General features: G+C 65.1%; 71 protein-coding genes (2 of these 71 cut by a window edge). 49 read left to right on the plus strand and 22 right to left on the minus strand.

From position 1 onward, the window contains the following. The 3 genes from NLR35_RS00590 to NLR35_RS00600 all read right to left on the minus strand — a co-directional run. Nucleotides 1-844, minus strand: the 5' portion of a protein-coding gene (locus NLR35_RS00590; RefSeq protein WP_257164624.1) for a VCBS repeat-containing protein. It extends 677 nt beyond the left edge of the window; 844 of the gene's 1,521 nt are visible here — the first part of the coding sequence; the start codon lies at nt 842-844; its stop codon lies off the left edge, out of view. A 410-nt stretch (nt 845-1,254) separates the two neighbouring features. Further along, nucleotides 1,255-1,866: a LysE family translocator gene (locus tag NLR35_RS00595; RefSeq protein WP_257164625.1), complete on the minus strand. Its 612-nt coding sequence runs from the start codon at nt 1,864-1,866 to the stop codon at nt 1,255-1,257. Between the two features lie 207 nt (nt 1,867-2,073). Next, the gene (locus tag NLR35_RS00600) at nt 2,074-3,780 is read right to left on the minus strand and encodes a hypothetical protein (RefSeq protein ID WP_374940785.1); all 1,707 of its coding nucleotides are present in this window, start codon (nt 3,778-3,780) and stop codon (nt 2,074-2,076) included. Between the two features lie 1,685 nt (nt 3,781-5,465). Here NLR35_RS00600 and NLR35_RS00605 point away from each other — a divergent pair. After that, entirely contained in the window at nt 5,466-6,014 is a 549-nt protein-coding gene (locus NLR35_RS00605) for a hypothetical protein (RefSeq protein ID WP_257164627.1), read from the plus strand. Between the two features lie 659 nt (nt 6,015-6,673). After that, entirely contained in the window at nt 6,674-7,480 is an 807-nt protein-coding gene (locus NLR35_RS00610; protein ID WP_257164628.1) for a hypothetical protein, read from the plus strand. Between the two features lie 138 nt (nt 7,481-7,618). Here the strand turns inward: NLR35_RS00610 and NLR35_RS00615 are convergent, their stop codons facing one another. The 19 genes from NLR35_RS00615 to NLR35_RS00705 form a co-directional block, all read right to left on the minus strand. After that, nucleotides 7,619-8,257, minus strand: a complete 639-nt coding sequence (locus tag NLR35_RS00615) for a hypothetical protein (RefSeq protein WP_257164629.1) — start codon at nt 8,255-8,257, stop codon at nt 7,619-7,621. 341 nt (nt 8,258-8,598) lie between these two features. Next, on the minus strand, nt 8,599-8,805 hold the full coding sequence (locus NLR35_RS00620) for a hypothetical protein (RefSeq protein ID WP_257164630.1): 207 nt from the start codon (nt 8,803-8,805) through the stop codon (nt 8,599-8,601). 4 nt (nt 8,806-8,809) lie between these two features. After that, entirely contained in the window at nt 8,810-10,069 is a 1,260-nt protein-coding gene (locus NLR35_RS00625; RefSeq protein ID WP_257164631.1) for an integrase, read from the minus strand. Continuing rightward, complete coding sequence (locus tag NLR35_RS00630; protein ID WP_257164632.1) at nt 10,053-10,430, minus strand: hypothetical protein; 378 nt, start codon at nt 10,428-10,430, stop codon at nt 10,053-10,055. The genes NLR35_RS00625 and NLR35_RS00630 overlap by 17 nt, the downstream gene beginning before the upstream one ends. A gap of 10 nt (nt 10,431-10,440) precedes the next feature. Next, entirely contained in the window at nt 10,441-10,650 is a 210-nt protein-coding gene (locus tag NLR35_RS00635) for a hypothetical protein (RefSeq protein ID WP_257164633.1), read from the minus strand. Between the two features lie 25 nt (nt 10,651-10,675). Then, nucleotides 10,676-10,876, minus strand: coding sequence for a hypothetical protein (locus tag NLR35_RS00640; RefSeq protein ID WP_257164634.1), 201 nt, complete (start codon nt 10,874-10,876; stop codon nt 10,676-10,678). Beyond that, a complete protein-coding gene (locus NLR35_RS00645; protein WP_257164635.1) occupies nt 10,873-11,946 on the minus strand; it encodes a hypothetical protein in 1,074 nt (357 codons plus the stop codon). Before NLR35_RS00645 ends, NLR35_RS00640 begins: the two co-directional genes overlap by 4 nt. After that, complete coding sequence (locus NLR35_RS00650; RefSeq protein WP_257164636.1) at nt 11,943-12,206, minus strand: hypothetical protein; 264 nt, start codon at nt 12,204-12,206, stop codon at nt 11,943-11,945. The genes NLR35_RS00645 and NLR35_RS00650 overlap by 4 nt, the downstream gene beginning before the upstream one ends. 17 nt (nt 12,207-12,223) lie before the next feature. Beyond that, on the minus strand, nt 12,224-12,352 hold the full coding sequence (locus NLR35_RS00655; RefSeq protein WP_257164637.1) for a hypothetical protein: 129 nt from the start codon (nt 12,350-12,352) through the stop codon (nt 12,224-12,226). After that, nucleotides 12,349-12,720 carry a hypothetical protein gene (locus NLR35_RS00660; protein ID WP_257164638.1) on the minus strand — a complete coding sequence of 124 codons (372 nt, stop codon included), beginning with the start codon at nt 12,718-12,720 and terminating at the stop codon, nt 12,349-12,351. Before NLR35_RS00660 ends, NLR35_RS00655 begins: the two co-directional genes overlap by 4 nt. After that, nucleotides 12,717-13,232, minus strand: a complete 516-nt coding sequence (locus NLR35_RS00665; RefSeq protein WP_257164639.1) for a hypothetical protein — start codon at nt 13,230-13,232, stop codon at nt 12,717-12,719. Before NLR35_RS00665 ends, NLR35_RS00660 begins: the two co-directional genes overlap by 4 nt. A gap of 170 nt (nt 13,233-13,402) precedes the next feature. Further along, nucleotides 13,403-13,612, minus strand: a complete 210-nt coding sequence (locus NLR35_RS00670) for a hypothetical protein (protein ID WP_257164640.1) — start codon at nt 13,610-13,612, stop codon at nt 13,403-13,405. Continuing rightward, nucleotides 13,612-14,382 carry a hypothetical protein gene (locus NLR35_RS00675; protein ID WP_257164641.1) on the minus strand — a complete coding sequence of 257 codons (771 nt, stop codon included), beginning with the start codon at nt 14,380-14,382 and terminating at the stop codon, nt 13,612-13,614. Before NLR35_RS00675 ends, NLR35_RS00670 begins: the two co-directional genes overlap by 1 nt. Further along, nucleotides 14,379-14,663 carry a hypothetical protein gene (locus NLR35_RS00680; RefSeq protein ID WP_257164642.1) on the minus strand — a complete coding sequence of 95 codons (285 nt, stop codon included), beginning with the start codon at nt 14,661-14,663 and terminating at the stop codon, nt 14,379-14,381. Before NLR35_RS00680 ends, NLR35_RS00675 begins: the two co-directional genes overlap by 4 nt. 29 nt (nt 14,664-14,692) lie before the next feature. Continuing rightward, nucleotides 14,693-14,851: a hypothetical protein gene (locus NLR35_RS00685; RefSeq protein WP_257164643.1), complete on the minus strand. Its 159-nt coding sequence runs from the start codon at nt 14,849-14,851 to the stop codon at nt 14,693-14,695. Continuing rightward, nucleotides 14,848-15,294, minus strand: coding sequence for a hypothetical protein (locus tag NLR35_RS00690; RefSeq protein ID WP_257164644.1), 447 nt, complete (start codon nt 15,292-15,294; stop codon nt 14,848-14,850). The genes NLR35_RS00685 and NLR35_RS00690 overlap by 4 nt, the downstream gene beginning before the upstream one ends. 80 nt (nt 15,295-15,374) lie before the next feature. Further along, nucleotides 15,375-15,665, minus strand: coding sequence for a hypothetical protein (locus NLR35_RS00695; protein WP_257164645.1), 291 nt, complete (start codon nt 15,663-15,665; stop codon nt 15,375-15,377). A gap of 81 nt (nt 15,666-15,746) precedes the next feature. Further along, nucleotides 15,747-16,328: a hypothetical protein gene (locus NLR35_RS00700; protein ID WP_257164646.1), complete on the minus strand. Its 582-nt coding sequence runs from the start codon at nt 16,326-16,328 to the stop codon at nt 15,747-15,749. Between the two features lie 11 nt (nt 16,329-16,339). Further along, the gene (locus NLR35_RS00705) at nt 16,340-17,074 is read right to left on the minus strand and encodes a S24 family peptidase (RefSeq protein ID WP_257164647.1); all 735 of its coding nucleotides are present in this window, start codon (nt 17,072-17,074) and stop codon (nt 16,340-16,342) included. 15 nt (nt 17,075-17,089) lie between these two features. Between NLR35_RS00705 and NLR35_RS00710 the strand changes: the two genes are divergently transcribed. The 47 genes from NLR35_RS00710 to NLR35_RS00940 form a co-directional block, all read left to right on the plus strand. Then, a complete protein-coding gene (locus NLR35_RS00710) occupies nt 17,090-17,332 on the plus strand; it encodes a hypothetical protein (protein WP_257164648.1) in 243 nt (80 codons plus the stop codon). After that, a complete protein-coding gene (locus tag NLR35_RS00715; protein ID WP_257164649.1) occupies nt 17,329-17,724 on the plus strand; it encodes a hypothetical protein in 396 nt (131 codons plus the stop codon). The genes NLR35_RS00710 and NLR35_RS00715 overlap by 4 nt, the downstream gene beginning before the upstream one ends. A 23-nt stretch (nt 17,725-17,747) precedes the next feature. Next, the gene (locus NLR35_RS00720) at nt 17,748-17,939 is read left to right on the plus strand and encodes a hypothetical protein (protein WP_257164650.1); all 192 of its coding nucleotides are present in this window, start codon (nt 17,748-17,750) and stop codon (nt 17,937-17,939) included. Nucleotides 17,940-17,948: 9 nt separating this feature from the next. Next, entirely contained in the window at nt 17,949-18,425 is a 477-nt protein-coding gene (locus NLR35_RS00725) for an HNH endonuclease (RefSeq protein ID WP_257164651.1), read from the plus strand. Nucleotides 18,426-18,444: 19 nt separating this feature from the next. Continuing rightward, entirely contained in the window at nt 18,445-18,879 is a 435-nt protein-coding gene (locus NLR35_RS00730) for a hypothetical protein (RefSeq protein ID WP_257164652.1), read from the plus strand. Continuing rightward, on the plus strand, nt 18,876-20,255 hold the full coding sequence (locus NLR35_RS00735) for an MT-A70 family methyltransferase (RefSeq protein WP_257164653.1): 1,380 nt from the start codon (nt 18,876-18,878) through the stop codon (nt 20,253-20,255). Before NLR35_RS00730 ends, NLR35_RS00735 begins: the two co-directional genes overlap by 4 nt. Beyond that, entirely contained in the window at nt 20,252-20,632 is a 381-nt protein-coding gene (locus NLR35_RS00740; RefSeq protein ID WP_306577176.1) for a VVA0879 family protein, read from the plus strand. Before NLR35_RS00735 ends, NLR35_RS00740 begins: the two co-directional genes overlap by 4 nt. After that, on the plus strand, nt 20,629-21,147 hold the full coding sequence (locus tag NLR35_RS00745; protein WP_257164655.1) for a GcrA family cell cycle regulator: 519 nt from the start codon (nt 20,629-20,631) through the stop codon (nt 21,145-21,147). Before NLR35_RS00740 ends, NLR35_RS00745 begins: the two co-directional genes overlap by 4 nt. After that, on the plus strand, nt 21,144-21,776 hold the full coding sequence (locus NLR35_RS00750; RefSeq protein WP_257164656.1) for a hypothetical protein: 633 nt from the start codon (nt 21,144-21,146) through the stop codon (nt 21,774-21,776). Before NLR35_RS00745 ends, NLR35_RS00750 begins: the two co-directional genes overlap by 4 nt. Then, entirely contained in the window at nt 21,773-22,267 is a 495-nt protein-coding gene (locus NLR35_RS00755; RefSeq protein ID WP_257164657.1) for a hypothetical protein, read from the plus strand. Before NLR35_RS00750 ends, NLR35_RS00755 begins: the two co-directional genes overlap by 4 nt. Before the next feature lie 15 nt (nt 22,268-22,282). Beyond that, nucleotides 22,283-24,082 (plus strand): DNA cytosine methyltransferase, encoded by a 1,800-nt coding sequence (locus NLR35_RS00760; RefSeq protein ID WP_257164658.1) that lies wholly within the window; start codon nt 22,283-22,285, stop codon nt 24,080-24,082. Next, complete coding sequence (locus NLR35_RS00765) at nt 24,079-29,172, plus strand: hypothetical protein (protein WP_257164659.1); 5,094 nt, start codon at nt 24,079-24,081, stop codon at nt 29,170-29,172. The genes NLR35_RS00760 and NLR35_RS00765 overlap by 4 nt, the downstream gene beginning before the upstream one ends. After that, nucleotides 29,165-29,548 carry a hypothetical protein gene (locus NLR35_RS00770; RefSeq protein WP_257164660.1) on the plus strand — a complete coding sequence of 128 codons (384 nt, stop codon included), beginning with the start codon at nt 29,165-29,167 and terminating at the stop codon, nt 29,546-29,548. Before NLR35_RS00765 ends, NLR35_RS00770 begins: the two co-directional genes overlap by 8 nt. Further along, on the plus strand, nt 29,545-29,784 hold the full coding sequence (locus NLR35_RS00775) for a LuxR C-terminal-related transcriptional regulator (protein WP_257164661.1): 240 nt from the start codon (nt 29,545-29,547) through the stop codon (nt 29,782-29,784). The genes NLR35_RS00770 and NLR35_RS00775 overlap by 4 nt, the downstream gene beginning before the upstream one ends. Beyond that, on the plus strand, nt 29,781-30,113 hold the full coding sequence (locus tag NLR35_RS00780; RefSeq protein WP_257164662.1) for a hypothetical protein: 333 nt from the start codon (nt 29,781-29,783) through the stop codon (nt 30,111-30,113). Before NLR35_RS00775 ends, NLR35_RS00780 begins: the two co-directional genes overlap by 4 nt. Continuing rightward, entirely contained in the window at nt 30,110-30,478 is a 369-nt protein-coding gene (locus NLR35_RS00785; protein WP_257164663.1) for a hypothetical protein, read from the plus strand. Before NLR35_RS00780 ends, NLR35_RS00785 begins: the two co-directional genes overlap by 4 nt. 110 nt (nt 30,479-30,588) lie before the next feature. After that, nucleotides 30,589-30,867, plus strand: a complete 279-nt coding sequence (locus tag NLR35_RS00790; RefSeq protein ID WP_257165214.1) for a DUF2312 domain-containing protein — start codon at nt 30,589-30,591, stop codon at nt 30,865-30,867. Then, on the plus strand, nt 30,867-31,592 hold the full coding sequence (locus NLR35_RS00795; protein ID WP_257164664.1) for a hypothetical protein: 726 nt from the start codon (nt 30,867-30,869) through the stop codon (nt 31,590-31,592). Before NLR35_RS00790 ends, NLR35_RS00795 begins: the two co-directional genes overlap by 1 nt. After that, nucleotides 31,589-31,762 carry a hypothetical protein gene (locus tag NLR35_RS00800; protein WP_257164665.1) on the plus strand — a complete coding sequence of 58 codons (174 nt, stop codon included), beginning with the start codon at nt 31,589-31,591 and terminating at the stop codon, nt 31,760-31,762. The genes NLR35_RS00795 and NLR35_RS00800 overlap by 4 nt, the downstream gene beginning before the upstream one ends. Continuing rightward, nucleotides 31,746-32,129 (plus strand): hypothetical protein, encoded by a 384-nt coding sequence (locus NLR35_RS00805; RefSeq protein WP_257164666.1) that lies wholly within the window; start codon nt 31,746-31,748, stop codon nt 32,127-32,129. The genes NLR35_RS00800 and NLR35_RS00805 overlap by 17 nt, the downstream gene beginning before the upstream one ends. After that, nucleotides 32,120-33,856 (plus strand): SNF2-related protein, encoded by a 1,737-nt coding sequence (locus tag NLR35_RS00810; protein WP_257164667.1) that lies wholly within the window; start codon nt 32,120-32,122, stop codon nt 33,854-33,856. Before NLR35_RS00805 ends, NLR35_RS00810 begins: the two co-directional genes overlap by 10 nt. Beyond that, entirely contained in the window at nt 33,853-34,224 is a 372-nt protein-coding gene (locus NLR35_RS00815) for a hypothetical protein (protein ID WP_257164668.1), read from the plus strand. The genes NLR35_RS00810 and NLR35_RS00815 overlap by 4 nt, the downstream gene beginning before the upstream one ends. After that, entirely contained in the window at nt 34,205-34,384 is a 180-nt protein-coding gene (locus tag NLR35_RS00820) for a hypothetical protein (protein WP_257164669.1), read from the plus strand. Before NLR35_RS00815 ends, NLR35_RS00820 begins: the two co-directional genes overlap by 20 nt. 111 nt (nt 34,385-34,495) lie before the next feature. Next, nucleotides 34,496-35,710, plus strand: coding sequence for a hypothetical protein (locus tag NLR35_RS00825; protein WP_257164670.1), 1,215 nt, complete (start codon nt 34,496-34,498; stop codon nt 35,708-35,710). A gap of 23 nt (nt 35,711-35,733) precedes the next feature. Continuing rightward, complete coding sequence (locus tag NLR35_RS00830) at nt 35,734-36,378, plus strand: transcription termination/antitermination protein NusG (RefSeq protein ID WP_257165215.1); 645 nt, start codon at nt 35,734-35,736, stop codon at nt 36,376-36,378. Between the two features lie 289 nt (nt 36,379-36,667). Continuing rightward, a complete protein-coding gene (locus tag NLR35_RS00835) occupies nt 36,668-37,003 on the plus strand; it encodes an HNH endonuclease (RefSeq protein ID WP_257164671.1) in 336 nt (111 codons plus the stop codon). A gap of 165 nt (nt 37,004-37,168) precedes the next feature. Further along, nucleotides 37,169-37,543: a hypothetical protein gene (locus NLR35_RS00840; protein WP_257164672.1), complete on the plus strand. Its 375-nt coding sequence runs from the start codon at nt 37,169-37,171 to the stop codon at nt 37,541-37,543. After that, nucleotides 37,527-39,269: a terminase large subunit domain-containing protein gene (locus NLR35_RS00845; RefSeq protein ID WP_257164673.1), complete on the plus strand. Its 1,743-nt coding sequence runs from the start codon at nt 37,527-37,529 to the stop codon at nt 39,267-39,269. Before NLR35_RS00840 ends, NLR35_RS00845 begins: the two co-directional genes overlap by 17 nt. A gap of 4 nt (nt 39,270-39,273) precedes the next feature. Further along, nucleotides 39,274-40,572, plus strand: coding sequence for a phage portal protein (locus NLR35_RS00850; RefSeq protein WP_257164674.1), 1,299 nt, complete (start codon nt 39,274-39,276; stop codon nt 40,570-40,572). 27 nt (nt 40,573-40,599) lie between these two features. Further along, a complete protein-coding gene (locus NLR35_RS00855) occupies nt 40,600-41,784 on the plus strand; it encodes an HK97 family phage prohead protease (RefSeq protein ID WP_257164675.1) in 1,185 nt (394 codons plus the stop codon). A gap of 95 nt (nt 41,785-41,879) precedes the next feature. Beyond that, on the plus strand, nt 41,880-43,295 hold the full coding sequence (locus NLR35_RS00860) for a phage major capsid protein (protein WP_257164676.1): 1,416 nt from the start codon (nt 41,880-41,882) through the stop codon (nt 43,293-43,295). 180 nt (nt 43,296-43,475) lie between these two features. After that, entirely contained in the window at nt 43,476-43,964 is a 489-nt protein-coding gene (locus NLR35_RS00865) for a hypothetical protein (protein WP_257164677.1), read from the plus strand. Nucleotides 43,965-44,096: 132 nt separating this feature from the next. Continuing rightward, on the plus strand, nt 44,097-44,855 hold the full coding sequence (locus NLR35_RS00870; RefSeq protein WP_257164678.1) for a hypothetical protein: 759 nt from the start codon (nt 44,097-44,099) through the stop codon (nt 44,853-44,855). Nucleotides 44,856-44,955: 100 nt separating this feature from the next. Beyond that, nucleotides 44,956-45,174: a hypothetical protein gene (locus NLR35_RS00875; protein WP_257164679.1), complete on the plus strand. Its 219-nt coding sequence runs from the start codon at nt 44,956-44,958 to the stop codon at nt 45,172-45,174. Between the two features lie 5 nt (nt 45,175-45,179). Next, nucleotides 45,180-45,524 (plus strand): hypothetical protein, encoded by a 345-nt coding sequence (locus NLR35_RS00880; RefSeq protein WP_257164680.1) that lies wholly within the window; start codon nt 45,180-45,182, stop codon nt 45,522-45,524. Between the two features lie 3 nt (nt 45,525-45,527). Then, a complete protein-coding gene (locus NLR35_RS00885; protein ID WP_257164681.1) occupies nt 45,528-46,175 on the plus strand; it encodes a phage head-tail connector protein in 648 nt (215 codons plus the stop codon). A gap of 13 nt (nt 46,176-46,188) precedes the next feature. Then, the gene (locus NLR35_RS00890; protein WP_257164682.1) at nt 46,189-46,587 is read left to right on the plus strand and encodes a hypothetical protein; all 399 of its coding nucleotides are present in this window, start codon (nt 46,189-46,191) and stop codon (nt 46,585-46,587) included. 196 nt (nt 46,588-46,783) lie between these two features. Then, nucleotides 46,784-47,170, plus strand: a complete 387-nt coding sequence (locus NLR35_RS00895) for a hypothetical protein (RefSeq protein WP_257164683.1) — start codon at nt 46,784-46,786, stop codon at nt 47,168-47,170. Nucleotides 47,171-47,173: 3 nt separating this feature from the next. Continuing rightward, the gene (locus tag NLR35_RS00900) at nt 47,174-47,584 is read left to right on the plus strand and encodes a DUF3168 domain-containing protein (RefSeq protein WP_257164684.1); all 411 of its coding nucleotides are present in this window, start codon (nt 47,174-47,176) and stop codon (nt 47,582-47,584) included. A gap of 31 nt (nt 47,585-47,615) precedes the next feature. Beyond that, a complete protein-coding gene (locus tag NLR35_RS00905) occupies nt 47,616-48,119 on the plus strand; it encodes a hypothetical protein (protein WP_257164685.1) in 504 nt (167 codons plus the stop codon). A gap of 52 nt (nt 48,120-48,171) precedes the next feature. Further along, complete coding sequence (locus NLR35_RS00910; protein ID WP_257164686.1) at nt 48,172-48,606, plus strand: phage tail protein; 435 nt, start codon at nt 48,172-48,174, stop codon at nt 48,604-48,606. Between the two features lie 47 nt (nt 48,607-48,653). Continuing rightward, entirely contained in the window at nt 48,654-49,181 is a 528-nt protein-coding gene (locus tag NLR35_RS00915) for a hypothetical protein (RefSeq protein ID WP_257164687.1), read from the plus strand. Further along, nucleotides 49,178-49,627, plus strand: coding sequence for a gene transfer agent family protein (locus NLR35_RS00920; protein WP_257164688.1), 450 nt, complete (start codon nt 49,178-49,180; stop codon nt 49,625-49,627). Before NLR35_RS00915 ends, NLR35_RS00920 begins: the two co-directional genes overlap by 4 nt. Before the next feature lie 154 nt (nt 49,628-49,781). Beyond that, nucleotides 49,782-51,755 (plus strand): hypothetical protein, encoded by a 1,974-nt coding sequence (locus NLR35_RS00925; protein WP_257164689.1) that lies wholly within the window; start codon nt 49,782-49,784, stop codon nt 51,753-51,755. Nucleotide 51,756: 1 nt separating this feature from the next. Then, on the plus strand, nt 51,757-52,572 hold the full coding sequence (locus NLR35_RS00930; RefSeq protein WP_257164690.1) for a hypothetical protein: 816 nt from the start codon (nt 51,757-51,759) through the stop codon (nt 52,570-52,572). Nucleotides 52,573-52,685: 113 nt separating this feature from the next. Then, nucleotides 52,686-53,270: a hypothetical protein gene (locus NLR35_RS00935; RefSeq protein ID WP_257164691.1), complete on the plus strand. Its 585-nt coding sequence runs from the start codon at nt 52,686-52,688 to the stop codon at nt 53,268-53,270. A gap of 29 nt (nt 53,271-53,299) precedes the next feature. Then, nucleotides 53,300-53,357, plus strand: the 5' portion of a protein-coding gene (locus tag NLR35_RS00940; RefSeq protein ID WP_257164692.1) for a hypothetical protein. The gene runs 326 nt beyond the window's last position; the window shows 58 of its 384 coding nt (coding positions 1-58); its start codon is at nt 53,300-53,302; its stop codon lies off the right edge, out of view.

Raw genomic sequence — 53,357 nt, forward strand, 5'->3', positions numbered from 1 at the left:
TCGTCCACGTCACAAGGTTGCCGCCGACATTCCACAACAGGTCGGAGATCCCGTCGCCATTGTAGTCGCCGTCGGCGCTGATCAGGGTCGCATTGGTGGCGGGCGAGACGTTGCCGATGATGTTGATGGTCGGATGTCCGTCATGCATCAGCCATTCGACGACGTTGCCGTTGCCGTGATCGTACCAGAGGATGTCGTGGGTGCCGTCGGCATTGAGGTCGGCCTTGGTGTCGAGAATGCTCACCGATGTCGGGATCTTGCCGAAATCGAAGCGCTGCTCGATGTCGCTGCCGTTCATCGCCCATAGCGTGGTCTGGCCGTCATCCATGCCGCGGAACAGGATGTCCGACTTGCCGTCACCGGTGAAATCACTGCTGCCGTCGACGACGCTGTAGCTGGTCGGGATCTGTCCCAGCGGCGTGTAGGCCTTGATGTAAAGGCCGTTCATCTGCCACATCATCAATTGGCCGTCGGTCTCTCCCCGCCACAGCATGTCGGACTTGCCGTCGGCGGAATAGTCGCCGGTGCCGACGACGTCATAGCTTGTCCGCATCCAATTATAGGTCGGGTTGCCGACGACGATGCCATTCGCGCCGGTGAGCCAGTCGATCGCGTGGTCGTTGCTGAGGCTGTGGAACAGCACATCCGTGGTTCCGGAGCCGTCGAAATCGCCGAAGCCCGTGATCTTGTAGGTCGAGGGATAATCCTGGGCGATCTGATAGGTGATGCTGCTGGCCGGAATGCCGTTCTGCATCAGCAGCGTCGTCACGTCGCCGGTCGTCTCATCCTGCAGTAACAGGTCGGAAATTCCGTCATGGTTCAAATCGACTTTGCGTATCGACATTTTGCCCTCAACCCGTCAGCGGTGCCGCACTCTTGGGACCAATTCAATACAGGATCAACGTAGGGCCGGACCAACTCAATACCGGCCTGACGTCAGATGAGCACGGCATCACAGAGCATGATCGGACCATCGGCAGACTAGTCCGCTGCCGGAGTGAAAGCCATCTCCTCTCGGATGCTGGCTTGCCCGGCAATGCGCGTCAAGGTTGCGGATGCGACCAAGCCGACCGCCAACTCGATCCGCCGGTCCGCTCCACCAGGCTGACGCTGTCGTTGCCAACAGCCGGAGCGGCTGTCGCGCGCGCCGCGTGATCGGGTGTTGTGACGCCGGTCCCAAGCGATCCAATCCCAAGCGATCCGATTCCAAGAGAACCGCAGCACCATCCGGGGCCCCTCTCTTACGCAGTCGCTTCAGCGCTCCGCCAGCGCCAGCCGCGCGCCGAGCAGCGCAAAGCCGCCGGCAAACGCCCGGCGCAGCCAGGTCATGACGCGGGGGCGGCTGACGACGCGATCGCGCACGGCGGCGGCGAACAGGCCGTAGAGCACGAACACCGCGAACGTCATCGCCATGAACACAGCCGATAGCTCCAGCATGGCCGCGAGCGGATGCGCCTGGTCGGCTGAGATGAACTGCGGCAGGAAGGCGAGGAAGAAGATCGACAGTTTTGGATTGAGGATGTTGATCAGGAAGCCGGTCAGCACCACCCGCCCGGCCGAGCGCGCGTCATCCCTGGCTTCCACGGACAGCGCACCGCGCTCACCGAGCGTCTGCCAGGCCATGTACAACAGATACGCGACGCCACACCATTTCAGCGCGGCAAAGGCCAGCGCGCTGGTGTGCATGATGGCCGCGAGGCCTATGATCGCAGCCAGCATCGCCGGAATGATGCCGAGCGTGCAGCCGAACGCGGCCGCAATGCTCATTCGCGAGCCCTTGGTCAGCGCCACCGCCAGCGTGTAGAGCACGCCGGTGCCGGGCGAGGCCACCACGATCAGCGAGGTCAGCAGGAAGGCAGTGGACATCGGCGGTCTCCCCAGGTTCGCGGCCGCGAGCGCGGCCGGAGTCTTCAACACCGAACGCCACCATTTCACGCCGCGCCGGCGAACGATAGCCGCCATCTCCGCGACAACGGTCGTTTGGTGGGAAGGCCGACAATGATAGCAGCCAAGGCTTGAAGCCTTGGCTGCCTCTCTGAGCTCCGCGCCCATCGGACCTGACCGCGCAGGCAGTTAGGGCCTGACCACGGGAGCTGGGCTGTTCATCGCGGGTGGGCTGCGAGGATCAACCCTGAGGCGTTGCCGCGGTTTGACGAGGGCAAACTGGGCGGCGAAGGCCAGACCGTAGGCGATGCTGAAGGTCGTTCCCGTCGCCAGGAAGCGCAGCTTGTTGGTGTCCCATGTCGCTCCCTCCGGCGCGACGAGCGTGAGGAGCGAGGGCAGCAGCAGAAACACCACGCCGAGCGAAAACGCGAGACAATTGAGAAGCCTCCAGACAATTCTGCCAGCAGACATGTCGATGTCGGGCAGATCCGGGCAGGTCTGCCGGTCCAGGTAGTAGGAAATGTACACGGACACCAGCGCCGGGCCCAAGCCCCACCTGAGCATCCGGAAATAGAGTTCGGAGAACGGAAGCGCCCGCGACGCATCCTCGCCGAAGAAATGCACCGCCAGAGCGAGTCCGAAAGGCCCGGCGGCAAAGGCGACGAGAAAGCTCCAGCAATACGTGACCATCAGAGATTGGTTCATCGCCGGCACCAGCTCGCTCGTCGCAAGGCGAAGCAGCAGCACCAAGGTGATCGCGAAGCCGAAATTCGACATGGAGTACAGGACCCAGGCCAGCATCCGGTCTGAAGCCTGACCCATGACGAGGCCCTTTCCGTTGAGAGCATCAAAGGTCACGGCCGACAGGTAGACGCCGAGATGCGCCGCTGCGATCAGCGCCACCGCATAGATCGTCCAGTAATGCAGCGGGTTCTGCAGACGCGGCGGGACGATGACCACGCCGAACTCGTAGGCTTCCTTGCAGAGGTCTCGTCGCGAGGCGTTGCGGTAGATCAGATAGCAGGCGATGAGCCGCGCGAAGCGGGTGTGGAGGTTCTTGATCTTCTGGGCGAAGTCGGCCATCGCGAGGTTTGCGGCAGAGCCCGCTTTCCACTGCTCCATCGTCCACGCCGTCTGGTCGAATTCGGCGATCAGCTTTTCGAATCCGAAGCTGTCCTCGATGAAGAAGGTGGCATCGTTGCCGGCTTCGTGACCTCGTTCAAGCCACCACTTCATGTAGCAGATCTCGGCCCACAAGCGATCAGGCGTGAGGTAGTCCTTCTGAAAGTCGCGCTCGGTCAGCGCGCGCGAGCTCGCGACGACCTGCGCAATGGTCTGGGGGGACACGCGCAACGCAAATCGGATCTGGGCGATGATTTCCTTTGCGAGCTGGGGAACGCTGATCCAGAGATGGATCACGTCGCGCATCCCGAGCAGCAGATTCCAGTCGGCTTCCTTGGTGAGCAAATAGAGGTAGATGGCGCCGATGGCAACGACGACGACGATATAGGATGCGGAATTCTGCTTGACGGCTTGCAGAATGGGTTCGGGAATGATGCCGGATGGCGTCATTGCCAGGATCGGCTGATGCTCCTGGACGAGAACCAGGAAGACGGCGCATGCGAAAAGTGTGTAGGCGATGCTTCCGAGTAGGTATTGCGAGCGATTGGTCATGTAGCGCGGAATGGTCGGGAATTCGTCGACAGCGACGTCCCGTCCGAAGGCCCGCCAAGCCAGCCGGGCTGCCGTCGCCAATCCCAGCAGCGTGATGGCCCAATGGGTCACGACCGATGCGTCGATTTGAGGGGAGGCCGTCGGCGTGAGCTGCGCGAGGGCAGGGGACGCGGCCAACAGCGGGACCAGGTTGAACAGGAGGATGCGACGTAGGCGAACCATGACCGACACTCCAACATGTTGCGTGAAAGTTGCGACAGGGATCGTAAGTCCGGCCCGGCCGGAACCCGTGTGAGAAATGCGTGAATTATCCTGCGCGCGGCGCGGCCGTCAGACGGTCTCGCTGTCCATCATGGTCGTCCTCCCGAGCGGGCGGAGCGGGCCGCTCTCCTTGCCGCAGTTCGCTGCGTCCGGCCACGATCCGAGCGCCGGAACAAGACACGGGGGTCATCGGCACCTCCCTGATGATGCGAGAGATGATCGGGACCGGGAGAGACGCGGGCGGGGGCCATGATGAAGCATCGTCGCGGCGCGTGTCGCGCCCGAGCTTTGCCGGTCGTTTCGCCCTCTGCACAGAGGGCGCGGGGAATGCCGGGCTGCTGGCCGCAACCCATGGCCCGCCTGCAGAAGAAAAAGCAGGCGGCAGTCACCACAGGTTCAGCCGGATCAACCCGGCATTCCCCGCGCGATGGTCTTCACGCTTATACGCGCTCTCCCCGGTGTCCGGCTTGATAGCCACCGTCGCCCTCAGGCTCATCCTGCCGAAAGCTTGGCGCCAGCCTCGGGGCGCCAGGACCACGCGATTTCACGTCCGCAAGCAGTCGTTCGTCCGCGTACATAACCACGCTGCGACCAGCCTGCGGCCACCGCTCCCCGCGCCCAACGTCCGTGACGATCGCGATCCGCCCCTCTCGAGGAGCACGGGATGGGGGAGTGTGTAGCATGAAATTCGGAAATATGGAAGTCGATTTTTCGCGCAAGGACTGGACAGGGGGGGCCCTGGCAGATGATGGCGTCCTCGCCCAAGCGCGGTGCCAAGACGTTCGCGGACGATCGCCGTGAAGCCGATGGAGTCCTCCATTTCGGCCCCGCGGCTTGATCTCGCGCTGGAGTTGAGGTTCAGTGCCGCCCCGGGGGAGGCGGGCTCATGCGATATTTATTGTTGATTTTCTTGGCCGGGCCATTGCTGACCGGCTGCTTCAGGTCGTCGGAAGAGATACGGGCCGAACTCGCGGCCAAGGATGACCAGGAATGCCGGAGCTACGGGGCTCAGCCGGGCTCGCCAGCCTATGTGCAGTGCCGGGCGACGCGTGCATCGGCCCACGAGGCGGCAGACGCCGCCTTGGTCGCGGCGGTCTCAGCTCCCCGCGCCCAACGTCCATGACGATGCGATCCGCCCCTAGCGAGGAGCAAGGGACGAGCGCAACCAATCATGAAATTCTGAAAAAGTGAATCCAAATGTTTTCGCGCTGACGATTGGATAGGGGTGATCTTGTTGGTTGGCCTCATGAAATGAGTTTTTCTGCGTATTCTCACAGCACATCCTGAAAGCGCCGTGCCCTCGCACATGATCCGGACGCTGCCGCATGAAGGCCCGCCGGTGGCTGCAATCTGTGCGAGTATCGAACGCATCGCCCTGGCATTGATCGCGAGGAAGGTTGCGGCGGCGCAACGGCATCATGTCGATGACTCCAGAGTTTCCCGCCGCCGGCGATTGTCTGATGCATCCCATACAATCGATCTATTCGATGCCGGGGGATGGCAGCGACTGTGTCCTGCCCGCAACGTAGTTGGTTTTTGATAGTCGATCTAATCCCCCCGAGGTTGCGGCTATTGTTCCCCAGTTCCGCCCCTGCTACCGCTGGTCGACGAGAGTTGGGGATGCCGTGGGGGCTCAGATGAAGTGTTTGCGTTGGCCAGCCGGCTGGCTGGCCATGATTGGCGTAGCGTGTCTTGGTGGGTGTGCTGCGCCGCTCGCGGTCAATAACGTGACCGACATCAGGTCGACCACGGGCAGCCGAGGGATCGACGTCTACGAGGCGAAGCGCCGAACCGACCCGAGCGTGCCCGAGTTCGCGGGCGATCAGCTCGTGGAAGTGCGGACGTTCCACAATCCCGGCGGCGGCGGCGAGGTCGAGATGGCCGGCGCGTCCTGCTTACTGGAAGCCTCCGGCTTCACGGCAACCATGACGACCCCCGCAAAGGTGCGCGTGCCGCTCTACCGCGGACAGTCGAGCACGCTGGCCGTGACCTGCCAGAAGGCCGGCTATCAAAAGCGGATGATCACCGTCGCACCGATCGACGCGACGCGCCAAGCTCGCCTCGCCAGCGGCGTCAATGGCGGCATCCTCGGTGCTGTCATCGTGGCAGGCATTGATGCTGCCGCCGACAATACGAAGAACGACTGGCGCTATCCGGTGGCGAAGGTGGTGTTGGAGGCCGATGCGCCGCGGTAGAGAAGGGGGAGCGGATCGTGTGTCACTGGCGGTTACGGTAGTTGCGGAGACAGCGCATGAAACTGCTGCGCGGGAACGTATTCGATGCGCTCAATCGAGGCACAGAAGCAATTTCGGATTTAACGAATCTTCACCGTAGTCCAGGACAAACTCGATTCGATAGTGCGAGCCGTGCTGGGGATGTGCCGTAGAAAGTTGGAGTTATTCACCGCTCGGTAAGAAATGCGGACAAATTGGGTAGAGAGAATTTTTTATGTTGCCATGGCTCGGCAAATCAGTCCTATCAACCTTTGAGCCCTGAGAACTGATTTCACCGGCTCTCCAAGAGTTTCAATGGAGAGCTATGTCATGAATCAGACGCCTAAATTCCAAATCAGGTTCTGGAAGATCGACGTCAGCGCCGAAGGGGGGCTCGGCATCTTGGCCGCGTGCTTTCTGGTGATCTTCCTTGTCGCTGCCTACAGGTGGTTCTAGCACGGTTGACGATCTGAGCCATTCGGCTCAGGATTTGACCATGCAAACAACTTTGTCTGTGAATTTCGGCGGTAAGCACAAAGGCGCTGGCCGCTGAAGGGCAGTGGGCGCTATAGCAAACCTATCAAGCCCGTGCGGTCCCGCACATCGGGATGCCCCTGAAATGTTTATCTGGGAGTATTGCGATGATCAGAATTCGAATTCCATGGATGTTTGATGTTATCAATGCAATCAATGATCTTGATAATGTAAAGGAGGGTGAGACCAGGATTGCCTGGCCTACCTTGTTCAATGCGCAGAACCAGATTGAAACTGTATTTTTCAAAAGCCCATACTCATCCCATTTGCGAGTTTCTAGAGAGCTGGCGAACGATCTCTATCAGCATATCATTGAAATGCTGGGACAAGGGCCCGACAAAAAGGAATCGGTAAACTCGTTTGAAGTCTGGATGCTTACTTATAAGCGAGACGCGTTCAAGCCGGTCTTTATCTCGGAAGTCAGTAATTTTCCGTCTTTCTTAGTTGTTGAAAAGGAAGGGTACGACGTCAATTTGCTAATCGCGGACGGCGCCCGCCTGTTTCCGACTACCCTGAGCGCAAAAGCTCCGGAAGCTTTGCGTGACGCGAAAGAAGTAGGAAAGGCGATTGCCTTTGAGCTACCAACCGCGGCGGGTTTTCATATTTTCCGGGTCGTTGAATCTGTACTCAAGCGATACTGGGATCATGTGACCAACGGAAAGCCGCGTCCAAAGTTGGAAACCATCGGCACTTTTGCACAGGCTCTGGAAGACAATCATGCTGGTGACGCCAAAGTATGGGAGTCTTTGAAACAGCTTGGTAAACTTCATCGAAATCCGCTCATTCACCCCGAGGTCATTCTCGATGTCGGTGAAGAAATCGAAATCCTAGGTATCTCGCGGAGCGTGGTCGGCGCCATGCTTAAGGTGATGCCCGATGTGCCCACGACGACTGCTGTCGTCCCGACATTGTAGTAGATCAAGAGTTGAGGGTATGGTCACCGTAGTCCAGCGCGCGAAATGGGTAGCCTGGACGTCTTCGAAGATCGCAAATGAAGTATCTTCAATTGCCCCGGTCAGGCAGGACTCGGTCGTAAACGGCACGGCACTCGATCAGCTTGATGATCCGATGATGCCCTTGCGCTGCAGGTCGTCGAAAATTGCTGCAACTGAGCTTGAAGCGTTTGCGCCGTCGCCAACGAATAGAAGTCCGCCGGCATTGACCTGACCATTGCCGACCCAGAGATTCCGCCCGGTGCTTGCCTCCAGAAGCCGGGCTGTAAACGTGGTCTGACGTTTGTAGCGGTAGGTCGGCGTCGCCGTTGCAGTGATCGTGCCCGATGATGTGCCATTCATGGATATCGTCGAGGTGTTGCCGAACGTATTGACGATCCCGCTTGCGCTGGATGTGCCGGAATATTGGCCTGACAAGATCGTGCCGGCGTATTGTTGCTGCACGCCGCTATCGCCCACGCTGATGACGAGAACGCCCTCGATCGCGTCGCGCGCAAGGCCCTGCTGAACTTCGGCGTTGGTGTAGGTCCGTGTCGGAGGAAACAGCATCAGTGCGTCGTCAGCGACGACGCCGCGTTTCCGGGCCTCATCAGCGATATTGGTCTGAATGCTTGATACGAGAGGTCCGGGTCCGGAGACATAAGCGACCATGCGGCCGATCGGCTTTGCCGGCAGTTGTCGGTCTGCATATCCCTGCATGGATGTCGTGATGCAGCCCGGCAGGGCGATGGCAGCCAACAGAACGCCGACGAGTGTTCTTGCCCAATTCATCGAAGCGCCCCGGAAAAATCAAAAAATCTGCAACGCCTATTTGTGCCCCGGATCGACCAAACAGGCCAGCAGTCATGTGGAAAACCGGCCGCCCAACCGATCCAGCAATAAGCCCGAAGATCTCTCGCAGGTAGACCGGTATTGATCTGATGTCTTGGTGAGCGCGCCGGGACTCGAACCCGGGACCCCATGATTAAAAGGAGGGGTGTCGGCCGGTTTTCGTGAATGATTTCAATGCTGCGGGTTGACAAACCTCGTGGGAAATTCTGCCGGAACATGCCCCAGAAAGTGGGGGTTTGCCAACCCTCTCACACGTTCTGGCTAGGGCTCTGCTTGGGTTTTGGCGGCCACTCACCAGTCCATAGCCAGATGCCAAGCTTGGAGTCATGGCGATACTGTCCAATGTACAGGCCGTGCGTCATCACTGGCACGTTGACCGTCGGGCATCGATTGACCATGAGCTTGCCGTCGTTCGGGCCGCCGCAGCAAAGGCCGCTGTAGGATATCTCGCTCATCGGCTCAATCCTTCGCCTTCCCCAACACATGCACCCGCTGCGCGGCCCAGCCGCTCTCGAGGATCCGCATCGCCGAGCGGGCTAGGCGGAAGCGGCTGACCTCTTTCGAATAGTGGTGCACCATCGCGGCGCTCATGCCGACGATCGCGCTGACCTGCTCCTCGGTGCAGCCGACCTCGAGCAGCATGTTGACGGCGTTCTTGCGCAGGCCGTGGAACACGAGCCTGTTGTCGCGAAACAGCTTGAGCTCCTTTTTGTCGAGCTCTCGGCCCCAGGCGGTCTTGAAGCCCTCGTAGCTCCACGGCACGCCGTCAGCGCGCAGGTGCAGGCGGAGCTGCTCGGGCATCGGCTCGGCCTCGGCCTTGTCGCCGGCGGCCTTGTCATTGGCCGCTTTGGCCGTAGAGGCGGCCGCGTCGATCAGGGCCCGGTACTCGGAATGGATCTGGACCGGCACACGCAACTCGGTCTTCTGCGCCACCAGCGGCATCTCGGTGGCGCCGGCCTTGGGGCGGATCATCTTGAGCACGTCGACCTTGCGCTGGCCGGTGAACAGCCCGGAATAGACCGCCAGATGCAGGTCGACGCGGGCATGGGCGAAGAACAGATCGAATGCTTCCGGCGGCCAGGGCGAGTAGGTGCCATCCGATTCGACCGCCTCGGTGTGCTCGACCGGGTTGTCGTTGCGGTAGCCGCGCGGAATGCCCCAGGAGACCAGCCGGCTCAACGTGGCGCGGAACGCGCGGCCGGCGGCGGGGATGTCGCGAAACGCCTTGTCCAGCACGCCCTGGACCTCGACGGCGGTCAGAGCGGCGACGGGGTCATTGCCCCAGGCGGCCTCGATGGTTCGGATGTAGCGGTCGTATTGCTCGCGGGTGGCGTCGCTCAGGTCGCCATAGGCGCGGGATTCGCGGAACTCGATGACCAGGCCTGAAAAGGTCTTGGCGACGCCGGCGGCGAGCCTGCGGCCGAGCTCATCGGCCTTGTCGACAGCGGCCCAGAAGGCCGCGCAATCGGCCGGCGCGGGCAGGGGATGCGTCCGGCCGCTGACGTCGATGAACGTCCAGATCCAGGCGCCGGCCGCATCCTGGGCCGCCGCAAGCCGCGACAGCTGCGTGGCGCGGCGGGCGAACTCCTCCGACAGCGGCTCGGCCGGAATGCGCAGCCGCGGCCAGGCGCGCGGCGTGCGGCGGTGCTTCTCGAAATAGAAGATCGGCTTGCAGCCGGGCTTGCCGGCGGCGCGGACGTAATCAGGCAGCGCCACCATGCCGCCTCCGCCCCGCGGTCTGCCGTTCTTTGGCTGCACAGAAGCGCTCCACCCTGCCGAGGCTGTCGCCCGGGCCGTTGTCACTGGCGGCAGGTTGCAGAGACGGCGGCGCACTTGTCAATTCCGGCAGCGCCTGGTCGCGGCCGCGGTGCCGCTCGGCGCGCCAGCGATCGATCGCCTCGAGGTCGAACATCCCGGTCGTCGGATCGGCGGCCGGGAAGCCGCGCGCCAGCAGCTCCGGCAGCTTCTCGCGAAACTGCGCCTCGGTGAGGTGCAGCCGGCGCGCCGCCTTTTCCGCCGGCACGTCGGCGGGGTCGACGCGGAAGCGAAGGGTGGAGGAGGTGGGCGCGCGGGAGGTCATGGGCAGGCGCTCAATCCATGCGGCCGAGTTTTGCTTCGCATCGCTTGCATTTTGTCCATGTGCCGACGTCCCGCAGCGCGCCGACCTTGACCTCCCAGACGCCGCAAAGAGCGGCAGCATAAGAAAGCTGATCGCGCGTGTAGTAGTGAGCGGCACCCCACTTGCCGAGAACGCAGGCCCAGCCCTTCGTAAACCCCTCGATCGGTCCGCCGGACATCATTGTCGCAATCCTCAATGTTCTTCGATCACGATCGCCCGGCCGTGTTGATCTCGATCTGCCGCAGTAGATCGTCCAGCGTGCCAGCCAGGGCTTTCTGCTCCAGGCCCGCCGTGCCGCCGATCTTGCCCGCGAGCGCATGCGACACGATGGCAAGCTTCTTCAGCGCGACGATATCGATGCCGGTGATAGAGATCGCGACGGTGACGGTGTCGGTGAGGCCGATCATGCTGCGACTCCGGCTTGGCCTGCGCAAATTTGCGCAGGCTTCGGATCGAACCGCACATGCACGCCGTCCGGCCCGACCATCTCCAGCTCGTGCGGGACGCGGCGGCATTCGGCTTCGGCCTCGGCCTTGGTGTATTTGCCGGCGCTGATGCGGTCGTCGGTGTATCCCTGATATTGCGCGCGGTACCAGGCATGCTTATCGCGGGCCCAGATCATCCAGATCGGCTCGGCGCCGAACAGGATGGCCTTGAGCAGCTCGGCGCGGCGGAAGGCCATGCGCTGCACGGCGAGCGCCAGCTCGCCCTCCAGCCGCTTGCGGCGGGCGCGGGTGTTGAGCTTGGCGCGCAAATCGGCCGGCTGGCTCGTGTGGAGGCTGCCGCAGGATTGGTTGAAGAGCTCGCCGCCGGCGACGACCCACCACATGCTGTTGATGTGATAATAGGCTGTGCCCCTGACGATGCGCCCCCGGCGGTCGGCGATCCAGACGGTCTGGCCGTGCTCCAGCAGCGCGCCATCAGCGGATCTGCGATTGGAGTCGTAGTCGCAGCGCGGGCGTCCCAGGGCCTTGTCGGTGTGCCAGCTCTCGGCGTAACCGCGCGCGATGCGCTGCAGGGCCGGCTCATCGGGGCCGGCCGTGCGGGAGACGATCACCGGCGCCAGCGTCCCAAGCCAGGCGGCGACGCGGCGAAACTCCAACTCGACGCGGAGGCGATCGAGATAGGCCATGCGGCGCAACTTGTCGGAATCGTAGCGTCGGCCGTTGCAGTTGATCTGCGGCGCGGTCTCCGACCAGAACTCGATTTCGACAACGCGGCCGGCGATCCTGATCGCGCAATGAAGCGTGCCGCTTGTGCCGAGACGGTGGTCGCGGCTGATGCTGCGATAATGCTGGAGCACCTGAGGATCCGCCTTGATCGACCAGCCTCGCTTCGTCATGGCGCGGATCAACGGCGCGTAGATCGCGGTGCGCAGGGTCGGATCGTTGGCGTTGTCCTGCCAGATGCCGAGATGGGCATCGTGGATGTGGACGGACAGGGCAGGACGCATGGGGCGGGAAGGTGAGGCGGTCATGGGGTGGACGAAGCCTCCGGCTTTGCCTCTGGCCAATAGCTTTCCGGCGGCTCACCATCTTCGCCCAGCGTCCGGTGACAATTGGGAAAGCGTTCGCGGCGCAGCTTGATGCCTTGGTTGCGGGCATCATAGAGATCGAGCGCTTCAATGCTTTCCCAACTCTGCCCCCAGGGCTGTTCAAGGCCGCCTTGACTTTCAAAATAGGCCCCGACCTTGGTGTAGACGCCCGCTTCGTTGATCAGCAGATAGAACCTCGGCATTGAATTCTCCTTGCTTCTCAGAAGATGCCGGCGCCGCCGCCGCGGCCGGTGTGCATGTTGCCGGTCATGGTGACGGTGTCGCCGGTGACCAGACACACGAACAAGGCTGCGGCGATCAGGATGGCAATGATCCATTCGGGCTTCATCCGCGCGGCTCCTCGGTGGTGGCGGGTGTTTCGCTGAGGCTGTCGGGCTGCGGCCATGCGCCAAGGAATTGGCGCATCAGGGCCTCGCTGGAAAAGCCGAACCAGGTCCAGCCGTTGATGGTGGCGCCGCCGCGCGCCCAGTCTCCGGTGTGGCCGTGGATCGGTGAGGATTGCTGGCCGAAGGCGTCGTGACACCAGCGGATGATGTTGTGTTCGCGCACCTCGCCGCAGCGGCCGGTGTAGACGTCGACCATCCATGGCGTCGGCGACCAGACCTTGCGCATCAGCGCATCACGCTCGGGATCGCCGCTCTCGAAGGCCATGGTGCGGCGGAACAGGTCGGTGGTGGCGGGAAGGTCGCCGCTCATGATTGCGCGCCATCGTTGGTCGCCAGTGAGCGCAACCGAGCAAGCTCGGCCTCCGCTTCAAGCGCGCGCGTCTCCAGATGCCCGATGAAATAATGGACGAAGCCCCAGCCGCTCTTGTCTCCAGGCCAGGGCAAGCGATCGAAACCGTCGCTCGCCCTGCACTTCGACAAGATCGCTTCGCGCCATTGGCGCAAGCGGCTGTCAGTAGCTTGCTCTGCAAGAGCTTCAGCCAGCTTCCGTGATAACCAACGAATGCGATCCTTCGCTATGGTCGTGTTGGCAATGGATGGGTCGAGGTAGACCGCATTAGCAACCTCGTCGTCGGTGAGATGTCCACCGGCTGTCTTCGCGCGCTCGCAGTCGTAGCGCGTCCCATGAGGGTCGGGTTCTCCCTTTTCGCGCCAACGGCTGGCCGGTGTTTGTTGGGCGCAACCGTCCACCGCCACGATCTCATCCGCCAGCGCCGAGACGTCGGTGCGGCCGTCGGCCTGGTAACGCATGATCAGCGACATGATGGCGGCGCGTGGGTCTTGCGGGGAGGGTGCGGGCATCGCGGCCTCGTGGGCGGTCGGTTAAAGTTAAGGACAACCCCCGGGCAAATCGGCGAGAAATCCCGGGGGCTCGTTGAAAGAGATTTTTGAGATGACGCGAGGAGAAGGACGAACACCGCCTCCATCGCGCGTCATGGGACCATGGCGCCTCCATCGTTCGGGGGATGGGTGATCGCGACCAGGCGGTCGCCCTTGATCTCGGCGCGGCGGCTGTCGAGCAGGCGGGCCACGATCGCATCCGAGATGCGTTTCGTGCCGAAGCGCCAGCCGCCGCGCGTGCGCCGCTCGAAGGGGCTGAGTTCGAGCAGGCGGAGGTGATTGAAATACATCCGGGTGGCCATCAGCTCGGCTCGCTGGTGATGGTGGGAGCCGGCGAAAGCTCGACGACAGCAGAGCCCTTGGCCGTGACGAGCTCCTCACAACGCAGCGCGAGCGCCTCGGCCTGCTCCTTCCACGTCACCCGCCACAGCGGCTTGGCGCAGTTCGGGCATGTGTCGCCGGCTGTGTCGCGCGACGATACCGAGCCGTCGGCGGCGTTCAGCGTGGCCTGCTGCAGACCAAAGTTGCATTTCGGGCAGCGCCAGGCGCCGGGCACGTAGACGTCGCGCAAGACGGGCACCGGCTGCTCGCCGGTCGCCATCGCCGTGGCGTAGGCGGGATCGCGGTAGCGGTCGAGCGCGGGCGCCGGCGGATAGGCGCCGGGCGGCTTGATATCGGGCCGCGCCAGATCGGCCGCGATGTTGTCGAACGTATTCTCGTTCCAAAGGCCGTGGCGCTCGAACAGCGCGACCACCTGATAATAGTTGTCGGCCTTGGTGACGCGGTGATGCGCGGCGAACGGCTTGCCGTTGGCGGCCCAATGCTCGGCCTGCTGCATCAGGCTGCCGATCTCGCGGCGGAAGTAGGTCGCGATCAGCTGCGCATGCGCATTCTCGACGGCGCGGATCGCGGCATCGGCATAGGCAAGGTTGAGCGCCTGCTCCTGCTCGTCGAGCTCGTCGAAGCCGCGCAGATGCAGATCCGGCGGAAAGTTCGGCCGGATCCAGGTGTTGGTGACGTCGACCAGGGCGGTCGCGATCGTCAGGCGCAGCTGCTCGCGTGGTGTCATCATGCGGCCCTTTCGATGGGACGTATTACGTCGGTGACGTAAGCTTTCCACTGCCGGTCGATCTCCTCGAAATCGTCGACCGCCAAGAGGATGATCTCGCGCATGTAAGCGTCAGTGTCGGACCGCCGGCGGAAGATATCGGCTGCAACCTTCAAGTAGGAATGCGCAGCGCCGCCCAATCGAGCGTAGTCGAACACGAAGCCGCCATAGGGACTGCGATTCACGTAACGGATGAGGTCGCCCGGGAAATTGGCGCCACGATCGATGCTCTTCTTTCGGCCCATGGCGGGATCCTCAGCTGGTGGGCGGTCGGTCATGGCGCGACCCGGCAATCGGTGGTGTGGGTGAGGATCGAGCCGGCGACGCAGGTGTGCGGCGACGGGCGGTCGGGAATGGCGGTCGCCATGACGACGGCGCCGAACAGCACGACGGTGCAGGCGACGGCGAGGCCGAGGAACGCGCGCGAGATCATGATGCGGCCCTTTCGCTCGCGGCGCGCAGCGCGCAGGCGCGGGCCATGGCGCGATCGACCAGGCGAATGATCTCGCCTTGGCCGTGACCGCGACCCGACAGCGTGCGGATCGCCGCGCGCTCGTCATCGCAGGCGCCGTAGCGGAGCAGGTCCTGCGCCATGGTCTCGATCTTGGCGGCGGTGAAGCCGTCAACATTCCGCTCGTCATGGCCGGGCTTGACCCGGCCATCCATCATCTGTGCGACGATCTGTTCGTCGGAGGGGATGGATGCCCGGGTCAAGCCCGGGCATGACGACTGAGAGGGCCGCGACGGCTCGGCCATAGCGGTGGCGACGGCGGCGAGCTGGGCGTCGAGCGCGGCGTCGAGCCGCTGCGCCGGCGGCAGATCGCGATGCTTCTGCCAGTTGATCAGCAGGTCGTCCGCATGCTGTTGCGAGGTCATGAGCGTGTCCCAAAAAAAAGCGGCGGCCGAGCTGTCCTGGGCAGAGAACCCGGCCGCCAGGCTGGGAGGAACGGGTGCGATCAGAGCGAGGGGCCGGCGAGAAACTGCGCCAGCGCGCGGGCATCGGCGGCGTGCAGCTTGATCTGCGCGGCCGTAAAACCCTTCTGCAGCAGGTCGGTCTCGGTGATCCCCGAGCCGCAGGCGGCGGCCTCGCGCATGTCCTCGGCCATGCGCGCGATCAGCTGCGTGGACGGCAGGCTCGCGCGCGGCGGCGTCAGGGCGCTGGCGATGAAAGCGGGGATGGCAGGTTGCGCAGCAAGGCGCGAGGGCTTGGCGGGCAGGCGGTTGCAGCGGCGGATTGGACGGCGCATCTCGTAACTCCCATCTGGTGATGGGAGGCGAGCATGTCGACTTACACGATTCGTGTCAACATGTTTTATGTTGAAAATCGGCTACGCGCGGAAAGCGCCTATTAACGAACAGGATGCTCGCGCCGACTGCGAGTGGATCAATCCCAGGTTCAGCCTGTTGAACTTCTTCGATGTCTTGGCCGGGATACTCGAATAGATCGTCTGGCTGAGGCCGCTGAGCTTGGTCCCGCTAGAGCCACTGAAGTCGCAGGCGACCGTGATATCTTTGACGGCATAGGTATTTTTGTTGAGGATCGTCAGCGTCACGATGGCGACATTGTCGAAGCCGCCTTTCTCCCAGGCATAAGTGGAGATCTCCAACCGGTCGACGGCCGGCCTGTTGCGTTCAAAGGCCTCGGCGCGCGCCTTGTCGTCGGCCGCGACCTTCGCACGCCAAGCCTTGGGGTCGTCGAGCCCGGCCGCTTTCGCCCTGAGCATCTCGGCTGCGTCGACAAAACCGGCGGCCGTGGCGGCAGCCTCATCGGCCTTCGCCTGCTCGTCGCTGGCCACTCTGGCCCGGTCGATCATCTGGCCGCCGACGAAGATTCCGACGACGAGAACGGCAGCAAAAATCAATTGTCCGGTAAAACTTTTGCCTTTCGGCGCAATCGCGGGATCAGCCATCGGCGATCCTTTCAGGTTGTAGCAGTCCTCATCTTGCGTTGAACCGCGCGGCGAAAGCTGCCGGTGTCCAGGGTTTTCCATTGTCCGCGGCGCACCACGGAGTGAACTTCGGTGGCGCTCTGGATCTTCACATTGCGCATCGGCGGCGCATTGAAGCTCTCGAGGTCGAACAATCCCTTGCGGCCGCCCGGCACGATGCGTTTCAGGTAGCGGTTGCCCTCGGCCGTCACGACCAGCGTCTCGAAGTGCAGCAGATCCTCGGGATGGCGCTCGCGCTTGATGACGATGATGACGTCGCCATCGTCGTAGCGCGGGAACATGGAGTTGCCCGCGACCCTGAAGGCCGCGGCATTCGCCGGAAGCGGGAAGGGGACCTCGATCTCCTCAAGCCCATCGTCGCCGACATCCTCGACCGACGTTTCGATCGCGCCGCCGGCTCCGACCAGGCCCTCAACCCTGACCAGGTTGTTCTTGTTGCGATCGCCTTCGCCGGACAGAAGCCACGCCGCCGAGACCTTGAAGGCCTTGGCATACCGCTCGGCGATATCAACAGGAAATCCGTTCTGGCCGTTTTCGTGCGCGGCATAGGTCGACGGCGGCCAGCCAAACCGCTTGGCGGCCGACATCGCCGATGAAAATCCTGCGTTTTTTCGCGCCTCGCGAAGCCTAAGGCCCATCGTGTCCATGGGCCAATCATCACAAATCGTGTTAACACATGTCATGTTGACTGTATCAACACGAATCATGTAGGTCCGTGGCTCATGTCGAACGATTCGCGAACCACTGACGACGTCTTCGGGGCTTTCGGAGGTCCGGCCAAGTTCGCCCGGACCTTCCGGATCAAGCCCTCGACAGCATCGGAGATGAAGCGCCGGCAGAGCATCTCGGTCGATCTCTGGCCGGAGATCGTTGCTGAGGCCGGCCGCGAGGGCATCGATTGGCTCACTTACGAACGGCTCACGCAGATGCACGCCAGGCCTTTCCGGATTGCGAGGTTGTCATGACCCGCAAGTTATCCGCCGATCGCACGCCGTCAAATCAGTCGACCCGCGAGGATGCGGGCAGAAAGTCCGACGGCGCGGCCTGGTTCGCGCCAATTGCCCGGAAACTCGAAGAGATTTTTACCCGCAAGGTTGCGGGTGAGACCGCGTTTCGGGCCTGCGTCGACATCTCCACCGCCGAGCGCTGGCTGGCCGGCACCTCGGCGCCGCAGGGCGTGCACCTGGCGCGCCTGCTGTGCTCCGACATCGGCGATCAGCTCCACGTCGCCCTGATCGAGAACGTGCAGACGCCGTGGGCCGAGGCCCGCCGCGCCGAGCTGAAGCGCGCGCAGCTGCTGCGCGAGCGCGAAGAGATCGAGCGGCGCCTCGCGGCGCTGGGGCCTTTGGGGAAGTAGCAGGGGACACGGGGGCGGGGGGCATGGAAACGATCTGCTGGCTGATCATCGGCGCGCTCGTGCTCGCCGGGTTTGCAATCGTGCGATGGGACCTCAAGCACGGCATGCATCCGGGCGAGGAGCCCGCGCCGCTGGGCGACGTCACCTTCGTGCCTGATGATCAGCAGTACGCGCTCCACCGCGCGCGGTTCGAGCGGATGGACGGGGTGCTGTGATGGCCGCCGATGACCGTTGCTATCAATACGCGCGATCTGGCCACGCCGCTCGACCTGGAGCACACGCCCTGGCGCAGGATCCTGCTGTCGGTGCGCGAGGACGTCTGGACCCTGGTCGATGCCGAGGATCACGCCTGGTTGTCCCAGCACACCTGGAACGTTTGGCATGGCGGCGCGCGGGGGCGCTGGAAGCGCTACGCCAAGCGCAACGTGGGTGCGGATCGCGCGACGGTGCGGATGCATCGCGAGATCATGAAGCGGGCCGAGCCGCGCTCGGAGCGGTTCATGGCGACGCATCACGTCGACCACATCAACGGCAACGCGCTGGACAACCGCCGCGCCAATCTGCGCTGGGCCACGCCGCGGCAGAACGCAGCCAACCGGCAGGTGCGCGCCTTCGTGCCGTCGCTCGACGACATCCTGCACCGGCTGCTGGCCTCGCTGCCGGAGCATGCGGCGCCGGGGCTTGCCGAGATTCCGTTCTGAGCGCGGGGAGGTTCTGCTGATGACGACGCGTCGGAATTTTCTCGGCCTGCTCGCCGCGGCGCCGCTGCTGCCAGCAGCAGCGAAGGCGGCCAATGTGCTGACGGAGAGCCCGCATCTCGGCGGCTACGCCGTGCCTCGCGAGTTGCAGCCGTTCGTCGGCGAGCTCGTGTGCGGGGAGTCTGTGCTGACCCATTCGCAATATTTGCAGCTGGCTCCGTCTTCCCCTCTCCCCTTGCGGGAGAGGGTGGCGCCGCAGGCGACGGGTGAGGGGTATCTCTCCGCGATCTCATATGTCGACGTATACCCCTCACCCGACTGCGATCGTGGTCAGGATCTCGCTGCCCTCTCCCTCAAGGGAAGAGGGCGCAGCAATGCGCGGCTCGCTTGCGGCACCAAGCCCGGCGTCGGCGACCATACGCCGGAATTGCTGGCGCCCTGGGAGATCGCATCATGAGCTATCTCCCGCCTGGTCATGCGCCGCTGAAGCCGCATCCGTTCGCCAACCTGTTTCCGATGCTGTCGGAGGCCGAGCTCGGTGAGCTCGCCGCCGACATCGCGGCTAATGGCCAGGTCGAGACGGTCAAGCTGCACCGGGGCATGATCCTCGACGGCCGCAACCGCTACGCCGCCTGCGCGGCGCGGAGCCTCGGCGTGCGCACCGAGATATTCGAGGGCGACGATCGCGCCGCGCTCGCCTGGGTGATCTCCAAGAACCTGAAGCGGCGGCATCTCAACGAGAGCCAGCGCGCGATGGTGGCGGCACGGATCGCGACCTTGCGGCTCGGCGACAACCAGCAGGCGCGTGCGCAAATTTGCGCAGGCCCTGACCTGTTGGCCTCGGTCGCGCCGCCGGCCGAGCCGCCGGCGGCAGTGTCGCAGAGCGAGGCGGCGGCGAGCCTCAACGTCTCCAGGCGCAGCGTGCAGACCGCTGCGAACGTGCTGGAAAAGGCTGCGCCGGAGGTGGCCGCCGCGGTCGATAGCGGCGCGATCGCCGTGTCGGTCGCGACCGAGATCGTCGAGCTGCCGAAGGCGGAGCAGGCGGCGATCCTGGCCGAGCTGCCGCGCGACGAGCAGGGCAAGCTGACGCCGGAGGCGAAGAAGAAGGTGCGCGCGATCGCCAAGGAGGTGCGCAGCGAGGACCAGGCGGCGAAGCGGGAGAAGCGCAAGGCAAAAGAGGCTGAGCTCGGCGCGCAGATCTCGGCGCTGCCGGAGGTCAAGGCCGGCGTGATCCTCTCGGACTTCGAGTGGCACTTCAAGGTCTACAGCGCCGAAACGGGCATGGATCGTCATGCCGCCAACCACTATTTGACCGCCGCAGAATGCGAGACCGCTGAGGCGATCGTCGCGCGCCAAAACGAGCGGATGCAGGTCGCGGCCGATGATTGCGTCCACTTCATGTGGGTGCCCGCATGCTTCGACAAGGTCGGGCATCGCGTGATGGAGCTGCAGGGCTTCAAATACGTTACGCAGTTCGTCTGGGTGAAGCCCGGAATGGGCACTGGCTACTGGGTGCGCGATGCGCATGAGCTGCTGCTGATCGGCGTGCGCGGCAAGGTGCCGGCGCCGTCGCTGGGGACGCAATTCCGCAGCGTGATCGACGCGCCGCGGGCCGAGCATTCCGAAAAGCCGGATGCGCAATACGAGATCATCGAAGCGTACTTCCCGACCTTGCCAAAAATCGAGCTGAACGCCCGCCGCGCCAGGCCGGGCTGGATCCAGTGGGGGAACGAGGCTCCTGTCGCAGAGGCGGTCGGCTCCTCTCCCCCTTGCGGGGAGGGGGCGGGGGTGGGGGTCGACACCGGCGGTGATGATGAGGAGCAAGCCGCATGAGATCGATCCCCGTTGCGCAGTTTCACGATGAGCTCAAGTCGCAAGGCGTCAAGTCGCACATGGACTTCGCCTTCCGCTGTCCGATCTGCAAGACCGTGCAATCGGCGCGAGATCTGATTGCCGCTGGCGCCGGCAAGAGCTTCGACGATGTCGAGGGCTACTTGGCTTTCTCTTGCGTCGGTCGCTGGACCGGTGCGGGCGGGCACAAGAAGGGGGATGCGACCGGCCGCGGCTGCGACTGGACGCTCGGCGGTCTCTTCCGGCTGCATCAACTGATTGTCGTCACGGAGGACGGCAAGGAGCATCCGCGTTTTGAGCCGGCGTCTCCCGAAGAAGCGCGAGCGCATGCCGCGAAGTTCGAGGAGCAGGCCGCATGATCACCAAGCCCGCCTGGCCCGACGATCACACCGCCATGCTGCGCGAGTGCCTGGCAAAGCACATGACGTTTGCCGAGGCGACCCGCGCCATCAACGCCGAATTCGCTACCTGCTACACGCGCAACGCGCTGATCGGCAAGGCCGGCCGGCTCGGCTTGTGCGAGAAGCGCGCCGACAAACAGGCGACAGCCAAGATCGCGCGAGCGGCCAAGATCGCGCCGTCGCGCAGCACGCCATTCCGTTCGCCGCGGCCCGCTGCACCCCCTGCGGTGATCAGGCCGGCGCCGGTCTGCGCGGCCGTGCCGTCGGTCGAGACGGGCGGCTTCACGCTGCTCGAGCTGCCGCATGGCGGCTGCCGCTATCCGTTTGGCGAGGGCGACGCGATGCGCTTCTGCGGCGGCGGACGGCATCCCGGCCATTCCTATTGCCGTGGGCATCTGCAGGTCGTGCTGAGTGTCGAGGGGCGTGAGCTGCTGCTGAAGAAGGAACGGGCGAGGAAAAGGGTGAGGGCATGAGCAAGCGGACGAATTCCATCCTGACGCTCAGCAACAAGCGCGGCGTCGACCTGCTGGCGCCCAAGGCTGGCGATATCGATTTCGGGGTGCTCGCTGAGCACCTGGCCAAGACCAACCGCTACAACGGCGCGACGCCCGGCGTGGCCTACAGCGTCGCCGACCATTGCGTCATCGGCGCCTCAGAGATCATGCAGCAGGAGGGCGACTATGAGATTGCCTCCTACTTTCTTCTGCATGACGGCCATGAGGCGTTCCTCGGCGACGACACCACGCCGAAGAAGCGCGCCATTGCCGTCGTCGCCGAGCAGGCCTTCGGCGTGCTCGCCAGCTCGGTGATGGAGGCATTTGATCAACTCGCCGATCGCTTCGATGCGGCCATCCACGAGGCGGCGGGTCTTGCCTGGCCGCCGTCGCCGGACATGAAGCTGCGGATCAAGCATTGGGATCTGCGCATGTTCGTCACTGAATGGCGCGATCTCATGCGCGGCGTCGAGCATCCGGATCCGCAGGCCTATGCCGGCATTCCGCTGCTCGACCGCGAGATCCATCCGCAGCACTGGGTGCATGCGCGCAATCAGTTCGCCGACTACGTCCATCTGCTGCTTGACAAGCGGAGGGCATCGCGATGACCGACATCGAATGTTCGCGCGCGCGGCTGACCAAGACCGCGGGAGAGCTCGGTCTGCGTATCACGCTCGCCGTTACTGACGACGTCTGCGAGGCGATCGAGGGCCAGCTGTATGGCCGGCTGATCGCAGGCATCCGGGCGCGCGCCGAGCTGTCGCATTGGGGGCCGCAGCTGGCGGAGATCCTGCTGCGGCATGTCATGACCGATGCCGACAAGGTCGGCGAGGTGATCGACCGCGTCGACAATGACGACGGCTGGCCGGAATGCCCCGTGCTCAACGCCATCAAGGGCCTTTGCTGTGCGCGCGAATTCCGCGGCTCGGAGTCTCGCTGGCTTGCGGAGGCCTGCCTGCAGGTCGGCGAGCTGCAGATCCCGGTCGGGCAGGGCGACATCCGCCGGCCGGCGCGCATCTGGGCGGGGCAGCAGCTCGCCGCCAGCATCATCGAGATCACGCCCGCAGCCGTGCGCAAGCCGGCCGGCGGGATCAACTAAGCGGGGATTTCAATGGTGCAGTCGCCAGCTCCGTTTGGCCTCGAGGAAGAGATCGAGGTCGATGACTTCGCCGGCGGCGGCGGGGCGTCGACCGGGATGGAGCAGGCGCTCGGCCGGTCGCCGGCGGTCGCGATCAATCACGACGCCGTGGCGCTGGCGATGCACGAGGTCAACCATCCGCAGACCGTGCACCTCACCAGCGACATCTGGAAGGTCGACCCGAGGCAGGCGACCGGGGGGCGGCCGGTCGGCCTGCTCTGGGCCTCGCCGGACTGCAAGCACTTCTCCAAGGCCAAGGGCGGCAAGCCGCGCGACAAGAACATCCGCGGGCTCGCCTGGGTCGTGGTGCACTGGGCCAATGTCGTCTCACCGCGCGTCATCATCCTGGAGAATGTCGAGGAATTCCAGGATTGGGGGCCGCTCGGCGACGACGATCAGCCGTGTCCGCTGCGCAAGGGCGAGACCTTCGCGCGCTGGGTCGGGCAGTTCGAGCGGCTCGGCTATGCCGTGGAGTGGAAAGAGCTGCGCGCCTGCGACTACGGCGCGCCGACGATCCGCAAGCGGCTGTTCCTGATCGCGCGCCGCGACGGCCGCGCCATCGTCTGGCCGGAGCCGACGCATGGTGATCCCGCGTCGGAGGCGGTGCGCGCGGGCAGGCTGAAGCCGTGGCGCGCGGCGGCGGAGATCATCGACTGGTCGTTGCCGTGCCCCTCGATCTTCGACAGCGCGGAGGAGATCCGCGCCAAGCTCGGCCTGCGCGCCAACCGGCCGCTGCAGCCCGCGACGATGGCGCGGCTGGCGAAGGGCGTGAAGCGCTACGTGCTCGATACGGCTGAGCCGTTCATCGTCAGTCTGACGCATCAGGGCGGGGAGCGCGCGCAAGGCGTCGCCCAGCCGATCGCGACGCTGACCGGGGCGCATCGCGGCGAGAAGGCGCTGGTGGCGCCGCTGATCAGTCATGCCCAGCAGGGCGGCCGCAGCCGGCCCGCAGACGCGCCGCTGCACACGGTCACAGCGTCGCGAAAAGATCAGAACCAGGTCGCGGCCGTGCATCTGTCGGTAATGCGCAACGCAGACAAGCCGCAGCAGGGCGCGGACCAGCCGGCGCATACGATCACCGCCGGCGGCGCGCATATGACGGTCGCTGCGGCGTTCCTGGCGCAGAACAACTACGCGGAGCCCGGTCACGACGCGCGCGAGCCGATGTCGACCGTGGTGGCGAAGGGCTCGACGCAGTCGCTGCTGCTGGCGAGCCTGTCGCATCAGTATGGCTCCGGCGGCGGCGAGGGCGATCCGTCGATGCCGGCGCGTGCGGTGACCGCCGAGGGACAGCATCACGCCGTCGTCGCGGCCTACCTGCAGAAGTACTACGGCGCCGATCAGGATCCTGGCGTCAGTGAGCCGCTGCACACGGCGACCACCAAGGCCCGCTTCGGCCTGGCGCAGGCGCTGCTCGACCTTCCGCCTTTCACTGACGCGCACGCCGCGCGCGCCCGCCAGGTGGCGGACTTCCTGCGCGCCCATGGCGCCTGGGATGCGCGCGAGTTCGTGACGGTCGAGATCGCTGGCCACACCTGCGTCATCATCGACCTGGGCATGCGGATGTTCGTGCCGTCGGAGCTGTTCGCCGCGCAGGGCTTTCCGTCCGGCTACGTGATCGACCGCCGGCCGGACGGCTCGCCGATCTCCAAGACCGAGCAGATCAGCAAATGCGGCAACAGCGTCTCGCCGCCGGTCGCAAGAGCGCTGGTCGCTGCGAACTACAAGCCGGAACTGGCGGCGCGGCTGCCGGAGATGATGGAGGCGGCGGAATGAGTGCTGTCGAGACCGTTTCCGCGACGATCCTGCGCACCGCTACCGGCGAGCCGCCGCTCGGCCGGGGTGGAGAGTTCTTCCTGCCGGAGCAGGGCGAGAGGCTCGACCACGACAATCCGCGCTATCGCGCGCCGAACACGGTCATCACGCTGCTGGCGCTCGACAATGGTGCCTGGCTCGCCTCGCCGCCGTCGCTGCATGTCAGCCGTCCGCAATATCCGAGCCGCGATGCCGCGCTGCGCGCCGCGATCGCTGCGCTGATACGGCGAGCGCGGAAATACATGCGCAACGGCGAGGGGCAGGGCACGCAGTGGACCGAGGGCTTTGCGGGGCGTGTGATCGAATGGGCGCTGTCGCTGAAGCCCGCGCCGCTCGATCCTGCGCTTGAATATGGTGCCCTCGACGCAATCGAGAGCGGCGGTGAAGTGTCATCGGCTATTCGCGCCAGGCTGTTCGCAGAAAAGCTGATCGACAACACGCCAGGCGCACCGGATGATTATCGGCTTACCGCGGCAGGCTTAGATCGCATCAACCGACTTCAGGTCGAAGCCGAAGCAGGCCGGATCGAGCCCGATCATGACCGCCCAGAGCATGATGTCGCGCAGGCGGACGTCTGGATGCATTCCGGCGACGATGCCGAGCAGCTGACGCGCGATCCGGTCGTGCGGATGCTGGTCGAGGCGCATCGGGCGCGCCGGCAGTATCCGGCCAAGCACACGTTCTCGATGACCAATCCGATTCAGGATGGTCGGATCATGATCCAGGCGACGTGCGCCTGCGGTCACGTCATCAGTTTTGGGGCCAACGATCAGCTGCGCGTCGATGCCGCCGTGGAAGCGCACTGGCGGCGCCACGGCGACGGGCCGAAGATCGATGGACGCGGCATTCCGATCAAGCCGGGCGACGGCGCGCGGATCTCTGGATCGAAGCAGAAGGTCAGCGGCGCGCCGATCGCGGCCGGCGTCGAGAATGGGATCATCGAACTCAACGCGGAGGATGGGGCTGCCAACTCGGCTGCGAAGTCTCGCAGGCGACGCAAGGCGGACGCGCACCCCAAAGCCGGCGACGCTCCGGATCTCGCCAAGGCCGCGTTGACAGAGCCGGACCTGCTCGCGTGCCACGCGGGTGGGTTCGGCTCGACCGGGATCGAGAGTTCTGACGGCGGCGTGGAAGGACATGCGCCTGTCGAAGCTCAGCAGCCTGGGAATGCTGGCCAGCAAACCCAATGCAGGAGCGAGGTGCCTTGCGGCTCGGAAGCGACAGCGGATCACGTGTCCGTCGTGCGCACGTCTATGCAGGCAGCCGGTGTCGAGCCCGGCCCGTCAGAAGTCGATGCGGCTGCGCAAATTTGCGCAGGCGATGATCTTCCCTCTCCCCTTGCGGGAGAGGGTGCCGAGCGGAGCGAGGCGGGTGAGGGGTATCTCTCCGCGACTTCCGCTGTTGACGCATACCCCTCACCCCCGGCCCCTCTCCCGCCTGGCGAAGCTTCGCTTCGCTTGGGGGAGAGGGGAGAAGAGGACGACCTCGCGATCGACTGGCCGTCCTACGATCAGTTCCTCGAGGACAAGATCGTCGTTGCGCCGCTCAGGGGTATCGAGGTCACTCGCGATTCCCTACATCCGTATCTGAAGCCGCATTGCAAGGATCTGGTGGTCTGGAGCCTGCGGCTCGGCTGTGCGGCGATCTTTGCGAGCTTTGGGCTGCACAAGACGGCGATGCAGCTGGAGTGGTGCCGGCAGCTGGTGCGGCACACCGGGCAGCCCAGCCTCAACGTGGTGCCGCTCGGCGTGCGCCATGGCTTCATTGCGGAGGCCGAGAAGCTCGGCATGGACGTTCGGTTCGTGCGCACCACGGCCGAAGTCGACGAGCTGTATTGCGAGGGCGTCCGACACTTCCTGACCAACTACGAGAGCATCCGCGAAGGCAAACTCGACGTGACCGCCTTCGACGCCGTCGCGCTCGATGAGGCCAGCGTGCTCCGGAGCTACGGCTCCAAGACGTTCCAGGAATTCCTGCCGCTGTTCACGGACGTGCCGTTCAAGCTGGTGGCGACCGCGACGCCGTCGCCGAACCGCTACAAGGAGCTGATCCACTATGCCGGCTTCCTCGGCGTGATGGATACGGGGCTCGCGCTGACACGCTTCTTCCAGCGCAACAGCGAGAAGGCGGGCGACCTCACGCTCTACCCGCACAAGGAAGACGAGTTCTGGATGTGGGTGCACTCCTGGGCCGCCTTCCTGCAGAAGCCCAGCGAGCTCGGCCATTCCGACGATGGCTACGAGCTGCCGCCGCTCACGCTTCGCTGGCACGAGGTGCCGACGGATCACAGCAAGGCCGAGCCGGAGCGCGACGGCCAGGGCGTGATGTTCCGCGACGTCGCCGTGTCCTTGCAGGATGCCGCCAAGGCGCGGCGCGACAGCCTGGCCGCGCGGATCGCCAGGATGAGCGAGATCATCGCGGCGTCGCCTGGAGATCACTTCCTGATCTGGCACGACCTCGAGGCCGAGCGCGAGGCGATCGAGCAGGCCCTGCCTGGCGTCGTCACCATCACCGGCAGCGGGATGGACATCGACGAGCGCGAGCGGCGGCTGCACGATTTCGAGGAGGGGCGGACGCAGTATTTCGCGACCAAGCCCGTGCTCTCCGGATCCGGCTCCAACTTCCAGTATCACTGCCACCGCGCCATCTACGTCGCGCTGCCGGGCTACGGCTACAAGTTCAACGACTTCATCCAGTCGCTGTACCGCCTGCAGCGCTTCGGCCAGGAGCGCACCGTCGAGGTCGACATCATCTATGCCGAGGACGAGCGCCAGGGCCGCGCCGCGCTCGAGGCGAAGTGGGCGCTGGACACCGAGATGAGGGTCCGGATGAGCGAGATCATCCGCACCCACGGCCTCAACACCTTGCCGCTGCGCGACGCGCTGCTGCGGGCGATCGGCGTGCAGCGGGTCGAGATCCGCGGCAAGGGCTGGCTTGCGATCAACAATGACGCGGTCAGCGAGTGCCAGGCCTGGCCGGAGGCCTCGGTCGACCTGATCGTGACCTCGATCCCGTTCTCGAACCACTACGAATATTCGCCGAGCTACCGGGATTTCGGCCACACCGACGACAACGGCCATTTCTGGTCGCAGATGGATTTCCTGACCTGCGAGCTCGCCCGGATGCTGAAGCCCGGCCGGCTCGCCTGCATCCATGTCAAGGACCGCGTGCTGTTCGGCGCCGTGACCGGCGAAGGCGTGCCGACGATCTCGCCGTTCCACGCCGAGGCGATCATGCACTACCGGGCGCATGGCCTGCAGTACATGGGCATGATCACTGTCGTCACCGACGTCGTGCGCGAGAACAACCAGACCTATCGGCTCGGCTGGAGCGAATGCGCCAAGGACGGCACCAAGATGGGCGTCGGCTGCCCGGAATACGTGCTGCTGTTCCGGCGCCGGCAGAGCGACCGCAGCCGTGGCTATGCCGACACGCCGGTGACCAAGGACAAAGAGGTCTACACGCGGGCGCGCTGGCAGATCGATGCGCACGGCTATTGGCGCTCCAGCGGCAACCGGCTGCTCTCGACCGAGGAGTTCGCGCGACTGGAATCTGCGGACCTGGCGCGGCTGTTCGCCAAGACATCAGCGGAGCGCGTCTACGACTACGAGGCGCATGTGCGGATCGGCGAGGCGCTGGAGCGCCAGGGCACCTTGCCGGCGACGTTCATGGCGATCGCGCCGGGCTCGCACCACGACGCCGTGTGGCACGACGTCAACCGGATGCGCACGCTCAACATGCTGCAGCAGCGCAAGGGCGCGGAGATGCATCTGTGCCTCGCGCGGGATTCCCGCGTGCTGACCCGCGAACGCGGATACGTCTCGATCCAGGATGTTTCTGTCGGTGAGCATTGCCTGACGCACAAGGGGCGATGGCGCCCGGTCCTCGTGGTTGCCAACACGGGTGTGCAGCCGGTCGTGACAATCCGCGCGCAAGGCGTTCCTGGCCTCACTGTGACGCCGGACCACAAGCTGTGGGTGCGGAAGTCCGATTGGGTGAGGCAGCGTGATGGGGCGGAGCGTGCGGTGCCGGCGTGGATGGAGGCGCAAGTTTGTCTGGGTGGATACGTCAATCAGAAGCTTCCCGACATCGAGGAGCCGACGAATGACGATGTGCTGCATTGGTGGATCGTCGGCAGGTGGCTCGCAGATGGTCACTGGGAGGATCGCGGATCGGCGATCATCTCGTGTGGCGCCCATGAGCTGAACAGCCTCATCGACGGCCTTGGGGGACGCGCAGGCGGTCGTTACTGGACGGGAACGTCCTGGCAGATCCGTGTGCTTGATCCCGATGGATCACTCAAGGCCACGCTGCGTCAATGCGGCGCGGGCGCGGCAGGCAAGCATCTGCCGCCCGAGGCCGTGGTGCTGCCACTACCATGTGCCTCGGCGCTGCTGGCCGGCTATCTGTCCGGCGACGGTCATCGTCATGATGGTCGCAATCGCTGGATGGTGACAGCTGTGAGCCGCGATCTGCTGCTCGGGATGTCTCTGCTTGCCCAGCGCGTTCACGGCGTCGTTGCCTCGGTCTATGAGGGGCGCCCCGAGCGTGATGCCGAAATCGACGGCAGGCTCGTGCATTGCCGGCAGGAGTGGGTGTTTACGTTCGACCTGCCGGATGCCCGCCGCAAGACGCCGTTCGTTCTCGATGATGGGGCGTGGAAGCGCGTGCGCGCCATCGAGGATGCGGGCGAGATCGAGACGTGGTGCCTGCGCGTCGCTGATGACGAGAGTTTCACGGCGGAGGGTTGCATCGTCAAGAATTGCCCGCTGCAGTTCGACATCGTCGACCGGCTGATCGAGCGCTTCTCCAACGAGGGCGAGCTGGTGTTCGATCCGTTCGGCGGCCTGATGACCGTGCCCTATCGCGCGCTGCTGAAGAAGCGGCGTGGCGCGGCGACCGAGCTGTCGGCGAGCTACTTCATGGACGGCGTCCACTACCTCCGCCTCGCCGAGGAGCAGATGGGAACGCCTGATCTGTTCGACCTTATGGCGTTCGACAAGGCGAACGCGTCACCCCCTGAGGACATGATGGAGCGCGCCGATGACTGAGGAAGCGAAGGAAGCCGACGGCTTCGAATGGTGCATCGTCGAGATCTTCGGCCATCGAAAGCATGCCGGCCGCGGCCGTGAGGAGGAGCGCTTCGGCGCCAAGATGCTGCGCATCGACGTGCCGAAGGTCATCAGCTTCGAGCGCAAAAGCGACGGTCCGGCCGAGCGGCTCGATCCGCCGCGGATCGAATGGACGACGCATTTCTACGGCGGCTCCTCGATCTTCTCGTTCACGCTCACCGACGAAGAGACGGTGATGCGGGTCAACCAGCCGAGCGACTATGCGCGCTACCGGCTGCCGGCGCCGGCTGCGGAGGATGACGACGTCCCTTTTGACCAGGATGCGCTGGATCATGATGGGGGTGATGACGAATGACCGACAGCGTCGAGCCCATCAGCATCCGCGAGCGCTGCCCGCAGCTGTCGCCGCGGGAGCGTGACGTCTGCCTGGAGATCATCCGGGGCGGCACCTGCAAGGAGATCGGACGGCGGCTCGGCGTGAGCTCGCGGACGATCGAGACGCATCGCTGGGACATCTTCCGCAAGCTCGGTCTCCGCTGCACCGCGGCGCTGGTGATGCATGTGCTCGGCAATCCCAAGGTGGGGCCATGACGTCCGGCCGCATTCCCTGCATCAATCCGCGCTGCGGCCGCACCGCGCCGGCCGGCGACGACGGCTCGGGCGCCATCATCTGCCGCTGCTGCTGGAACAAGCTGCCGCAGGCGAGGCGCGACCGTTTCAATCAGCTACGCCGCCGCGAGCGTCGCATGCTGCGGCTCGCGCAGAAGCGGACCGCGCCGTTGACGGCACGGCGGGTCGAGGTGCTGACGCGGCTGCTGGCGAACGGCGCCACGTCGTGCTGGTCGGAGATCGCAACCTATTTCCGCGATGGCGCCGCTCCGGTCGGTCTTGAAGGCTTCCTGAAGGAGATCGGCCTGTGAGACGCCGCAGCGAGCGCCATTACCTGATCGATGACGTCGCCACCGTGCTGCGCAAGCCCACGGCGGGCCCGACCTTGGAGCCCGGCGAGATCATCGCGATCGTGCTGACGACGGCGCGCTGGCAGCCGGGCCGCATCATCGAGGCGGGGCATCCGCTGATCGGGTCCGTGCTCGATGCTCTCAACGAGAGCGGATGGGAGATCGCGGGCGCTTCGGCGCGAACCGTGATCGCTGCCGTGCTGACGGCGACACAGTGGACACCGGGCCGGCGCTTCGGTCCCGACGATCTCGTCGTCGCGCAGATCCTGTCGTCGCTGAAGCAGATGGGCTGCAGCTTCGCACCTGCCGGAAGAGAGCTGCGATGAGCGAGAGCACGATCAGGCTGGAGGTCCCCGGTTACGCGCCGGTGACGATGACCGAGACGCAGTTTCGCGCACGCGTCGCAGACGTGAACAGGCGCAAGAAGGAACAGGGCATGTCGAGCAACACCGGTGTCGATGGGCGGGCGGAGCAGCCGGCGACGCGCTTCGCAGCTGATCAGCTCAAGTCGATCATCGAGCGGATCGAGCGGCTGGAGGAGGAGAAGAAGGCTATCTCCGAGGACATCAAGGACGTGTACGCCGAGAGCAAGGGCAACGGCTTCGACGTCAAGGCGCTGCGCACGATCATCAGGATGAGGAAGCAGGATCCGAGCGAGCGCCAGGAGGAGGAGAGCATCCTCGAGACCTACATGCAGGCACTGGGGATGATCTGATGACCGATCGCCCCATCATCTATTCGGCGACGATGATCAAGGCGTTGCTGGCGGGTCGTAAGACCCAGACTCGTCGCGTTATGAAGTTGCCGACCAAAGGCCAATATGTGCGGCCTGACATCGGCGGATGGGAGCCGACAACCGTTGGCGGCGGGAGCTCCTTTGCGATCGCGCGTGACGGCTCGCGGGTGCCTGTGCGCGAGATGGTGGCGATCTGGAATCGAACGACGGGCAAATGCATCGCCGCGCCGCATCAGGTTGGCGACCGGTTATGGGTGCGCGAGAGCTTGCGCTACGACTGGACGGCAAAGGGCTGGTTGTTCGTGGCGGATGACGTCTCCGTCGAGGCCGTCTGCGGGGCGACACTGGAGACGCCGACACCGGATCGCTGGCCGCGTGGCGTCTGTCCGTCGATCCACCTACCGCGCCAACTCTCGCGCCTCACGCAGATCGTGACGGCCGTGAAGATTGAGAAGCTGCAGGACATCAGCGAGGCCGATGCGGTCGCGGAGGGTTGCGTCGAGGATTGCGCTGACGGCCTGCCAGTTTGGTACGTGCCCGGCGCAAAAATGGAGCGCCATCGCGCAAGCGGCGGCGAGTGCTTCGAATGGCTTTGGGGCAGCATCAACGGCACCGGTTCCTGGGACGCTAACCCCTGGGTCACGGCGACCACTTTCCGGGTCATCAAGGCCAATATCGATACGCCGGAGGCGCTGGTCGCATGATGCCCGCTCAACTCGCCGAGCTTCGCAAGCGCCTGGCCGCCAACCGGCAGCCGGTCGAGCGCGCGCCCTGGTCCAATCACGCGCATCCGCGCGGCTGGAATGACGCTCTCGACTGGGTCGAGGCGCAGCTGAAGGACTTGCTGGGAGAGCGCAATGTCACTGCCGGCTGACCTCGCTCCCCGCATCGTTGCCCTGCTCGAACGCGCGCCGCTGCCGCTGTCGGATGAGAAGCAGCTGCAGGCGGACATGCTCGCGCTGCTCAAGGCCGACGGCCTCGACGCCGTGCGCGAGGTGCGGCTCGACCAGCGGGACATCGTCGATTTCATGATCTTCGACGGCGACTTCGTACTCACGGGGCTTGCGATCGAGGTCAAGATCAAGGGTCAGCGCCGGGCGATCTATCGGCAGCTGGAGCGCTACTGCGCTCATCCGCGCGTCAACGGCATTCTGCTTGCCACCAATGTCGCGATGTCGCTGCCGGCTGAGATCGAGGGCAAGCCCGCGTGCGTCGCCCGGCTGGGGAGGGCATGGCTTTGAATTTCGAAGCCGACGACCTGCTCGCCGCCGCTGCGGCGCTCGCCTGGCGCGATGACGACGCAGGCGAACGCACCTACGGCCGGCTGGCCTATGTGCCGGAAGCGGCCCGCTGGGTCATCACCGAGCTGGCGCCGCAGGTCGCGATCCGCGCCAAGCGCATCTTCGCGCGCATCGCCTCGACCCAGGTCGGCTCCTACACCTTCGCCGACAATGACGAGACGCGCGCGGAGCTGGAATGGTTCATGGGCCGCTATCCGCTGCTGATCTCGGATGCGGACCGTGCTCGGCTCGCCGAGGGGCGCGTGCGCTTCACGCGGATCCGCCACGAGATCGACGAGGTGCTGTCGGGCCGATGGCAGCCGACCGGTCAGCCGGCGCGGCTGCGCGAGGGGGTTGAGCTCCGGCCGAACCAGGCGCGCGTCGTGGAGGTGGCCAGGCGCACGTCGCGGCTGCTGGTCGCCGACGATGTCGGCCTCGGCAAGACGCTCGGCGCGCTGGCGGCCGTGATGGACGAGCGCTTCCTGCCGGCGGCCGTCCTGGTCGAGAAGCACGTCGCCAACCAGTGGCAGGACGAGTTCGTCGGTAAGTTCACGACGCTCACGAGCCATGTGATGCAGACGGTCGCGCCCTATGTGCTGCCGGTGCGCGACATCTACATCGTGCCGTATTCGATTGCCCATGGCTGGGTCGATATCGCCGATACCGGGCGCTTCCGCTCGGTCATCTTCGATGAGGTGCAGAACCTGCGCCACGGCCGGGTGACGCAGAAGGGCGCCGCGGCCGACGTGTTCGCGCGCAACGCCAGCGGCCTGCGCATCGGCTTGTCGGCGACGCCGGTGTTCAACTATGGCGGCGAGATCTTCAACATCCTCGATATCATCGATCCCGGCATCCTCGGCAGCCGCGACGAATTCGTGCGCGAGTGGTGCACCACCAATGACGAGCGCAAGATGATCATCCGGGATGCGCAGGCGCTCGGCGCGCATCTGCGCGACCTCAATTTGATGATCCGCGAGGTCGGCTCCGGCCCGCCGCCGAACCGCATCATCGTCGACATTCCCTATGACGACGAAGCGGCGGCGGCCGATGCGGCGCTGGCGCGGACGCTGGCGCAGAAGGTGCTGTCGGGCTCCTTCACCGAGCGCGGGCAGGCGGCGCGCGAGCTCGACATGATGGCGCGGCATCAGACCGGCGTCGCCAAGGCGCGCCACGTCGCGGCCTACGTCAAGATCCTGCTCGACGCCCAGACGCCGGTCATTCTCGGCGGCTGGCATCGCGAGGTCTACGACATCTGGCTCGATGAGCTCAGGGACTATCAGCCGGTGCTCTACACCGGCAGCGAGAGCACGCGCGACAAGGAGAGGGCCCAGAAGGCCTTCATGGCGGGCGACACGAACTGCTTCATCATGTCGCTCCGCTCCGGCGCCGGCCTCGACGGTCTGCAGCATCGCTGCTCGACCGTGGTGCATGGCGAGCTCGACTGGTCGCGCGAGGTGCACAAGCAGCTCGAAGGGCGCCTGCGGCCGCACGCGCGCACCGATCCGATCACGACGATCTACCTGATCGCCGACGGCGGCAGCGATCCGCTGATCGCCTCCGTGCAGGGCCTGAAGGCCAGTCAGGCGCACGGCATCATCGATCCCGGCCGCAAGCTCACAACTGTCGAGAGCGACGAGAGCCGGATCAAGCAGCTGGCGAAGATGTATCTGGAGAAGGGGGGAGCATGAGCAAGCTGATCACAGGGCCGTGGACGGCCCACGAGATGGGACGCGCGGCGTCGATCTGGCAGGACACCGTCGCCGATGTGCACGGCGACGATCCTCCGGGCCACGTCGTGCAGGCGGCCTACAAGCGCATCGGTATCGCGCTCAACCGCGGCGCGTCCTCGGTGCAGTCGCGCCACCGCGCCGAAGGCCCTGGCTTCGGCATCAACGCCCGCACCCGCAACGCAGCGCCCGGCGCGGCCGAGCTGCAGCGCCAGGCGCGTGAGCGGGCGCTGGCCCAGCAGTCGCTGATCGGCCGCATCATGGGCGATCCGTCGCCGGGATACTCTGCGCTGGATCGAGGGCGTAGCCATGACCGATCGCCTCGCTGAAGCGCTCGAAAACGATCAGGCCTTCTTCCGCCAGTACACGCTGGCGCTGAAGCTGTGGTGCCGCCGTTTCAACACGGCGGAGATCGCGCTGCACCTGAAGGTGCCCGAGCATGTCGTGTGCCGCTGGATTTGGCACTGGCGAGAGCTGAGTAGGCAATGAGGCGGGGCTGCGCACGATCGCAGCCTGCCATGTCGACAATGTTGCGTCATCGCGCGTGAGCGGCGGCCCGCGAGGCCGTCCCCGTTATCAGACTTTTCAACAGGGTGAGACGTGAGCTGGGAAGCTGTGACCTGGGCCAGCAAGCAACGGATGAAGCTGCCGCACGAGCAGCTCATCCTGCTCGTGCTGGCGAACTGCGCCGATCCGGAAGGCGTGGCGTTCGCGCAATGGCGCGGGCGCGAACATTGGTGGACCTATCTGGTCGACAAGACGCGGCTGTCGAAGTCGAGCCTGTTCCGCCACATGAACACGATGATCGATCTCGGGCTGTGCGAGCGCACGATGATCGTGCTGCAGGACGGCGCGCGGCGGCCGATCATCCGGCTCAATCTGACGATGAATTTCGATATCGACGAACACGAGGCCGGCCAGTCTCATGGTGAGACTGGCGCCGAGGGCGATGTCGTCGACGCCGAAATCGTCAGCGATGACAACACGTTGGAAGATGCTTTTGGCGGCTCCGCCGGCCAGTCTCACCATGAGACTGGTCCCACCAGTGGGAATGGCGGTGCACGTCCCATTCCCACTGGTGGGACTGAGCCATTCCCAATCGTGGGAATGCAAGAGGATTCCAAATCTGATTCCAAATCTAAGATTCCCCCCAACCCCCCTGGCGGGGGGCTGTCCGCTGCCGAAGGCTTCGATGAGTTCGCGAAGGTGTGGGGTGTCATCCCGAAGATGGCGCCGGCGCAGGCGGCCTGGGAGCGCACGCCGAGCGATCAGCGGCCGGCGTGCATCGCCTCGGCAAGGGGCTATCGGGCATGGGTTGCTGCGCAGTCCAAGCGTCCCGCGGAGGTCGCTGCCGCATCGTTCATCCGTGACGTGGCCGGATGGGCGCAGTGGCTGCCTTTCGTGCCCAAGGGCGACGGTGCGCGGGTCTCGATCGCCGGCGCCTATCCGCTGGAAAGCGCCGAGGCGCGTGCGATTTCGATGGCCTACACGATCGCGGGCGCCGGCCAGGCTTTGCGCGGCTTCATGATCCGCAACGGGCTGCTGAACTACCAGCGGCCGATCACGGCGCGGCTGCGCGCGCTCGCCGAGGCTCCGAGGGATCGCGATGGCTGGCCGATACTGACGCGCCAACAGGCGGCTGCCTGGGAAGGGCTGATGCGCGAGGCGGTCACGGTGCAGGTGCGCAATCACCTGCGCGAGGGCGCCCGCGCGCCATGGCCATGGCCTCCGAGCCATGACGGCACGATCTACACCACCACCACCGGCTCGCCGCAGCCGGCGATGACCGAGCAGGATGCGGCGGATTTCACGTGAGCAGGGGAGAGACGATGTTGGCGATGCAAGAGATCAACGAGGCGGTCCGTCCGATCGTCGCGAGCCCGGTCGGCGCTCCGGTCGATGCGCGTGAATGGCTGGTGTTGATGACGGAGCCGAACCGGGAGATGACCGCCCAGGCAAACCTGGTGTTGCGCAAGATCCCGTTCTATCTCCCGACGATCTACCGTGCGGGGCGCATCTCGGCGCGCCGTCAGGCGGCGGGAGCCGAGCATCCAGATGTCGTGGTGCCGCTGTTTCCGGGCATTCTGTTCGTGCCGGCGGATCGCGACTTCGATCGGAACTATCAGGCGCTTTGCCTGACGCCCGGAATGCGGTCGCATCCACTGATGCGCTTCGGCGAGCACGAAGCCTATCTCAGGCCGATCGCGATGGAGGCGGTTCGGCGCATCGAGGCGTCGGAGCGGGATGCCTATCTGCGCGCCAAAGGCCGCAAGACCGGCTACCTGCCGAAGGTCGGCGATGAGGTCAGTGTGCTTGTGGACGAGGTGCTCGGCGGCATGAAGGGCCGGGTCGACGCTGTAGACGAGCGGGGACGAATCACGTTACTGACCGAACTGATGAGGCGCACGGTTCGCGTCAAGCTCAATGCGAACCAGATCGAGCCGGTGCAAGCGGATCCAGCCGAAGCAACGGATCGAAGGTGATCAGGTCACGATCATCGCGCGGGCGATCTCGCCTTAAAGCGGAGCTATGAGATTGAAGCCCCGGCACCGTCCGGGGCTTTCGCATTTGTAAGAGCGCTGAACCGCTTGGGAGGCGGCCGGCTCTCTTGGCCTTCTCGGGTGTATCGATCGGGACGCAACGCCGTCGGCAGCCATGCCGGCGGCGTTGTCGTTCTAGGGTGTGAGTGCCCTTCTTGGGGCGTTTCCTCCCTGGACTTGGGCCGCCTGCGTTGAGGTTGCCTCGGTAACCAAGCGCAGGCGGCTTCCTTCCATGATCAAGAAGCTCACGCCTCTGGTGCCCAAGAGCGATGGCCGCACTGTCCGTCCCCCACCCAAGCGCGCCGATCCGGAGCTGCTGACGACAGAGCACAGGGCCTGGGCCGAGCGCGTGTGCAGTCGGGCAGGCTGGCGCTGCGAGAAGGTCGAGGATGGCCAGCGCTGCACGCGCTCACGTGCAACCGGCCATCGCATGGTCGCCGACCACATCATCGAGCGCGCCGACGGCGGCGCCCTCTACGATGACGCCAACGGCCAATGCTTCTGCGTCGCTCACAACACTCGCAAGGGCATCGCCGCCCGCCGCGCCCGCCACGGGGTAGGGGGTTAAAATCCCCAACCACACCCCTTTCCCAACCGCACGTTTCCTCATTCGGGGATTTTTTTCTTCATGGCCGAAGTTTTTGACCTCTTCGGCGACCCGGTGCCGGCCAATTGGGGGAAGCGGGGGCGGCCGGAGCATATTCCGACGCAGCAAAACCGGAATCGTGTCAGCATGTTAGTTGCGCTCGGGTGGAGCAATCCGCGGATCGCGGCCGCGCTGTACGTGACTTTGCCGACGCTCCGGAAGCATTATTTTTCCGAGCTGAAATTCCGGGAGGTTGCGCGCGACCGGCTCGAAGCCGGCATCGCGATGAAGCTGTGGGAAGGCGTCCAGGCCGGCAGCGTTCCTGCGATCAAGGAATTCCGCTCCTACCTCGATCGCAGCGATCGGATGGAAGCCGAGCGCTCCATGGGCTCCGATCCGAAGCCCAGCGAGACGACGCGCCCGGGCAAAAAGGTCGCGGACCAGCAGCGCGCGATCGATGCCGATGCGGACCTGATGGCCGAGCTTGAGGAGGAAGCGTCGCAGCATGCGGCCGTCCACTGAGACGCTGCCGCGCTTCGCCTGCCCGGATTGGTGGGAGAAGATTCAGGCCGGCCAGACACCGATGGCCAGTGTGCCGTTCAATGCCAAGCGGGCGGCCAAGGCGCTGGCGTTCTTCAACCGCCTCAGGCTGCCCGACGTCGCCGGCAACCCGCCGCTTGCGGAAGCCTGCGGCGACTGGTTCCGCGACATCCTCGTCGCGTTCCTCGCCTCGGAGGATCCCGTCACCAAGCGCCGGCTCGTCTGGGAGCTGCTGTGCATGGTGCCCAAGAAGAACAGCAAGACGACCAACGCCGCCGCGCTCGGCTTGACGGCGCTCTACATGGAGGACGCGCCGAGCCGCCAGATGCTGATCGTGGCGCCGAGCCAGAACATCTCGGAACGCTGCTTCAGCCAGGCGCAGGGCATGATCCGGCTCGACAGCCGCCTCGACGCGATCTTCAAGGTGCAGGACCACCTGAAATGCATCACGCGGCGAAAGACTGAGACGAAGCTGGACGTCAAAAGCTTCGACACCACGATCGTCACCGGCGAAATTCCCGTGTTGACGATCATCGACGAGGTGCACGAGCTCGGCAAGAAGGCCAAGGCCGCGGCCGTGATGCAGCAGATCCGCGGTGGCGGCATCACGATGCAGGGCGGCCAGCTCCTGATGATCACGACGCAGTCGGACGAGCAGCCGGCCGGTCTGTGGAAGACGGAGCTGACCAAGGCGCGCAACATCCGCGACGGCAAGGGCGGCCCGTCGCCGATCCTGCTGCCGGTGCTCTATGAGTTTCCGCTGGAGCTGCAGAAGGACCAGACGTTCTGGCGCGACAAGCGCAACTGGCCGCTGCTGCTGCCAAACATCGGCCGTTCGATCGATCCGCTGCGCCTGATCGAGGACTACGACAACAACGGCAAGGTCAACAAGGAAACCGAGACCATCTGGGTCTCGCAGCATCTCAACATCGAGATCGGCACCGGGTTGAAGACCGATGCCTGGGCCGGCGCCGAGTTCTGGGCCGGATCCGAAGACGAGGCGATCACGTTCGAGTGGCTGCTCGATGTATGTGACGTCATCGTCGCCGGCCTCGACGGCGGCGGCCTCGACGACCTCTACGGCGGTTCGTTCCTCGGCCGGCACAAGGTCACCAAGGAGTGGTTGTCCTGGTCGCGAGCCTGGTGTCACGAGAGCGTGCTGGAGCGCCGCCAGTCGATCGCCTCGCGGCTGCGGGATTTCGAGGCCGCCGGCGAGCTCACGATCTGCCAACATGCAGGCGAGGACATTGCCGTTATGGTCGAACTGATCAAGACGGTGAAGGACCGCGGCCTGCTCGGCGCGGTCTCCGTCGATCCGGCCGGCCTCGGCGAGATGGTCGAGGCGCTCACGGCGATCGACGTCACGGTCGAGAACGGCCTGTTGATCGGCGCGCCGCAGGGCTTCGGCATGATGACCGCGATCAAGACGGCCGAGCGCAGGCTCGAGAACGGGTGCGTGCCGGAAGGCCAGCGTAAGCCGGATTTGTCGATGCGGCACGCGAAGTCGGCGCTGATGGATTGGTGCGTGGGCAACGTGAAGATCGAGCCGACCGCAACGGCCATCCGCGCCACCAAGCAGAACGCCGGCGACGCCAAGATCGACCCCTGGGCCGGGATGATGAACGCGGTCGCGGTGATGGTGCGCAATCCCGAGCCGCAAGGCTCCGTCTACACCGCCGAGCGCGGCCTGATCATGTTCGAGGCTTGATCGAATGGGCGTCTTCAGCCGGCTGCTCGACCTAATGCGCGCGCGTGATGATCGCGTCGCGAGCGGCACGCGCGATGCCAATATCGAATCCCTGCTGTGGGGGCCGTCGCTTGCCACCGCACAGTCTGTGACGGGCGTCGCGATCAACCAGGCCACGGCGTTGAACGCGACGGCCGTCATGAGCGCGGTGACGATCCTCGCCGAGGACGTCGCCAAGCTGCCGTGGTCGCTGTATCAATCCAATCCGGGCGAGGAGCCACGCGAGTTCGAAGGGCATTACCTGTATGATCTGCTGCAGGAGCCCAACGACTACATGAACGGGCTCGAATTCCGCGAGATGATGCAGGTCGCGCTGGTGCTGCGCGGCAACGCCTATGCGGCCATCCTCCGCGATGGCCGCGGCCGCCCGGTGGAGCTGATCCCGGTCAACCCCGATTGGTGCGCGCTGTGGGAGGCGCCGACCGGCGAGTTGTTCTACCGCATCACGCCGAATGGCCTGCACATGATGGCCAAGCTGCGCAGCCTGCCGTACCTCATTCCGGCCGGAGACATGCTGCACATTCGCGGCTTCTCCTCCAACGGCCTGCTCGGTGCCTCGCGCATCACTCTGGCGCGGGAGGCAATTGCGCTGACAATCGCGCAGGAGCATCAGGCCGCGCGCTGGATGGGCAATGGCGCCAAGCCGAGCGGCATCCTGACGACCGACAAGAAGCTCGGCGCCGAAGCCGCCAAGCGCATGGCGCAGGACTGGAAAGACATGCATGCCGGGCTTGCCAACCAGGGCAAGACCGCCGTGTTCGAGGATGGTCTCAAATTCCAGTCGCTGTCGATGTCGTCCTCGGATCTCGACTTCATCAACAGCCGCAAGTTTCAGGTCGAGGAGGTCGGCCGCATCTTCCGTGTGCCGCTGCACATGCTCGGCGTCACCGATCGCGAGGCCAAAGGCAACCTCGCGCAAAAGGGTCAGGAGTATGTCAACTATACGCTGACCGGCTACACCAACCGCTGGAGCGCGAAGTATAAGCAGACCTTCGCGCTGCGCCGTGACCGGTTGTCCGTGATGTTCGACTACCGCGCGCTGACCGAGGCCGACCTTACAAGCCGCATCAACGATTGGCGCACCGCCATCATGTCGATGATGGCGACGCCGGACCAGGCCCGCATCGATCTCGGCTGGAGCCCGATTGGCGGCGAGGCGGCCAAGCTGCACTTCCCGCAGAACATGGCGGCGGCGGGCAGCCAATCGACCGGCACCCAGCCGGATGAAGCCGGCCGGCCGGCCGAGGATGCGCCGGCGGTGTGAGCGTTTGCTGGAATCCAGGAGAGGCGCATGAAGCGTAGGACCATCGTCGACATCACCGAATTCCAGCGCCGCGTGAAGCTCGGCCACAAGCCCGGCGTCGCCGTGCGCTTCGCGACCGACGGCCAGGCGCAAGTGCAGGCCGATGGCGATAGCCGCACGGTGTCGTTCGTGTTCTCGGACGGCAGCGTCGATCGCTACGGCGACACGATCAATCCGCGGGGCTGGGTGCTCGAGGCCTTCAACGCCAATCCGGTCGCGCTGTTCGGCCATGACACATCATCGGTCGAGAACGTCATCGGCCGCGCCAGCAATGTGCGCATGGAGGGTGATCGCCTGGTCGGTGATATCGAGTTCATGTCCGGCGATGTGAATCCGAACGCCGAAGCCGTATTCCAGATGGTCAAGGCGGGCTTCCTTCGCACCGTCAGCGTCGGCTTTCAGCCGATCGACTGGGTCGCATCCAAGGATCGGTCGCGCCCGGGCGGGATCGACTTCAAGAAGCAGGAGCTGGTCGAGATTTCGATCGTGCCGGTGCCGGCGAATGCCAACGCGCTGATCCAGGCGAAGGCAGCCGGTATCGACGTCGCGCGCCTGGGTCTCACGGCGAACTATGCGGCGCCAAGCGCGAAGGGCCTTTACGAGGTCTCCTGGCTGGCCGGTCTGCTCGACTCCCTCGGTTATCTCAGCGACTGCGTCGCCTGGGAAGCCGACTACGAAGGCGATGGCAGCGAGGTCCCGGCCCAGCTCGCCGGCGCGCTGCAGCAGCTTGGCGCCGTGCTGGTCGCGATGACCGCCGAAGAGGTGGCCGAGCTGCTCGGCGGCGAGGATGAGGATGACGCTGCCATCATGGCTGATGATCCGGTCGAAACGGCGCAGTTCACGCCGGCGCAAAAGGCGCTGGCGCGCCTGGCAGCGCTCGGTCGCCGCGCCCGGCAGCGCCAGGCGCCTGCAGCCATCCAGACGCGCGCCGGCAAGGTGCTGTCGGCCGCCAACGAGCAGACGCTGCGCGACGCGCATGATTGCCTCACCAAGGGCTGCGAGATGGTCCGCGGTGTGTTCGAGCAGGCGTCTTCCGCCAGCGAGGATCCGGACGAGGACGAGACGCGCGCCGTTCCAGCGCCGGCGCCAGCCGCGGCGGACGACGCTGCAACCGCCTTGCGCGAGCGTCGCGCCCGCGCGCTGAAGCGAAGGCTCGCGCTCACGGCGGCCTGAGGCCGCAAACCGACTTTCCGCCTTCCCTCCGGCGCCCTGCCGAGGGTCACCCGCCGCATGGCATGCGGCTTCACATGTCCATCGGAGGAGAACACATGGACAGGCTGACTGAACTGCGCCAGGCCCTGGGCCGGGCGGTCGACAAACTGAACATGCCGGCGATCGTGGCTGACCCGGCGCAGTTCGAGGCGGTCGAGCTCGAGGTGACGAACCTCGAGGCCGAGATCGGTCGCGCGCAGCGCGCTCAGGAGCGTGCCGCCAGTCTGGCCCGCCCGGTGAACGCGCCAGGCGCCGAGGGGGCGACGGATGTGCTCGAAGCCCGCAGCGTCGCGACGATGTTCGGCCTCGCCAAGCAGGCGCAGGCCCACGGCCGCCGCGAAGGCCGCAAGATCGATTTCGACGACTGTCTGTCGATCGCCCGTAAGGGACTCAACCTGACCATCGATCGCACCAAGGCGTTTTCAAGCCTCGGCGAGCAGCTGCAGGCGATCGCGCAGCACTACAATTCGAAGGGCGCGGCCACGGATCCCCGGCTGGTGCGCGCGCCGACCGAGTTCACGCGTGCGCCGAGCGGCATGGGCGAGGTCGATCCGACCGGCGGCGGCTTCCTGGTCCAGGTCGATTTTGCGGCCTCGATCTTCATGCTGGCCCATGACATGGGCGAGATCCTGCAGCGCGTGAACAAGATTCCGATCTCGGCCAATGCGAACGGCCTCAAGGTGCCCGGCGTCGACGAAAGCTCGCGCGCGACCGGCAGCCGCTGGGGCGGCGTATCCTCGCAGTGGGGCGCGGAAGGCACGGCGGTCACGGACAGCGCGCCGAAATTCCGCCTGGTCGAGTTCGACCTGAAGAAGCTGATCTCGCGCGCGACCGTGACCGATGAGCTGCTCGCCGATCAGACGGCGCTGACCGCGATCCTCGGCATGGCATTCTCCGAGGAAGTCATGTTCATGACCGAGGATGCGATCTTCGAGGGCACCGGCGCCGGCATGCCGCTCGGCGTGCTGAACTGCGATGCCCTGGTCAAGATCGCCAAGGAGAACGGCCAGGCGGCCGCGACCATCGTCAAGGAGAACATCGACAAGATGTGGCAGGCCTGCTGGGGCCGCAGCCGCAAGAATGCGGTCTGGCTCTACAACCAGGATGTCGAGTCCCAGCTCGCGGCGCTTAACGGTCCGGTCGGCACCGGCGGCGAGCTCGTCTACATGCCGCCCGGCGGCATCTCCGCCGCGCCTTATGCCAGCCTGAAGGGCCGCCCGATCATCCCGACCGAGTACAACTCGGCGCTCGGCGCGGTCGGCGACATCGCGCTGGTCGACCTCAGTCAGTACACCATGGTCGACAAGAACGGCGTGCAGATGGCGAGCTCGATGCACGTCGCCTTCGACACCGATCAGATGCGCTTCCGCGTCACCTATCGCGTCGACGGCAAGCCGATGTGGCACAAGCCGCTTGCGCCCTTCAAGGGCTCGACCACCCGCTCGCCCTTCGTTGCCCTGGCAGCGCGCTAGCGCCGTCCAGAACGCGACTGGCGCGAGCGCCAGCTCGTCGCCAGCGCTACCGCAAAGCCCGCGCCGGTCCTGCCTGCGCGGGCTTTGTCGTTTGTACAGGGTAGGGGCGCGTCGCGATCCCTTGTCGACAGCACCGGCGCTGCTGGTGGAGCGCCGAACAACCGCAAAGGACCACTCACCATGGGACGTCAGTTCTCGCTGCCCTATCAGATTCCGCCGACCGCGATGCTCGCGCCGGCCGCCGACGCCGCCGGCCGCACCTCCGGCTATTTCTCGCTCAAGAATGCGGTGAAGGCCTGGATCGTCGCCCACGTCAACCAGGGCAATGCCGCGACCGTGCAGCTGACGCCGTTGCAGGCCAAGGACGTATCCGGCACGAGCTCCAAGGCGATCACGGCAACGCCGATCTGGTCCAATGCCGACACGGCGGCGATTGCCGCGCCCGGCGCCAAGCAGACCGATGCGGCCAACTTCACCACCTCAGCGGCAGTGAAGGACAAGATCGTGGTGTTCGAGATCGTGCCCGAGCAGTGCATGGACGTGAACAACGGCTTCGTGTCGATCGCGTTGCAGACCGGCGCCTCCAATGCCGCCAACATCACCGCCGCGGAGCTGTTCATCCTCGGCTCGTTCGAGCAGACCTCGCCGCCGTCGCCGCTCACCAACTGATCGCGATCGACGCGCCGCGCTTGCGCACATTCTCGTCCCGGCAAAGCCTGCGCAAATTTGCGCAGGCGCGGCGTCTGCCTCTCTCCCTCATCCGTCATCATGACGGCCATCCGGCCGGATAGGAGATCCCCGATGTCCACGACTGCCAGATATCGCAACGGCATCCAGACGTTTTTCGACCCCGCTCAGAACTTCGAGACGGTCGCGCCGATGGCGCCGCTGCAGTTCATGGAGGAGTTCATCGGCGCCGGCCACACGGCGGGCATCCCCGTGGCCGGCTCGCCCACGGCCGGCTATCCCTGGGTCAAGAAGATCGTCGGCGCCGCGCCGCCGACCGTGGCGCTGATCAGCAACGCCAGCGGCGGTCAGGTGCAGCTGGCGCTGACCGCGACCAGCGAGAAGCAGGATGCCGTCCTCTACTTCAACGACAACCTCGCCATCGACGTCACCAAGAAGGCGGTTTGGGAAGCCCGCGCCGCGCTGACGGTGCCGCCCTCGGCCGCCGGCGTGCAGATGGTGATGGGCCTCGCCGCGGCCTGGATCGACGGCCCCGACAACAACGTGAAGTACCTTGAGTTTGGCGCGACCGCGAATGCCAACCTGCTGGTGCGCTCGCAGGACGGCACCACGCAGAGCGCGATCGCCGCGAGCAATGCCGGCGCCGCGGTCAGCCTCGACACCGGCTTCCACGTGTTCCGCATCGAGGTGGGCGACGTCACCGATGTCGCCTTCTATCTCGATGGCGCGCGCATCAACGCCAACAACTCAATCGGCTATGCCGCGACCGGCGCCAACGCAATCCTGCAGCCGTACTTCGCGGTCTACAAGCCGTCGGGCACCGGCGTCGCGACCCTCGTGGTCGACAAGGTCGACATCTGGGCCAACCGCTGAAGCCGCGCTGGCGGCTTCTGCGACCGCGCGCCAGTGCTTGGCGCAAGCCAAGCGCGAGAGCGCGCCCGTCATTTTCCGTATCCGCTCTGGAGACCATGCCATGACCGATGAAGCCACGACCGAAGCCGGCGGCGCACTTCCACCGGCCATCGATCCGTCAATCCAGGAGGCGCCGCCGGCCGAGGGAGGCGACCTGCCTGCCGACGTCGCCGTCGGTGACATCGTGCGCGGCCGCTCCGTGTTCGGGGTCCGCAGGGTCGGCCAGCGCTTCTCGATTCAGTTTGCGGCCGATGGCCCCTGGGCCTCGCTAGAGGGCTGAAAGCCATGGCTATCAATCTTGCGGCTATCCCGGTCACGATCCTGAACGGGGTGGCGTTGTCGGCTGATATCGGCCTCGGCGACGGCACGCTGTGCGGCATCGCCATGCCCGCAGCGTGGACGCCGGCCGGGCTGTCGTTCCAGGCCAGCGTTGACAACGGCGCCACCTGGCTCGAGCTGCAGACCAGCTCGGCCGCCGTGGCTGTGACGGCGGCCCAGGGACAGTTCATCGCGCTCGATCCCGCGATCTGGCGCGGCGTCAACTACATCAGGGTGCGGTCGGGCACGTCGGCGTCGCCGGTCAATCAAGGCGCCGATCGTGTGCTGACCCTGATCACCAGGCGCATGTAAGCGATGCCGCTGAAGATCATCACGACGGTGGTGTCGGCGCCGGTCAGCACCGACCTGGTCACCTTGGACGTGGTCAAGCAGGAACTCGACATCACCGACACGTCGGGCGATACCGTTCTCACGCGCTATGTGAAGAGCGCTTCGAAGGCGGCTTTGCAATATTGCAATCGGCGCACCTTCGCGATCGAGACGCTCAAGGATGATATCCGGCCCGACCGCGACCCTGTCCCGCGGGTCTTGTCAGGCCTATCGGACGTGCTGCAGCTGTCGATGTGGCCGGTGAAGTCGATCGCGTCCCTGACCGAGGACGGCACGGCGCTGGTTGCAGGGACGGACTATCTGCTCGACGCCGCGGTCGGACAGTTGATCAGGCTGAACGCTGCGGGCGACCGCAGCACATGGAACATCAAGCCGAAGCTGGCGCAATACGATGCGGGCTTTGACGCCGTGCCCGACGACGTCGCCGATGCGGTCATCCGCATGGTGACCTCGCGCTGGCTGAACAAGGGTGTCGACCAGAAGATCACCCGCGAGGATATCCCCGGCGTGCGCTCCTATCAGCGCTGGGTCGCGACCGGCGCGGATGCCGGGAACATGCCACCTGACATCACCGACCTGCTCGACAATTACCGGGTGCCGGTGATCGCCTGACGAGGATCCTTTCATGAAGCGCGCCGTCATCGAAATGACGTCCATGGTCCTGCCGCACATCTCGGTTCTCGCCGACGCAGGCCTGTCCGTGGTCGGCAGCCTTGATTGTCAGCACTGCGATACGGTTCGTCTCCTGATCGAGGAGGCGTGGCTGAACGGCGTGCTGCCGGCCGAGTGCGAGGATGGCGTGTTGCGGCCGGGGATACCCGTTGTCAGTATCGTGTTCGAGCAGCAGGCCTACGGCAGCCAGCGCCTCGTGAAGGTTAAGGACGTCACGGTCGGCGGCTATCTGACGCGCGAGCGGGTCATCGTGCCGGCAGGCCAGCCTTCGGAACTCCATTTCGAACGAGCCGCTGCCGAAGCGCGCAGCGCCGCCATCCTGGGCGCCCTTTCGGATCGCGAGCCGGCTTGACCATGGCGGCAATCGTCATCAATCGATCGCGTGCGCGCGCTCGTGTCGGATTTCACCGGCTGCTGCTCCCGTGCGCCGCTCGCTCGACCATGCGCAGGGACTATCTGAAGCGCCTGCGCGGATATGGTCCAGAAGATGGACCTCGGCCCTCGCCGCGGCCGGCGCGCTTGCGGCCCTACAACATGCGGCGGCGCCCATGTCCCCTTTGATCGCTGCCCTCGACCGCGCGCTGCGCGTGGCCGGCGAGGACATCAATCTCCGGCGCCGGTTCGGCGAAGCTCCCAATGAGACCTTCGCGACCGTCACCTGCCGGGCGAGGGTCGATCGGCAGGTGATCGGGCAAAGCCCGGCGGGGATCCTGTTGACCAAGTACTCGCTGATCCTGTCACCAACGCAGATCAACGAGGCGGGCTGGCCCGGGGCTGTGCTCGCCGACCAGCCGGATGCCGATCCGCGGATTCCGCGGGAGAATGATACGGACGATGTGATCATCCGGGGCGAGCGGCCACGGGTCATTACGGTCTGCGATGCCAAGGTTATCGGCGGCGAGCTCGTGCGGATCAATCTGGAGTGCGTGGGTTAGAGCATGCTGACCGATCCGACCACGTCACTGGTTGAGACCATCAAGGCGAAGCTGCTTGGCGATGCTGACCTCGCCGCGCTGGTCGCCGATCGCTGCTACGATCGCATCCCGAACAACCCGACCTTTCCGTATCTGTCGATCGGCGAGGTGCAGGTGCTGCCAGAGCTGGGCGAGGCGACGGATGCGGCGACGGCGCATGTCACGCTGCATAGCTGGGACCGATTCAAGGGCTCGGATGCGGTGCGCAGCATCGGCAAGTATGTGATCGCCGCGCTCCACGACCAGGACCTGATGCTGTCGGATGGCGCTGTGCAGTCGCTGCTCCTGGAGAGCGCACGTACCCTGCCAGATCCTGACGGCCTGACCAAGCACGGCGTGTATCAGTTCGCCATCCTCACTGACGCCAACGCGTGAACCCAGCTCTCTCACAGAAGGACGCCTCGTCATGTCGACCTCTCAGACTTCCACGGTGAAAGCCTCGATTGCCGTGTTCGCCAAGAAGGGCCTGGATGGCCGCGACGTTCAGGACCGCATTCCGGATCTCGCCGATATCGTGTTCTCCTACGGCTCCGGCTACGGCAAGGCCGACATCGCCTTCTCGGATGATCGCGCATTGTCCGCGTCGACCAACGAGAACCTCGACATGGCCGGCGCGCTGGTCGATGCCTTCGGCCAGACCATCGCGGCTGCCAAGGTGAAGGCCATCGTCATCGACAATCTTGAAAGCTCTGTGGGCGTCCTGACTATCGGCGGCGCGGCCTCCAACACGTTCAATGGTCCGTTCTCCGGCGCGACCTATACGATCGACCTGAAGCCGGGCGACCGCGCCGTGTTCGCCAGCCGGACCGGTTGGACGGTCACCGCTGCGACCGGAGACCTGCTCAAGGTCGCCTGCAGCTCTGCCGGGGCGGCAAACTACCATGTCACGATGATCGCGTCTTCGTCGTAAGCGCCTGGCGCTGATTCCGCCACGCCATGAACCAACCTCCGGAGCGCCGTCGATGACCAAAGCGTCAACTCTTTCGTTTTCCAAATTCCTGCTTCAGCTCGGCGACGGCGCGACGCCGGAGACCTTTGCTTCGCCCTGCGGTCTCAATTCGCGCAGCCTGAACCGCACCTTCGCCGCCAACGAGACTAACGTGCCCGACTGCGACGATCCGGACGCCTTGTCCTGGCTCGATCGCGACATCGTATCAGGCTCGGCATCGCTCTCCGGTGCCGGCGTCGTCGCCGACGAGGACTACGACACCTGGGAGCTGTGGGCCACCTCGGGCGTGACGAAGAACGTCAAGGTGACGCTCGGCAATCGTGTCTCGATCGGGCCGTACAAGTGCACCAAGCTCAACATCACCGGCCAGCGCGGCCAGCGCGTGACCTTCGATGTGACGCTCGACAGCGACGGCGAGATCCCGCCGCTGCTGGTGCCAGGGTCGTAACAGTCATCGCCGGGCTCGGCCCGGCGATCTCGGATGGAAGGGCCGCGATGGCTTCCAACAACGCATCCCTGCGCAACTTCAAGGCGGCCAATGCCGACCTGGTCAAGAATGTGCGCAAAAACTTCCATGAGCTGGCGCTCGCGCAAGGCGCGGAACTTGTCGGCGACATCCAGCGTGCGATCGAGCACAATGTGAGCGGCACGCTGCAGGCCAGCGTGCGGTTTGAGGATCGTACCAGTTCTGACGGCAGCCGGGTGACCGTTCTGATCATGGCCGGCGGCCCGACGACAATGAAGGACGGCTTCGACTACGCCCTCGCCGAGGAGTTCGGCACCACCAACCAGGAGCCCAAGCCGTTCTTCTATCATACGGCGAGGTTCTATCGCATGGGCGGCCTGCCGCAGTATCGCGAGACGCTGGAAGAGACGATCCGCGAGAACGAGACCGTCCGCCGCACGATGCAAAACAACAACTACGTCATGACCCCTGGCCGGCACAACGAGGTGGTCATTTCCGTTGGCCATCGCGGGGCCGCCAAGGTGCAGACGACGTACAAGGGCAAGCAGGTCACATGAGCGTGGATGGCGGCGTCACGATATTCTGGGGTGATGACGAGCATCGTTTCAGGCTGGCGATCGGCCAGTTTCGCGAACTTCAGGAGTGCGTCAATCTCAGGCGCATCAAACTCGGCGCTGGCATCGTCGGCCCGATGAGCCTGCTCAATGCGCTGCGTACCTCCGATGCTTGGCCGGATGATGTCCGTGACATCCTCCGGCTTGGCCTGGTCGGCGGTGGCATGGAGCCGAAGGACGCTCACCGTCTGTTGCGGACCTATTTCGACGACGTCGACCGCTATCCGCCGCTGACGCATATGCGCCCGGCGTTCTTGATCCTGACGGCCGGCTTCACCGGGCCGATTGGGGGCGCCGACGACGAAGACTCAAAAAAAAAGCCGGTGACGACGGAGACCCCGACGCCCCCATCGACTTCGGACGCATCTACGGCACGGGCGCCGCCTTAGGGTTCGCGCCGGACCAGGTCGACCGCTGTTCGTTCTGGCAGCTCGGCGTCTGCGTCGAGGGCTTCAACAAAGCGAACGGTGGCGAAGAGAAAATCGAGCCTCCGTCCGACGCTGAATTCGATGCGCTGCTCGAAGGCGCATGCATGGGAAGCGCATGACCGATCTCGTCGTTCAGCTCGGCGCCAGGCTCGACCAGTTCGCCTCCGACATGAACTCGGCCGGCAACATCGCGGATTCCGCGATCAGCCGGATCGAGGGCGCGTTCGCAGGCCTCAATCCTGGGTTCGGCGGCTTGACTGCGCTCGGCACCGTGCTGGCCGGAGCGACGGGTTCTCTCGGTGCGATGCTGGCGGGACTGAAAGCCGTTAACGCGGAGCTGGCCGGCATCGGCAAAGAGGCCGACTATGTGGGGCAAACGACCGAGCGGTTTCAGCAGGTCAAATTCGTGGGGACGCAAGGCGGTGTGTCGTCGTCGGAGGCATCGGCCGATCTGAAGCGTGTAGCGGACCTGCTGGCGGATGCGAAGATCAACGAGAATTCGCTGACCAAGATCCTCGACGCCAACAACATCAAATATCGCGACCGCAACGGGGCGGTGATGGACCTCAACGGCCTGCTGAAGGCTGCCGCCGAACTGCTCGGCCGGTTCGATTCCATCCCGGAAAAGACCAAGGCGGCGCAGATGTTGGGTCTGTCGGCTGGGTGGGTCGACGCGCTGAAGGGCGGTCCGGCTGCATTCGAGGCGATTGCCGCAAGCGCTAATGCGGCTGGCGTCGTTATCGACGGTCAGACCATCGCCAAGGCGCGCAATTTCGACGATGCCTGGAAGAAATCAGCCGACCAGCTCGGCTTGCAGTTCAAGGCGGTGACAGCCGACGTCGCCTCCTGGCTTGATGACCTGGTCGATCGCGCGGCCAAGCTGATGGACGGCATCAACCGCGCCAGCAACGTTCAAGCGGGATCCGGGCAGGGCACCTTCAGCGCGGTCGCGGATTCGCTCGACATCCTGCGCAAAGATGCGGCCGGCCTGCCGCAGGATTTCGAGCAGCTCAATCGCGTGATCGAGCATTACAAATCGCTCAGTGCGGATAAGCAGGATCCCGCCCTGATCGCGGGGCTCGAGGAGATGCGCGACAAGGCGCAGCAGGCAGCCAATGCGCTGCGCGGTGTTGAGCTACTGAAGTCGGCCGCGGCCTTTCCTGAGGGCGTGCCAATGCCGCAGGCCAGGCCTGCCGCAGCAAACGAGAAAACCGGGACCGGTGTCATTCCCGCGCGCAAGGCCGAGAACAGCGGCGCTCGTGATCAGTTCGATATTGCCGTCGACCAAGTGACCAAGCGCACGGCGACGCTCAAGGCGGATACGGCGGCCGTGTTCCAGAACAATGCGGCGCAAGCGCAGTTCCGCGCTGAGTTCCAGGAGCTGACCGCGATCATGCGCGACCATGGCGAAGTGACGCAGGAGCAGATCGACAAATACGAGGCGCTGCGCGGTTCGATGTCGGCGCAGCAGGCGTTGGAGCAATCCGGTATCCAGCTGACGAGTGCTCACCGGGATGCGTTCCTGTCGTCATCGCAGGCGATCGGGCAGGCGACATCGGCCTATGATGCGGCAAGCCAGAAGCTCGCTGAGCTCAACAAGGTCTCCTCGCAGGTCGGCTCGGCATTGTCGACTGCGTTCGCCGATGCGATCGTCGAGGGCAAAAGCGCCAACGAGGTGTTCTCCAGCCTGATCAAGACGCTTGAGAAAGCGGCCATCAACGACGTCTTCGGATCATTCTTCAACGCGTCGGCCGCGGGCGGGAAATCGCTATTCGCGACGGTGCTGTCCAGCATCATCCCCGGCTTTGCCGACGGCACGTCATCGGCGCCGGGCGGGCTTGCCATGGTCGGCGAGCGAGGGCCGGAGCTGGTCAATCTTCCGCGCGGTGCGCAGGTCATCCCGAACGACGTGACGCGGCAGCTCGGCGGGGGCGCCGTCTCGCTCGTCTCGCACGTCGATGCCCGCGGATCGAGCTTCACCGAGGCACAATTGCAGGCCATCCTCGACATGCGCGACCGTCGCCTGATGCATCAGGTCAACACTGCGCTGCCTGGCCGCAACCTTCGCTATAGCCAGCTCGGTAGCTGACGTGGGCCAGATCCTGCACTTTCCGACCGGGTTGTTGCGCGAGACGCAGCTGACATGGCAGCTGTCCGGCCGCACCATTTCGTCCGGTCAGACCGGCGCCGGTTTCGAGCCGATGGCGGAGACCACGGTCGGCGGCCTCTGGCGCGCGGAGCTCGGCAGCATCCCGGTGCGCACAAAGCCGCAGGTCCATGCCTGGCGTGCGCTCGAGGCTCTGCTTGATAGCGGCGCGACGACCATCATTCTGCCGATGTGCGACAAGCGCTACTTTCCGGTGCCCGTCGTCGGCGGCGCGCCGCTGTATTCCTACGGAACGGTGTCGCTCGACGACGGCACGCTGTTCGATGACGGCACGGGCATCGAACAGCCCGTCGTGGTCGCCTTCCTCGCGCAGGATGCCGGGCTGCGCGCCACCTCGGTGCGGCTACTGTTTCTGCAGGGCGCGCCTCTGCAGGGTGGCGAGCATTTTTCGATCCGGCATGGCAATCTCGGCGATCGGCTCTATCGCATCGCCCAAGTCAAAATCGATCCCGTCACCGGCTACTCCGACGTCACCATCCGGCCGCCCCTGCGCGAGGCGACGCCGGCGTTCACGCCTCTGGATTTCGATGCACCTAAATGCGTGATGCGCATTGCCAACGCCGAGAGCATGAAGCTGTCGCTGCAGCTGCGCAAATGGGGATCGCCGACGGCGACGTTCGTCGAGAGCTTCGACTATTCGGCGGTGCTGATTCAGGGCACGCCGCCGGTCGCGCCGACCATCGCGCCGACGCTCGATTTCAGCCAGCCTGGCAACTCGCAATTCGTGCCGGGGATCTAGCACCGCACTTCGTCGTCCATGCCCAGGCTCGACCTTGGCAGCCATCATCCGAGCAAGACGCTGGATCGCTGGGCGCAAGCCCGGCGATGACGAGCGTTTGGGAACAGAGACAAGTGATCGTATCCACCGCCTTGACGCAGCAACTCGAGCGTGCCGAGCAGCGGCTCGGCATCTTCTTTCGGCTCGGCATCACGCCGGTGCAGCGGCTGTGGGCCGGTGTCGGCTTGGTCGCGATCTCTGATGCCGATGATGGCGACGTGACCTATCGCGGCTTTGGCGAGCTGATGAACGTGCCGGCGGTGACGCAGCTGGTCAACGGCGTTGCCGACCGGGTCGATTTCATCATTTCCGGCGTATCGCGGGTGGCGATGGAGACCGCTGCGATCGAAAGCGACCTGGTCAAGGGGGCTACCGTCGACCTCGGCCTCGGCTTCTTTGATCAGCAGCTCGCCTTCGCCGGCATGATCTGGCTGTACCAGGGCGAGGCCGATGTGCTGACGACCAGTCTCGACGCGAGCTCCGGCAGCACGACGCGCAGCATCAAGCTGTCCGTCGGTTCCGCGATGACGGGCCGGCGCCGCTCAAGGCAGACCGTGTTCTCGGACTTCGATCAACAATCGTCCTCTCCCGGTGACCGAATCTGCGAGCGCATCCGCCGCTACTCTCAGGGCGTCAACATCGAATGGCCGCGCTATTAGCCGAATATCTCGCCGCGTCGACCTGCGCCATGCCCGCGGTGGCCGACCCGTGTTTCGAGTTCGTCGCCGGCTGGATCGCCATTGCGA

Origin of the sequence: Bradyrhizobium sp. SRS-191, assembly GCF_024586915.1 — a bacterium.
Classification (GTDB): domain Bacteria; phylum Pseudomonadota; class Alphaproteobacteria; order Rhizobiales; family Xanthobacteraceae; genus Bradyrhizobium.

Excerpts from the sequence above, each read along its gene's own strand:
- NLR35_RS00890 (WP_257164682.1), top strand. The coding sequence starts at position 46,189 with ATGAAGCGCGCCGTCATCGAAATGACGTCCATGGTCCTGCCGCACATC.
- NLR35_RS00770 (WP_257164660.1), top strand. The coding sequence starts at position 29,165 with ATGACTGAGGAAGCGAAGGAAGCCGACGGCTTCGAATGGTGCATCGTC.
- NLR35_RS00705 (WP_257164647.1), bottom strand. The coding sequence starts at position 17,074 with ATGATTCGTGTTGATACAGTCAACATGACATGTGTTAACACGATTTGT.
- NLR35_RS00900 (WP_257164684.1), top strand. The coding sequence starts at position 47,174 with ATGCTGACCGATCCGACCACGTCACTGGTTGAGACCATCAAGGCGAAG.
- NLR35_RS00670 (WP_257164640.1), bottom strand. The coding sequence starts at position 13,612 with ATGGCCACCCGGATGTATTTCAATCACCTCCGCCTGCTCGAACTCAGC.
- NLR35_RS00915 (WP_257164687.1), top strand. The coding sequence starts at position 48,654 with ATGGCTTCCAACAACGCATCCCTGCGCAACTTCAAGGCGGCCAATGCC.
- NLR35_RS00730 (WP_257164652.1), top strand. The coding sequence starts at position 18,445 with ATGACGACGCGTCGGAATTTTCTCGGCCTGCTCGCCGCGGCGCCGCTG.
- NLR35_RS00600 (WP_374940785.1), bottom strand. The coding sequence starts at position 3,780 with ATGGTTCGCCTACGTCGCATCCTCCTGTTCAACCTGGTCCCGCTGTTG.
- NLR35_RS00690 (WP_257164644.1), bottom strand. The coding sequence starts at position 15,294 with ATGACCTCGCAACAGCATGCGGACGACCTGCTGATCAACTGGCAGAAG.
- NLR35_RS00870 (WP_257164678.1), top strand. The coding sequence starts at position 44,097 with ATGTCCACGACTGCCAGATATCGCAACGGCATCCAGACGTTTTTCGAC.
- NLR35_RS00910 (WP_257164686.1), top strand. The coding sequence starts at position 48,172 with ATGACCAAAGCGTCAACTCTTTCGTTTTCCAAATTCCTGCTTCAGCTC.
- NLR35_RS00660 (WP_257164638.1), bottom strand. The coding sequence starts at position 12,720 with ATGAGCGGCGACCTTCCCGCCACCACCGACCTGTTCCGCCGCACCATG.
- NLR35_RS00880 (WP_257164680.1), top strand. The coding sequence starts at position 45,180 with ATGGCTATCAATCTTGCGGCTATCCCGGTCACGATCCTGAACGGGGTG.
- NLR35_RS00665 (WP_257164639.1), bottom strand. The coding sequence starts at position 13,232 with ATGTCGCTGATCATGCGTTACCAGGCCGACGGCCGCACCGACGTCTCG.
- NLR35_RS00715 (WP_257164649.1), top strand. The coding sequence starts at position 17,329 with ATGACCCGCAAGTTATCCGCCGATCGCACGCCGTCAAATCAGTCGACC.
- NLR35_RS00680 (WP_257164642.1), bottom strand. The coding sequence starts at position 14,663 with ATGGGCCGAAAGAAGAGCATCGATCGTGGCGCCAATTTCCCGGGCGAC.
- NLR35_RS00630 (WP_257164632.1), bottom strand. The coding sequence starts at position 10,430 with ATGACCTCCCGCGCGCCCACCTCCTCCACCCTTCGCTTCCGCGTCGAC.
- NLR35_RS00675 (WP_257164641.1), bottom strand. The coding sequence starts at position 14,382 with ATGATGACACCACGCGAGCAGCTGCGCCTGACGATCGCGACCGCCCTG.
- NLR35_RS00865 (WP_257164677.1), top strand. The coding sequence starts at position 43,476 with ATGGGACGTCAGTTCTCGCTGCCCTATCAGATTCCGCCGACCGCGATG.
- NLR35_RS00840 (WP_257164672.1), top strand. The coding sequence starts at position 37,169 with ATGTTAGTTGCGCTCGGGTGGAGCAATCCGCGGATCGCGGCCGCGCTG.
- NLR35_RS00875 (WP_257164679.1), top strand. The coding sequence starts at position 44,956 with ATGACCGATGAAGCCACGACCGAAGCCGGCGGCGCACTTCCACCGGCC.
- NLR35_RS00625 (WP_257164631.1), bottom strand. The coding sequence starts at position 10,069 with ATGGTGGCGCTGCCTGATTACGTCCGCGCCGCCGGCAAGCCCGGCTGC.
- NLR35_RS00800 (WP_257164665.1), top strand. The coding sequence starts at position 31,589 with ATGATGCCCGCTCAACTCGCCGAGCTTCGCAAGCGCCTGGCCGCCAAC.
- NLR35_RS00640 (WP_257164634.1), bottom strand. The coding sequence starts at position 10,876 with ATGATCGGCCTCACCGACACCGTCACCGTCGCGATCTCTATCACCGGC.
- NLR35_RS00735 (WP_257164653.1), top strand. The coding sequence starts at position 18,876 with ATGAGCTATCTCCCGCCTGGTCATGCGCCGCTGAAGCCGCATCCGTTC.
- NLR35_RS00595 (WP_257164625.1), bottom strand. The coding sequence starts at position 1,866 with ATGTCCACTGCCTTCCTGCTGACCTCGCTGATCGTGGTGGCCTCGCCC.
- NLR35_RS00795 (WP_257164664.1), top strand. The coding sequence starts at position 30,867 with ATGACCGATCGCCCCATCATCTATTCGGCGACGATGATCAAGGCGTTG.
- NLR35_RS00765 (WP_257164659.1), top strand. The coding sequence starts at position 24,079 with ATGAGTGCTGTCGAGACCGTTTCCGCGACGATCCTGCGCACCGCTACC.
- NLR35_RS00815 (WP_257164668.1), top strand. The coding sequence starts at position 33,853 with ATGAGCAAGCTGATCACAGGGCCGTGGACGGCCCACGAGATGGGACGC.
- NLR35_RS00655 (WP_257164637.1), bottom strand. The coding sequence starts at position 12,352 with ATGAAGCCCGAATGGATCATTGCCATCCTGATCGCCGCAGCCTTGTTC.
- NLR35_RS00750 (WP_257164656.1), top strand. The coding sequence starts at position 21,144 with ATGAGCAAGCGGACGAATTCCATCCTGACGCTCAGCAACAAGCGCGGC.
- NLR35_RS00855 (WP_257164675.1), top strand. The coding sequence starts at position 40,600 with ATGAAGCGTAGGACCATCGTCGACATCACCGAATTCCAGCGCCGCGTG.
- NLR35_RS00610 (WP_257164628.1), top strand. The coding sequence starts at position 6,674 with ATGATCAGAATTCGAATTCCATGGATGTTTGATGTTATCAATGCAATC.
- NLR35_RS00775 (WP_257164661.1), top strand. The coding sequence starts at position 29,545 with ATGACCGACAGCGTCGAGCCCATCAGCATCCGCGAGCGCTGCCCGCAG.
- NLR35_RS00850 (WP_257164674.1), top strand. The coding sequence starts at position 39,274 with ATGGGCGTCTTCAGCCGGCTGCTCGACCTAATGCGCGCGCGTGATGAT.
- NLR35_RS00925 (WP_257164689.1), top strand. The coding sequence starts at position 49,782 with ATGACCGATCTCGTCGTTCAGCTCGGCGCCAGGCTCGACCAGTTCGCC.
- NLR35_RS00635 (WP_257164633.1), bottom strand. The coding sequence starts at position 10,650 with ATGATGTCCGGCGGACCGATCGAGGGGTTTACGAAGGGCTGGGCCTGC.
- NLR35_RS00820 (WP_257164669.1), top strand. The coding sequence starts at position 34,205 with ATGACCGATCGCCTCGCTGAAGCGCTCGAAAACGATCAGGCCTTCTTC.
- NLR35_RS00725 (WP_257164651.1), top strand. The coding sequence starts at position 17,949 with ATGACCGTTGCTATCAATACGCGCGATCTGGCCACGCCGCTCGACCTG.
- NLR35_RS00650 (WP_257164636.1), bottom strand. The coding sequence starts at position 12,206 with ATGCCGAGGTTCTATCTGCTGATCAACGAAGCGGGCGTCTACACCAAG.
- NLR35_RS00710 (WP_257164648.1), top strand. The coding sequence starts at position 17,090 with ATGTCGAACGATTCGCGAACCACTGACGACGTCTTCGGGGCTTTCGGA.
- NLR35_RS00835 (WP_257164671.1), top strand. The coding sequence starts at position 36,668 with ATGATCAAGAAGCTCACGCCTCTGGTGCCCAAGAGCGATGGCCGCACT.
- NLR35_RS00920 (WP_257164688.1), top strand. The coding sequence starts at position 49,178 with ATGAGCGTGGATGGCGGCGTCACGATATTCTGGGGTGATGACGAGCAT.
- NLR35_RS00905 (WP_257164685.1), top strand. The coding sequence starts at position 47,616 with ATGTCGACCTCTCAGACTTCCACGGTGAAAGCCTCGATTGCCGTGTTC.
- NLR35_RS00790 (WP_257165214.1), top strand. The coding sequence starts at position 30,589 with ATGTCGAGCAACACCGGTGTCGATGGGCGGGCGGAGCAGCCGGCGACG.
- NLR35_RS00830 (WP_257165215.1), top strand. The coding sequence starts at position 35,734 with ATGCAAGAGATCAACGAGGCGGTCCGTCCGATCGTCGCGAGCCCGGTC.
- NLR35_RS00845 (WP_257164673.1), top strand. The coding sequence starts at position 37,527 with ATGCGGCCGTCCACTGAGACGCTGCCGCGCTTCGCCTGCCCGGATTGG.
- NLR35_RS00695 (WP_257164645.1), bottom strand. The coding sequence starts at position 15,665 with ATGCGCCGTCCAATCCGCCGCTGCAACCGCCTGCCCGCCAAGCCCTCG.
- NLR35_RS00860 (WP_257164676.1), top strand. The coding sequence starts at position 41,880 with ATGGACAGGCTGACTGAACTGCGCCAGGCCCTGGGCCGGGCGGTCGAC.
- NLR35_RS00885 (WP_257164681.1), top strand. The coding sequence starts at position 45,528 with ATGCCGCTGAAGATCATCACGACGGTGGTGTCGGCGCCGGTCAGCACC.
- NLR35_RS00755 (WP_257164657.1), top strand. The coding sequence starts at position 21,773 with ATGACCGACATCGAATGTTCGCGCGCGCGGCTGACCAAGACCGCGGGA.
- NLR35_RS00805 (WP_257164666.1), top strand. The coding sequence starts at position 31,746 with ATGTCACTGCCGGCTGACCTCGCTCCCCGCATCGTTGCCCTGCTCGAA.
- NLR35_RS00745 (WP_257164655.1), top strand. The coding sequence starts at position 20,629 with ATGATCACCAAGCCCGCCTGGCCCGACGATCACACCGCCATGCTGCGC.
- NLR35_RS00740 (WP_306577176.1), top strand. The coding sequence starts at position 20,252 with ATGAGATCGATCCCCGTTGCGCAGTTTCACGATGAGCTCAAGTCGCAA.
- NLR35_RS00700 (WP_257164646.1), bottom strand. The coding sequence starts at position 16,328 with ATGGCTGATCCCGCGATTGCGCCGAAAGGCAAAAGTTTTACCGGACAA.
- NLR35_RS00780 (WP_257164662.1), top strand. The coding sequence starts at position 29,781 with ATGACGTCCGGCCGCATTCCCTGCATCAATCCGCGCTGCGGCCGCACC.
- NLR35_RS00720 (WP_257164650.1), top strand. The coding sequence starts at position 17,748 with ATGGAAACGATCTGCTGGCTGATCATCGGCGCGCTCGTGCTCGCCGGG.
- NLR35_RS00685 (WP_257164643.1), bottom strand. The coding sequence starts at position 14,851 with ATGATCTCGCGCGCGTTCCTCGGCCTCGCCGTCGCCTGCACCGTCGTG.
- NLR35_RS00895 (WP_257164683.1), top strand. The coding sequence starts at position 46,784 with ATGTCCCCTTTGATCGCTGCCCTCGACCGCGCGCTGCGCGTGGCCGGC.
- NLR35_RS00645 (WP_257164635.1), bottom strand. The coding sequence starts at position 11,946 with ATGACCGCCTCACCTTCCCGCCCCATGCGTCCTGCCCTGTCCGTCCAC.
- NLR35_RS00620 (WP_257164630.1), bottom strand. The coding sequence starts at position 8,805 with ATGAGCGAGATATCCTACAGCGGCCTTTGCTGCGGCGGCCCGAACGAC.
- NLR35_RS00810 (WP_257164667.1), top strand. The coding sequence starts at position 32,120 with ATGGCTTTGAATTTCGAAGCCGACGACCTGCTCGCCGCCGCTGCGGCG.